This is a genomic window from Fibrobacter sp., from assembly GCF_045112255.1.
GTDB lineage: Bacteria > Fibrobacterota > Fibrobacteria > Fibrobacterales > Fibrobacteraceae > Fibrobacter.
This window is the reverse complement of record NZ_JBGUHR010000040.1, coordinates 1-57671: the sequence shown is the minus strand read 5'-3', so window position 1 is coordinate 57671 and position 57671 is coordinate 1. Positions and strand designations below refer to the sequence as shown.

Genomic DNA, 57671 nt, shown 5'->3' with positions numbered 1-57671 from the left:
TTGTGCACCATGATATCCACGCGATCAGCCGTCTTCACATCAATCGACGAAAGTGGGAATTCCACCGCAATCAAGTGTTCCGGCACCTTCACCACATCAAGCAAATAGCGCACCGTCGCCTGACGGACATGTTCTTCAGGCGTAGCGGGAACCTCTTTTTTACGGATCGGATCAAACAGCGTATCGTGAGTCATTGGCGAGAATATAAAAAAATCACAGAATCATGAAGGAAAAAGACACTATTTCAAACGAATCATTCAAAAAGTGTAAAATCAGATAAGCCGAATCAATTTATTCATACTATTTTTATAGAGGCTTTTTGGTCAAAGAAGGAGCAATCATGGATTTACAGGAATACGTTGATCAATTCGATTCGATGACCTGCATCATGTCCGTTGAGAAAAAGCCCAACGGCTATGGCAAAATGTGCATTGAAGTCGGCAACAAGGCTTATATCGACTCCTTCAAAAAAAATAACGACAACCTTGTAGATATGCCTTTCGGCAATAAGTTCGTGCCAGGCCAGGAATACACAAAATACATTCCCAAGGACCTGAATTTCGAACATTTCATTTACAGCAGCGCCATCCTCAAAAAGCCGATGCACGCCTACATCCACCCAGAAAGGTTCGATGTCTGGTTCAACATCTTTAGCCTGCCGCTCGATTTTGAAGACCCGTTCAAATGCTACTGCACCTACACGCAGGAAATCTCAACAGAACTCAATACGGATTCTTTGCAGAGCCTTTCCGCAAAGACAACCGCCGACGTTCTAAAGACCTGCATCAAGCTCCGCAGCACAAAGAACTTCCTCAAAACCATGGACGAGGTGATTGCAGACATCCGCAACATCAGCAAAGCCAACTACTGTTGCATCATGTTGACGGATTTCAAGGCACATAAATGCTCATTGCTCAGCGAAAATGCAGCACCCGAAATCGGCAGACACACACTTTTAGACTACCTGAACGAAGATTTCATCAACTACGCCAAATCTTGGCTAGACATCATCAATGGTAGCACCTGCCTGATTATCAAGGACGAAAAGGAAATAGAAGATATCAAGGTACGCAGTCCCCATTGGTACGAATCCATTAAATCGGCAGGCATCCATAGGATCGCCCTCTTCCCGCTCAGGCACAACGACGAGACCATAGGGTTTATCTGGGCCTCCAATTTCGCCCCCGAGGAAACAGACCATATCAAGGAAACACTTGAACTTTCAACATACTTTATCGCCTCGGAGATTGCAAACTACAAATTGCTCCAAAGGCTTGAAACGTTGAGTTCGACAGACCTCTTGACAGGCGTAAAAAACCGCAACGCGATGAACAACCGCGTAATCCAAATTGCTTCTGGGCGCGAAAGAAAGCCCATGTCCTACGGAATAATCTTTGCAGACCTGAACAGCCTCAAAACTGTAAACGACAAAATAGGCCACAACGCCGGTGACAAGCTTTTGGTGGACGCTGCCGAAATTCTAAAAACAACATTCAGCAAAAGCGATATCTACCGCGCCGGTGGCGACGAGTTCCTGATTATCGACATGGAAACTCCTAAAGATGTCCTAAGCAGCAAAGTCGAGACTCTCCAAAAGAAATCGGACGATCCGAACAACATCAGCTTTGCCATTGGCTTTTACTATGAAGAGAACGGCGGCGATATTCGTGCGGCCATGCATGAAGCAGATTCCCGCATGTACGAAGATAAAAAAGCTTTTTATGATAGACACCCTGAATGCAGGAATCGTTAAATGATGGACTTGCAGAAATTTGTAGATAAATTTCATACGATGACAAGCATTTTGTCGGTCGAAAAACGCGATGACGACAAAATTGGGACCATACGCATCGAAGCCGCGAACAGCCTCTATATTCGCGCCATGGAAAAAGTCGACAAAGACGGCAATGTCGTCTTTAAGGAAAAATTCATTCCTGGCAGTAGTTACGAACGATACATGAAGAAGGAACTCAACTTCGAAAACTTCTGCTACGAATGCGCCATCAAGAAAAAGCCCGTTCACGCCTACATTCGCCCTGAACGTTACAACTTCTGCATAAACCTGTACATGATGCCTCTCAGCATCGATGATCCGAAAAAGGCATATTGCAGTTACTCGCAAGAGATTTCTTTCGAAGAAAACATTGAAGCCATGTCCAATATTTCGGCGAAAACTTCTTCCAATGTTTTACAGACCTGCATCAAGCTACGCGGCGCCGCAGATTTGCAAAAGACGATGGACGAAGTCATCGAGGACATCCGCCAAATTTGTGATGCCAGCTACTGCTGCGTATTGCTGACAGACTTCAATGAACACACCTGGTCCGTATTCAGCGACGCACTGAAAAAAGATTCAAACCTACATTCCATTCGCGATTTCAAGGACCAGGACTTTGTTGAATTCGCAAAATCCTGGATAGACACGCTCGCCGGCAGCAACTGCCTGATGATCAAGAACCAATACGATCTTGAAGTTATCCATAAAGCAAACCCGACATGGTACGAATCTCTCACGGGAGCAAATGTCAAAAGTCTTGTTCTTTTGCCTTTGGAACACAACGGTACGACCATCGGCTTTATCTGGGTTGCAAATTTCAACACGTCAAATACACTGATCATCAGGGAAACGCTTGAACTGACCGCATTCTTTGTAGCTTCAGAAATAGCAAACTACCAGTTACTAGGAAAACTTGAAACTCTCAGCCGCATAGACCTCCTGACAGGTGCCATGAACCGTAATTCCATGAACAACAGGGTTACACAATTCCTGAACGGAGAAGTACAGTTCAACTCTCTAGGCGTCATCTTTGCAGACTTGAACGGTCTCAAATCAACAAACGACAATCAGGGGCACGAAGCAGGCGACAAGCTACTGAAAGATGCCTCCCAGATTTTAAGGAGCTATTTCAGCGACTGCGAGCTTTACCGCGCGGGCGGCGACGAATTCTTGGTCATTGCCCTAGACAAGCCAAAGAATGAACTCGAAGACAAAGTCAATAGGATTCGCGAAGAATCGATGATTCCTGGTAACGTCAGTTTTGCAGTCGGTTTCTACTACGATGCAAATGGGGGCGACATCCGCACGGCCATGCATAAAGCAGACGTACTCATGTACGAAGACAAGAAGCGTTACTACGACCGGTTCCCCGCCAACAGAAGGCGTTTTTTATAAAGCCGCAAAACGCTCTTGACATTTGCTTTAGTCGGAACTATATTTTTGCACATGAATATCTTTGGACAGAACACCATCGCAGCAACAGCGATTGCAGCAAGCCCGGCGGCAGCCCGAGCTATTATGGGGCTGTCCAAAGAAACCAAGATCTGTAAAGCTTAACGCGAAAAACTCAGATTAAAAGTTTCAAGGGCAGCCCCGCAAACGGCTGCTTTATTTTTTTACCCTAAAACTTTAACCATAAAACAAGGAATCGAAAATTCTTACCTAATAAAGCTCTGGATCCTGCTCCTTCGAACCTAATTCAACTAAGGCACTAAAGTGCCTAGTTTCATATATCGCCCTTTACAGGGTTCAGGATGACGTTGGAGTAATATTCAAGGCTCAGGATGACGCAGAATTAAAAATCCGGGTTCAGGATGACGCAGGTAAAACATTACAGAATGAATATTATTCTATAATTACGCAGTAAAAAGTGAATTTTCGATACCGCTATAGGAGTCTAAAATGCGTAGAAGATTGTTGAGCGAAGGTGCTAAGGAACTTTCTTACGAAATCCGCGAGATCGTGAAGAAGGCAAACCAGCTCAAGGCACTCGGCTTGCCAATCCATTGGGAAAACATCGGCGACCCGATTGAAAAGAAATGTCAAGTTCCCGACTGGATCAAGGACATTGTCGTTGACCTCGTCCGCACAAACCGCAGCTACGGCTACTGCCCGTCCAAGGGCATGCTCGAGACGCGCGAATTCTTGGTAAAAGAGAACAACAAGCTCGGTGGCGCCCAGATCAATGTTGATGATATCGTGTTCTTCAACGGTCTCGGCGACGCAATAGCCACCATTTATAGCCTTTTGTCGATGAACACCCGTATCATCGGACCGGCACCGGCATACTCAACGCATAGCTCTGCCGAAGCCGCCCACGCCCACACGGCTCCTATCACTTACCGTTTGCAGCCGGAAAACCACTGGTACCCGGACCTCGAAGAACTCGAGAATAAGGTCAAGTACAACCCGAGCATCGCGGGCATCCTGATTCTGAACCCGGACAATCCGACCGGCATGGTCTACCCGCTCGAAATCCTCCAGAAGATGGTCGATATCGCAAAGCGCTATGGCCTATTCATCATCTGCGACGAAATCTACAACAAGATTACGTACAACGGCGCACACGCTTACGCACTCGCCGAATACATTGGCGACGTTCCGGGCATTGCGCTCAAGGGCATTTCCAAGGAATACCCGTGGCCGGGCGCTCGTTGCGGCTGGGCTGAATACTACAACCGCGACAAGGACGAACAGTTCGACGCCTTCTGCCGCGCTATCGACAACGCAAAGATGGTGGAAGTCTGCTCGACGACGCTCCCGCAGATGACGATTCCGCGCGTTCTCGGGGATCCTCGTTTCATGGAACACCGCAAGGCATTGAACGAAAAGATTGGCCGCCGCAGTGCAATCATCAACGAAATCCTTTCGGACATTCCGGAGCTTTACTTCAACCCGACTTACGGCGCATTCTACAACACCATCATCTTCCGCGAAGGGACTCTCAACAATCACCAGACGCTAAAAATCGACAATCCGATTATCAAGAAGAAAGTCGAAGAATGGTGCAGCAAGACGACGAATCTCGACTACCGCTTCGTGTACTATCTCTTGGGCGCAAAGGGCATCTGCGTTGTGCCGAGCACGAGCTTCTGCACGGACCTCAAGGGCTTCCGCGTGACGCTTTTGGAAGAAGACGAAGACGAACTCCGCAGCGTGTTCACCACGATTCACGACGCGATCATCGAATATCTGCATAGTTAGTTATTGGTCAATAGTTTTTAGTTGCTAAGGTCCTGACACACAAAGTGTCAGGACTTTTTTATTTTATATATTGCATAAAAACAAATAAACGAATGAAAGTATGATCAAAAAATTAATCACCGGTTTTGCTTTATTAGCAACTTTGTCTCATGCGTCATGGGACAACCTTCCCATCCAAACAGAAGGCTCTATCCAAATGGCTGGCCAAATCAGCTACCTGACTATGGATCCAATGTCAGGTCCGAAGCTTACTGTTGGCGCCCGTTTTTCACCGTTTAGCTGGCTTGAACTTTCTGCAATTGTACCTTTTGGAATCTTCAGCATCGACAGTCCCCATGAGGAAATTGACGAATCCAATCTATTCGGTATTATGAATTCACAATTCGGGTCGAAATTTCAGCTTTCAACGGGATTCAGCCTCTATGTAGACGCCTACCTGCCAGGCACAAACTATTTAAAACAAGGTAATTTTGCTGTCGATTTGGGCATGCAGCATTCTAACATTTTCACAAGCGTTATATGGTCCAAGTATATTGGCATCATGCTGGGCGACGAATGGATTAATGAATTCCTCCACTTTGGTACCGAAATCGACATTTTGTTCAAAAGCTTTACAATTTACACAGCCCTCGAAATCATCAAGGGTAAAGAAGCCCCCTACAACAGTTCCACCGAAATCACTTCCACTAATTTCGGTGTCATCTTTGATATAGGAGCAAAGATCGAGCTTTCTGACAATGTGACTCTGGATGCATCCATAGAGATTACAGGAGGCAACCGACACAAGCCCAAAAGAATCGATGAACCAACGGCATTCAGCATATCTCTTTTCTACAACTTCGATTAAGAATAATATTTCCACAAAAAAGAACTCCCGGCAAATGTCGGGAGTTTCTTCATTAAATTACTTTAGCTGCTAAACGTCGTCTGATTTCTTTATGGGAATCGGGAGGAACGGCGGTTCGAGTTCCAGGCAAATCGGGCAGTGGTCCGAACCCTTTACATCGCTCAGGATTTCGGAGCTTACGACATTGGGCATCAACGCCGCATCGACAAAGCCATAGTCCAAACGCCAACCGACGTTTCGTTCACGGGCGCCAAAGCGGTTCGACCACCAGGAATAGGCATCGCGTGTATCCGGATGCAATGTGCGGAACGTATCGACAAAGCCGTTTTCAACGTACTTGTCCATCCAAGCACGTTCAATCGGCAAGAAACCGCTCACGTTCTCGTTTTCCTTCGGGCGGGCAATATCGATTTCCTTGTGGCAGGTATTGTAGTCACCGACAGTCACCACATGCTTGCCATCGCGCAACCACTGCTTGGAATTTTCAAGGAACGCGTCGTAGAAGCGAAGCTTGTAATCCAAGCGGTCATCGCCCTGGCCACCATTCGGGAAATAAATGCAGTTGAGCACCCAGTCCGGGAACACCAGCTGGAGCACACGGCCTTCTTCATCGAATTCCTCGATGTCAAAGCCGTAATTGACCGCATCCGGTTCAATCTTTGAATACACGGCCACACCACTGTAACCCTTCTTGCGCTTGCAAGCGTTCCAGTAGGTATAATAGCCTTCACGGCTTGCCACTTCAGCAACCTGGCTTTTTTCGGCGCGGACTTCCTGAAGGCAAAGCACATCGGGATCGGTCGCAGTGAACCAATCTTCAAAGCCTTTTTTCAGTACGGAACGAATACCGTTGACGTTCCAGCTGTAGATCTTCATTTTGACCCCAATCTCAATTTTACAGCCAAAGATAGAATATTTTTTGAATATCCAAAGGGTACAAAGCCCTCTACACAGGCAAAAAGTTTATAAATGTTTACAAAAATGCATTTTTGTACAGAAAAACACACCTATTTTATTCATTTTCAAAAAAAATTTCACAAATATGTCTAATAATCTTATATTTGAAAACATGAAGAATAAAATCTTGTTGTCCTCTTGTTTTCTTGCAATTTCGTTCTTAGCCGGTTGTGCAGGTTCTTCTGCGCAAAAAGGGGAAGAACTCGTTATCCCAACCGACCTCCCGCCAATTTGCCGCGACATCGACTTTGTCGCAAACCCCGACATGCGTGAAGTTTGTGGGGTCCGCAAGGCAAGCCGTCACAACATCGCCTATAAGAACATCCCGCAGCAACGCTACTTGATCAAGCCTTCCGAAACATCAATTGTAAAAACAAACGGCAAGCTTGAACTCCGCTTCCAGAACTCCCTCCCGATCTACCTTGAAGGGCCGATCGCAAATGAACTAGAATTCAGCCAGGAAAAGCGTCTTGAACGGATCAAGAACACTTACGATTATCACGAAATTACAAACAAGGGATCTGAAAGACTCCGCATTTTCAAAATGGGTATTCCAACCGATAAGGGAAACAAGTACGACTACTGCTTCCGCATCCCAGAAAAAAAGGGTAATGACAGAACCCGAAGCAAGGCTATGGGCGTAAACATCGAGACCATGTCCTGCACAGAATTCGATAGAATCATCGCAAACCGATAAAAACAAATCGAACAAGTTTTTAGCAGCTCTTAAGGGGCTGCTTTTTTTTGTGTCATTTTTTTGATTCTCTTTTTTGCTAAATTATCGAACGGTAAAAAAGTGAACGAAAATAAGTACATACACAACGCTCTGCGGCAGATCCACGTCGATACGCCCTGTTCGCCCATTTCCGGATTTTCGATTTCTGGACTTGCGACGTACATCCAAATTCCAGAGCTGGATTTTTGCATTGACATGGGTGAATGCCCGCTCTCGGCGATTCCCCTGAACCACGTGTTCCTGACGCATGCGCACGGCGACCATGCCCGTTGTCTGATGCGTCACCACAGTTTGCGCAAGATGATGGGTGTCGAACGCGACAGCGTTTATTACATGCCCGAATGCGTAAGCGAAAACGCAAAGGCATGGATCAAGGCTGAAGCTTTGTTCGAAGGCGTTGGCGAATCGAAATTCCGTTACCCGGAAATTGAACCGGTCTCCGCAGGCGAACTGCAATTTTTGAGATACCGCAAGGATCTCGCGCTCGAAGCGTTCGAAGTCAAGCACTCCATCCCAGCGATGGGCGGTACGCTCTACTTTTACAAAAAGAAGCTCAAGGAAGAATTCCTGGGAAAGACGCCAACTGAAATTATCGAACTTCGCAAGAACGGGGTCGAAATCACGCGTGAAGTTTACGAGCCGCTCGTGAGCTTTATGGGCGATTGCCTTGGCGAAAGTCTGCTCGACAACAGCCGCGTTTTCCAGTCGAAGGTGCTGATTACGGAATGCACGTTCCTCGACGACGGCGAAGAGGCGATGAGCAAAAAGAAGGGCCACAGCCACTTGAAAGATATCGTGCATGCGCTCAACGAGCTTGACGACGAAATCAAGTGCGAAAAAATCATCTTGAGCCACTTCTCGATGAAGTATTCCGAAAGGCACATTCGCGAGATGCTTGACAAGGCCATCCCGGACAAGTTCAAGGAGAGAATCGTAGCGTTTATTTAGCAGGAAGTTGACAGTAGAATGTAGGCGGTAGGAAGGCTGAAAAAGTCATTCTCGACTGAGCGTAGCGAAAGAGGGAATCCATACATTGCAGATTTTGAATTGTATGGATCCTCCTAGCGGAGGATGACGAACAAAAGCATGAACGGCGTCATCCTGGAGCCGAAGGCGATGGGAACCATTATTTCTCGTATCTACGTTTGGAACGAAGGATCCAGTAAAGTTTAATAGGAACAAAAAACATGGCAGAAGAAACCAACAACGAAATTTTAGAAGAAGAAAAGGCTCCGAAGGAAGTCGTGATTCCGGAATTTTACCGCGACTTGAGTCAGGATCCGCAAATGAAGGCGCTTTGGCATTACGTGTTCCGCACGAATGGCGACCGCAAGCCCATCAAAACGCCAGACGGAAAACCACACAAGCTCGACTTCACCTGGAAGGACATGTTCCCGAATGAAAACGGACACATCGAAGTCGAAATCGGAAGTGGCAAGGGCAACTTCATGACCGATTACGCCGAGAAGCACCCGGACTACTTTATCATGGGTAGCGAATGGGATTTCACGTGGGCCGCATTTGCGCACGAACGCATGGAAAAGCGCGGCATCGTCGCTCAGGGTAACGCCGCCATGTTGCGCGGCGACGTTTTCTACTTCTTGCGTGACGCCGTAAAGGACAATACCGTGGACGCATTCCACATGTATTTCCCGGACCCATGGCCAAAGGAACGCCACCACAAGAACCGCTTGCTGCGCCCCGATTTCCTCGATGAAGTCGCCCGTTGCCTAAAGCCGGGCAAGCGCATTTTCTACTGGGGCACCGACCACAAGGAATACAACGAAATCGCCCTTGAAACGTTCGATGCCTATCCGACTTGCAAGGTACTTGTCCGCAATACGGCAGAACCTACCGAAGGCATCATGACCGGATTCGAACGCAAGTACAAGAAAGAAGGCAGACCTATTTATAGAAGTATTATTGAGTTTGAGAAGTAGAACTTAGTCAATGGTCATTAGTCAGTAGTCAATAGCAATAGCAACAACTAATAACTAATGACTAATAACTAATAACTAGAAATAATCATGTTAAAGCAACTCACAATAAACAGCTTTACACTCATTGCCGAGGCAAGCGTCCCGTTCCATGAAGGTTTTACCGCCATTACGGGTGAAACTGGCGCCGGCAAGTCCGTCTTGATGAAAGCGCTCCGCATGGTCTGCGGAGACAAGTCGCAAGCGTCGATGGTCCGCACTGGCGAAGAAAAAGCGGTCATCGAAGGAACGTTCGACATTTCGAACGAACCCGAAGTCAAACAAATTCTTGCAAAGCTGGAACTCGACGACGACGATGAACTCATCATCCGCCGCGAGATTCTTGAAAACGGAAAGGGACGCGCCCGCGTGAACGGTTCCGTTGTGAGCCTCTCGGATTTGCAAGAGCTTGGCGAATCGCTTATCCAGATGCACGGGCAGAGCGAACAGCTGTTATTGCGCGACATCCGCACACACGCAAAGATGCTCGATGAATACGCGGGCAACAGCGAGTTGTTAACAAACTATTCAAAAAGCTACAACGCCTGGAACAACGTTCTCGCCGAGATTCAAAAGACAGAAGCTCACGCCAAGGACCTTGCGCAGCAAAAGGACTTTTTAAAGTTCCAGTACGATGAACTTTCAAAGGCAGCGCTTCGCGATGGCGAAGAAGAAGAACTTGAAGAAAAGGTCAACGTAGCAAGCAAGAGCGAAGCGGAACACAATCTGCTGAACGAGATTCAAGGATTGATCGGTTGTGACAACGGCATCTTGGAACAGGTCCAGAACCTTCAGTACAAGTTGCGCAGTCTCGCTCAAAAGATTCCGCATTACGAAGAAGATTTGAATGCGCTCGTCGAAGTGGCCGATCCGTTCGAAGGAATTTGCAAGGACTTGCAAAGGCTCCGCCCATCAAAGTCCATGAGTCCTGTTGAAATCGACCGCGCCAATTCTAGGATCGCAATGATTCAAAAGCTCAAGCGCAAATACCGCACCGACGTCGCCGGACTCATCGCGCTCACCGAACAGCGCAAGCAGGAACTCGACAGTCTCGAGAACCTCGATGCCGACCTCGACGAACTCAGGCGCAAGGCTGACGCACACAAGGCAGAGACCTACCGCCTTGCTACAATGCTCACGGAGAAGCGCCGTGAAGCAGCCCAGCGCTTTGACTCGGCCGTGCAAGAAATCTTGCACAGCCTCGGCATGCCCAAGGCCAAGTTCTTCACGAGCATCACCGAACAGGACCCGACGCCAAACGGTGCCGACCGCATCGAGTTCTTGCTCGCCCCGAACCCGGGCGAAGGCGAGAAGTCTTTGCAAAAGGCTGTTTCGGGCGGCGAACTCAGCCGTGTGCTGCTCGCCATCAAGAGTGTCATGGCAGACCTCGACAAGGTCCCGCTCCTGATTTTCGACGAAGTGGATTCCGGAATTTCAGGTGAAACAGGCAACAGCATCGGCGATGCACTGCGCAATTTAGGCAAGCACCACCAGGTACTTACCATCACCCACTTGCATCAAGTCGCAAGCCGCGCCCAGAATCAGCTCGCCGTGAGCAAAAAAGAGGTTGAAGGTAGGACATTTACGACCATTATCGACCTTGACAAGAACGGACGTATTGAAGAAATTGCTAGAATGTTAGGTGGAACATCTGAAACTGTTCGTACCCATGCAAAGCAACTGTTGGAGAATAATTTATGACAGAACCAGAAAATACTTCTGATGTTCGTTTAAGATCGCGCGTATGGAGCATTTTACGCGCACTCGTCTTTGTCTGCGTCATAATTTTCATTTGGGAAGACTGGACCACGATGGCGTGTTCCTTTGTCGGTATCGCGCTCATCATGGGCTGGGTGAACCTGTTCCAGCTCAAGAGCCAGGAAATCGAAAAGCCCTACTACAGACTTTGGCTTAATACCATTGACGGTTTTTTACAGTTTATCGTGATGGCAAGCATTTTTGCCCGCGACCTGATCCAGAATGAAAATGTTGAAAAGATTTTAGCCGTCGGATGCGCCGTTTTGCTGGCGCGACTCATTGCGCATACCCTATTTTCGCTTGGAGTCCTCCGCGAAGGTAAGCAGCTCCCCCGCAAGCGCCGCTGGAGCAAGCTCGCCAATCTCTCCGTGACAATTACGATGGGCGTCTATCTATTGAATCTGGAAAACCTCCAGCAAATCATGATGGTCGTTTCCATCTTGCTCATCGCCGCTTCTACCGCCGCATATGCTTACTGGTACTACCGCGACCCAGCGCATCGCAAACCTCTTTCAATCGCAAGCCAGCTCACCATGAGCCGCATTGTGCTTACGCCGTTTTTCCTCTGGGTATTCTTCTACGATAACGATCTGGATTACAGCAACAACAATCTCGTGTTTAAAATCCTTGCGCTTGTAATGGTGCTAGGCTTTATGCTCACGGATTTTTTGGACGGCAAGCTCGCCCGTTCAATGGGCGAAGTCAGTACGCTCGGCAAGTACCTCGACCCGTTCAGTGACAAGATTTCGAACATGACGATTTTCATGTGCTTTATCGCAACAGGCTATGCTTCTGTTTGGATGGTCGCCTTGATTTACTTCCGTGAATCGAGCGTGGAAACACTCCGAACACTCGCCGCAAGTGAAGGCCTCATTATGCCGGCACGTCGCAGTGGCAAATGGAAAACAGCGTTGCAAGGGATCGGCATTGTCGCAATTCTCCTCGGAGCCATCGAACCTGTCCGTGCTTTGATTCCAGGATTCGAAGGGATTTGGCATCAGTTCCCCATTATTGTGATGGGCATCATAACGGCCATTACACTCATCAGCGGAATTGATTATTTCTACGCAAGCAAGCACATTTTGAAAAAATTTGTGTAATGGAATTTCGCTTAAAAACGGCGGAAAAAACATAAAAAAAGCTTATTCTGCAATTTACTCTGCACCTTAGGCTTGCCAAATCTATTATTATTTTCTATATATGGATCAACCTCGACGCGGGGTGGAGCAGTTGGTAGCTCGTCGGGCTCATAACCCGAAGGTCGCAGCGTTCAAGTCCTGCCCCCGCTACTAAAAAGACTTAGATTAAATCTAAGTCTTTTTTTATATTTGTAGTATGTCTCGCATTTCAGAACAAGAAGCTCTCGATTTATTTTTGAACGCACCGCTCGACGAACTTTGCGCACGCGCCAACGCCGAAAAAGAAGCACGCCACGGCAAGTCCGTTTACTGGGTGAACAATCGCCAGATCAACTACACGAACGTATGCGTTTTGCACTGCAAGTTCTGCGCATTCAGCCGCATCAAGAAAGATAGCCCGACTGCTTACGACTGGAATTACAAGACCATCCGCGACAAGGCCGCCGAAGCCATTAGCAAAGGCGCCCGCGAATTGCACATTGTTGGCGGTCTCCATCCGGATCACCCGTTCAATTACTACATCGAAATGTTGCGCAAGCTCCGCAAGGAATTTCCGTCCGCCAACTTGAAAGCTTTTACCGCCGTCGAAATTTGCCATTTCGCCAAAATTTCTGGCCAGACGCCCGAACAGATCATGGCAACACTCAAGGACGCAGGCCTTGACGCCCTCCCTGGCGGCGGCGCCGAGATTTTAGTACAAAGTGTACGCGACAAGATTTGCCCGGGCAAGGAAACTGGTGAAGAATGGCTTGACGTCCATCGCGCCGCGCACAAGCTCGGCATCCCGACGAACGCCACCATGCTCTTTGGGCACATCGAAAAGATTGAAGACCGCATCGCGCACATGAAGATGCTCCGTGACTTGCAGGACGAAGCTCCAGGATTTTTCGCATTCATACCGCTCGTGTACCACCCGGAACACAATGCGCTCCACAAAATCGTCCCGAACATCACAAGCGAAGAAGACATCTTGCGCACGGTCGCTGTTTCTCGTTTGTTCTTGGACAACTTCCCGCACATCAAGGCGTACTGGATCCAGATGGGCATTGAAACCGCTATGAAGGCGCTCCACGCCGGCGCATCGGATTTGGACGGCACGATCATCGAAGAGAAGATTACGCATGCCGCAGGCGCCACGGTTCCCGTGGGCATGAGTCCAGAACGCATGAAGAACCTTATAATAAAAGAAGGCCTCGTTCCGGTGGAACGAGACGCTTTGTACGAAAAATTTTCGTAAGTCTTATGCGAGGACGCCGATTTCCTTGAGGTAACGGCCGAGCGCATCCTGCCATGTGGGGAGCGGCTTAAAGCCAGCTTCCACAAGCTTGCTCTTGTCCAAGCGGCTATTGAACGGACGAGCGGCTTTGGAAAGTCCGTATTCCGCAGTCGTCACCGGCAACACCTTCGTCGGAAGCCCCGCCTGCTTATAGATTTCCTTCGTGAATTCGTACCAGCTGATGAATCCGCCTTCATTCGTGGCGTGATAGTAGCCGTACTTGTCCGTTTCAATCATATCGACGAGAAGTCGGCTCAAGTCGAGCGTGTAAGTCGGCGTACCAATCTGGTCGTAAACAACGCGGACCGTATCGTGAGACTCGCCCACTTTGAGCATCGTCTTGATGAAGTTCTTGCCATTGAGGCCGAACACCCAGGCGATACGCACAATGAAATACTTTTCAAGCGTTCCGCTAACAGCAAGTTCGCCCTTGAGCTTGGATTCGCCATAGACGTTGAGCGGTTCGTAATCCTTGCAGTCCGGTTTCCACGGAGAAGTGCCACGGCCGTTAAACACATAGTCCGTGCTGATGTAGACCATCTTCGCATCGATTTCTTTTGCGACGCGGGCGATGTTTTCTGTACCTTCAGCGTTAATTGCAAAGACCTTCGCTTTCTTGTCTTCGTCTTCGGCAAGGTCCACTGCCGTCCAGGCGGCGCAATGCACAATCACGTCTGGATTTACGCTCTTGATGGTTTCGGCGACCGCCGCTGCATTCGTAATATCCATCGGCACATAAGGCATCGTCGTCACAGCGCTTCCGTCGGCAACACCGGAATAAACCGGAGCAATATCGCTACCGACGCCTTCGTAGCCGCGCTTAGCAAGTTCATTCATCACATCGTGACCCAGCTGGCCACCAACACCCGTCACTAAAACTTTCATAGAAAAACCTCTACGACAATAATAGCAAATAGTAATTGTTTATTGTCTGCTACAAGTTATTACAGTCAATTCTTACGTCATTCCGGCCATCGAGCTGGAATCTAGACTAGACGGCGGATCAAGTCCGCCATGACACAGTGCGTCTGTTAGCCAGGATGTTTATCAGATTTGCAAATTTCTATCTTTGGGCACGATGTTTGAAGCGTTAAATTTTCATTTTTCGGCATACGACTGGCTGCTCGTTTTCATGGTCACTGCCCTCGGCACCTTGAGCGCCTACCTGAAGGACCCGCAACTCAAGGCGGTCACAGCGACCATCCCCATCCCCTGCGGTTTTGCCTACATCGCAGTCGGGCTCCCGATGAACACCGAGAACGCCGTTTCCGGCTTCATGTGCATGTTGTACGTACACATTGTGCGTATTCTCCATTACAAAGTAAAAGTCCCGATTGTACCGTCGATTATTGCCGGCCTCGCATTTTTCGTCGCACTCGGAACATTCTTGCACGCCCACATCCCCGAAGGCGAAGCCTACTTTATCGGCGCATGCGTTTTTGACCTTGTCTTCGGCATCATCTTTTTCCAAAAGCAAAAGTACAAGGCCGGCGTGCGCTACAAGACACCGCTCCCCGTTTACATCAAGGCACCCGCCATTGCAGGCGTCGTATCCGGGCTGATGCTCATCAAGCGCCTGATGGGCGGTTTTTGTACCAGCTTCCCGATGATGAACTCCATCGTGAGCTACGAGAGCCGCTATTCGCTCGGCGATCAGTGCAGGCAGCTTCCGCTTTTTCTCATCGCAGGGCCATTCATGTTCGTCACTATGCGATATGTGGAAATCGGTTTCGGGCTCAATCACTGGATCGTACTTCTCATCGGATATATCGTTTTTGCACTGATTTACTGGCCGCTCAACAAGGAACTCAAGCGCCGCAACGAAATCAACTACAATTCAGTAGACAGTAGGAAGTAGGAAGTAGGAAGTAGAAAGTGAAAAGCGGGCTGTAAACGGCGCTTTTTAAAGGTATTTGGAAAAATTTACTTGAAGAAATCCCCCAACAAGGGTAAATTTAAAGAGATAAAACAAGGAATTTCACGCAATGCATAAAATTTCCCGTATTTCTTTAGCTTTTACCGGCGCCATCCTCTCCGCCTCGCTTTTAGCCGCCTGCGGCGAAGACAACCCGACTAACGCTTTCGACAAATTCATGTCAAGTTCCTCGACCACCCCGTCGGATCCTCTTTCAAGCGTTACGCCCCCCGGTTCTTCAAACGACAATCAGTCCCCTACAAGTTCTGCCGAGGCCACATCTAGCTCCGCAACAAATCCTGGTGATGGCTCCAGCTCCTCGGACGCAAGCGTCCCGCCCGCATCAAGTTCTGAAGGATCGCTTGACCCGACTTGCGTTGAAACGCCAGTCGCAACCATCGCCGTCGATTCCATCGGCCTCGCCGATATCGGCGACGTGTTCAAGAGCGTCCGCTGCAACGAAAAGGCTGTTTTTGTGATCCGCCACGGCGAACGCAGTGACGCAGAGACCGGTCCCGAAACTCCGCTTACCCACTGGGTAGGTGAGCCAGATACCATCGCCGGTCAGCCAACCGATGGCGTTCGCCAATCCATCGCCGTTGGTAAAAAGCTCATCAGCGCCGACGAATTTACATACACGCACACCAAATTCGTCCGCACGGAACAGACTTGCTTCTACATCGCACAAGGACGTGGGCAACAGACTTTCCCGCATGATTCTTCTGAAATTTATTCCATCAGCTGGTACAAGAAAGACAAGGAACGCTACAAATATTACGACGACTCCACCAAGAACGTCCGTCTCGTTATTTCGGGCTGGGCCTATGACAATCTTTACGCCGATGCATTCTACGATTTGACCGAAAAAACGAACGAAATCATCAAGACGCATATCGCTCCGGACTACGCTTCCATGAACAAGTTCCGCGTCATTTGCTCCCACGATGACTTCGTTCTCCCGCTCGCCGTTTTCGCCTCGAACGGAACGGTGAATTTCAGATTCCACGACCCAGCTTCGAGGCACTGGCCGTACTTCCTCTCTGGCGTCGCCGTCATCATCGACAACAAGAACCAAATCAGGTACGTGCCGTTCAAAGGACTTGGCATCGGAGCTGAATAGATTTTTTGGTTATTGGTCTTTGATCAATAGTCATTAGTTACTTGATTTTTTGACGATCCTCTCGACTTGATCGAGGGGATTTTTTGTATTTTGCGCATTTTTCGCCTGCGTTTCGAAATGTTCTCAAAATATTTCTCAAATTAAGGTTTAAATAAGAACCACATTTTCAAATATTTATATATATTAACAACGATTGTAAGGGTTTAATTGTTCTCAAAATTCCAACGGAGACGATATGTTTGGTAAAATTTCATTGATCGGCATCGCCACTTTGGCAGCTCTCGCCACGACCGCTAACGCCGAAAAGTACGAATGGGGCAACGTCCGCTTTGACGGCGGTGGATTCGTGAGCGCTATTATGCCGAGTCCGACGGTCGAAGGCCTCATTTACGCGCGTACCGACGTGGGCGGCATTTACCGCTGGGATGCCACAAGCAGTCGCTGGATTCCGTTGATGGACTGGATCAGCCAAAACGACGTAGGTCTTTATGGCACCGAAGCTTTTGCGCTTGATCCGCAAGACCCGAAAAAGATTTACGTGCTCGGAGGCACAGGCTACTTTAGCAAGGGCCGCACTGCCGTTTTGCGCTCCTCCGACATGGGCGCCACTTGGGACACGAGCTATGTAGAAATGCTCGCCCACGGTAATGGCATGGGCCGCCAGACGGGTGAAAAGCTCGCCGTGGACCCGAACAAGTCTAATATTATCCTCTGCGGCAGCCGCACGAAGGGCGTTTACAAGAGCACAGACTCCGGCAAGACCTGGACAAGCCTCTACAAAGTTGCACTTTCTACCGCAACCGAAAGCAGCCTCAACGGCGTGAACGGCGTAAGCTTCGTGATGTTCGACCCGACTCAGGGCAAGCTCGCCGACGGCAGCACAGCAACAATTTACATCGGCACTTCCGAAACCACGGACAACTTGCAGGTCAGCCATGATGGCGGCGCTACTTGGGAAGTCATCAAGGGCGCTCCGAGCGGTCTTATGCCGCATCGCGCAAAGATCGTAGACGGCAACATGTACGTCACGTTCGCCGACGGTCCGGGTCCGTACAATATTTCTCGCGGTGGCGTTTTCAAGTACAACATCAAGGCTGGCACTTGGACGGACATCACCCCGTTTGACGACAACGAAAAAGAAGACGGCACCATCGCCCACGAAAAGAATAATTGCTCTTACGGTGGCATTGCCATTGACCCGAAGGATCCGAAACACATTGTCGTTTCAACGCTCGGCCAGTACACCGGACGCCACTTTTTCAAGGACAAGACTGAAAACTACGGTGACCGCATTTACGTGACAACCGACGGCGGCGAAAACTGGACGTTCGGTCAGCACTACGGCGACGGCGTGAACATGGACGCAAACGGCAACAACTGGATTCACGGAAACGCGATTCACTGGGCTGGCTCCATCGAATTCGATCCGTTCAACAACAAGAAAGTCTGGGTGACCAGCGGTAACGGCATTTTCCAGACCGATGATATCACCGCCAAGGTTCCCGTTTGGAAGTTCCAGTCCGTGGGCATCGAAGAAACAGTCCCGCTCGACATCGTGAGCATCCCGGATGGACCGCTTGTCACCGCCATTGGCGACTACGATGGCGCAGTCTACACCGACATCAAGAAGAGTTCCCCGCGCCACACGCCGATTATCGGCACGACCGAAAGCATGGCATACGCTCCGCTTTCCGGCTCCCTCCTCCGCACGGGTATCATCACCGTTTACGGCCAGTACGAATCGATCAATTACAATGTCATGTACCGTTCCGAAGACATGGGCGCCACCTGGGATAGCGTGAAGACGACGCTCAAGGGCGGCAAGGGCCTCGTGGTTCTCTCCGCAGACGGCAAGGTCATCCTCCACCGCCCGGACCAGAGCGCAACCGTTTACCGTTCTGATGACAATGGCGCCACTTGGACCGCCGTTGAAACCGGCACACAGACACAGTACGCACGTATCGTCGCAGACCCGGTCGATCCGAAGACATTCTACGTGATGGGCGCCATGGGTACACTCTACAAGTCCAGCGACGCCGGCAAGAACTTCACCGCACAGGACGCTCGTTTGCAGAACGAACAGGCTGGAGAATACTACAACGGCGCAGGTCTCATCCGCACCGTTCCGAAGAAGGAAGGCCACCTCTGGGTTCCAATGGACCAGGCTCAAGTCTGGCAGCCGAAGGGCTTCACGGAATACGGCCTTGCTTACACGGAAGACGGCGGCAAATCCTGGAATCGCTGCGAAGGTGCCAAGACAGCAATCTCCGTTGGCATCGGCAAGGCTAAGGAAGGTTCTGACTACGAAACGATTTTCATCTGGGGTGCAGCCAAGGAAGGCGACCCGATCGGCATCTACCGCAGTACCGACAAATGCAAGACGTTTGAACGCATAAACGATGACGCCCACCAGTACGGCGGTCCGGGTAACGGAAACTTCGTGCAGGGCGACATGAACACATTCGGTGTTGTCTACATGAGCACAGTAGGCCGCGGTCTCGTGGTTGGCGCACCGGAAGGTACTGAATTTGTAGAAGTCCCGCCGACAAGCCTCAACAAGATTGCACACAACATCGGCAAGGCAACGCTCACGCAGCAAAATAGAACATTGCATGTGAACGTTCCGAGCGAAAGCAAACTCGAAGTTATCGCACTGAACGGCAAGACGCTCCTTACCGCAGACGTGAACGGCAACAGAAGCGTAAGCCTCAAGAAGATCCCGAACGGCAAGTACATCGCAAAGGTTGTCAGCGCTAACGGCAAGTTGCTCTTGAAAAAGGCTATTGCGATTAAATAAAGCGCATTAAAGTTTCAATAATCATCAATCCCACACTTCAAAAGGCTAGAGTGCAAAGCGAACGCTTTTAAGCTCTAGCCTTTCTTTTTGCTATGTTATAAAGGAGATGCCCGATCAAGTCGGGCATGACAAAGTATTTAAAGCTTGGCAATATCCGATGCAAGAACTGACGTTTAAAATCATTGCGCGAATCAAGAGCGATTTCCGTGAAAAGTTTGGCATCCCGCGACAGAGCGGGCTGGTGCAGAACTTGCGTTCCACGATACGCTTTGAGCCGGAATTTCGCAATGCCGATGCGCTCCGCGGTCTCGAAGGTTTTAGCCACCTGTGGATCATGTGGATTTTTTCGGAGAACATCCGCAGCACGTGGAGTCCAACGGTGCGACCGCCAAGACTCGGCGGCAACAAGCGCCTCGGCGTTTTCGCCACGCGTTCAAGCTTCCGCCCGAACCCGGTCGCGCTCTCGTGCGTGAAGATTGAGCAAATTCATCTCGACGGAGCCGAAGGCCCGGAAATCGTCGTAAGTGGCGCAGACCTCATGGACGGCACACCGATTGTCGATATCAAGCCGTACCTGCCTTACACGGATGCCCACCCCGAAGCGATTGGCGGTTTTGCAGACGCCGTGAAGCAGAACAAAGTTCACGTCAAGAATCCCGATGCTCTCGCCAAGCTGAGCGAAGAAAAACGCACGGCGCTTATCGAAGTCTTGGAGCAGGACCCGCGCCCCGCCTACCAAAACGATCCCAAGCGCGTTTACGGTTTCCCATTTGCAGAATACGAAGTCAAGTTCAAAGTCGCTGGCGACGAACTGAAAATTATTAGTATAGCGTAAAAATAAAGAAAGAGCCCCGTGCGAACACGGAGCCCTTAGCATTGAGGAGAACTTATTATTGTAAATTCACACGCTGCATGATGTGCGATGAAGCGGTCACCACGCTCATTATGTAAATTCCTGAAGAAATATTCTTTCTAGATATCAGGACATCGCTTTGCCCAGCAGACAACAAGCGATTTGCATAAGCTACTTCGGAACCAAGCGCAGAATAAAGACGAACGCTTACGACACCCGAATGAGCCATAGATACAGGCACACGCAAGAAAGCTCCATCAAACGAAACTTTGCCAACACCCACTGCATGAACGGCATTAGGTATAGCAAATCCACCTACAGTAGAACTAGAAGAAACCGTACTGCTGCTAGAAGCCTCAGAAGAACTCGACAAGACCTCGCTACTGCTACTAGACTCTTCAGCAGAGACAGGCTTGAGATCATCCCCCAGGACTTCGATTACTTTTTCTGCATAGCGCTTGCCGAAATCGCGATACCCCTGCGATGAAAAATGAATACGCAACATGTCTAGGTCATTAAGGCCCTCGGCAGAAACGAGATAGAAGTTCTTGGATTTGCTCGGGAGCTTCCTGATGTTATTGTTCGTCCCTTTGGAACTGCCGTTATACGGAACCTCTCCCGCAAAAAATGGAATGTTTTCATCAAGCCCAACATCCTTAACCAGACGGTCATAGACTTTCTTGACCTTGTTCGGCCAATCACTGTCGCCCTCATCAGTTTCGCCCTGATGGAAAATGATTCCCTTGATGACACCGTCTTCCTTAGCCTTTTTCGCCATATCGACCAGACGCTGATAAGGATCGCCACCATAATCCCTGACAATATCCATAAACCAGCCCGCCTGCTGACTCCAATAGCTATCGCTAACCGGGGGATCGAACAATACAATGCTGCACCCTGCAACTGCGACCACGACAACCCCCACCTTAATCTGAGGGTCTAATCGTTCGACCAAGGTTCGTCCAAAGTAATCCGTGGGACCTAAGCCACCGTGCTTATTTGCTAAAGGCGGAATCGCATCGTTCCACGTTCCGAGCTTGCGTCCATTAAAGTTATCAATCGTCGAAAACATCTGGAAACGCGGGTCAACCGTCTTGTCCTTGCTTTCAATCGTTCCTTGGCCTTCCATATTGGATTGACCAAACGCGAGATAAATATGAAAATTAGGATCTGGCGTAGCAAAGGCCGACGAAACGGCTAGACCCAAACCCAAAAACAAGCTCACGACACGCGAGACTGTCATCTATCACTCCTTGAGGCGCAAAAATCCCTAACACCTTAAATATACCCTTCAATTAAAGGCTTTCATAAAAAAAAGGCAAAACTCGTTGTAGATATCTGCAACGCCATTTTCGCATACAAAAAGGCCCTGCACGGGTCCGCGCAGAGCCTTTGCCTACAGGATCAAAACTAGCGATTCAAGTCAATACGCTTGGTAATACTTGCAGAACCCATCTGGACATTTAGCACATAAACACCAGAACGCAAGCCCTTCCTGGAAAGAGAAACCGTTTTCGTTCCCTGTTCAACAGACTCGCTGACATTCGCAACTTCATTGCCAAGTACGGAATAAAGACGAACATTCACCACGCCAGAACGGGAAAGGGACAGCGGGACCTGTAAAGCACCGCCCACAAAAGAGACCTTCCCCACACTCAATGTACGGGCCGCATTGGGGATAACAATCCCACCGACAGTGGAACTAGAAGAGACCGCACTGCTGCTAGAAACCTCAGACGAACTCGACAAAGTCTCGCTACTGCTGCTAGACTCTTCAGCAGAAACAGGCTTAAGCTTGTCTCCAAGAACCTCAACCATTTTCTCGGCATAGCGCTTGCCGAAATCGCGGTATTCCTGAGCCGTAAAATGGACATTCTGCCCATCGCCAAGAGCCTGGTTAAAGCCCTCGGACGAGACCACATAAAAATTGCTGGACTGCTGCGGGAGTTTTGCAATGTTGTTATTCGCGCCCTTGCTCGAGCCCGTGCGCAAGACCTCGCCTGCAAGGAACGGAATATCGTTTTCCAACCCAAGATCCTTAATGATATTGTCATAGACTTTTTTCACCTTGGAAGGCCATTGACCATCGCCGGCATCCGTTTCGCCCTGATGGAAGATGATTCCCTTAATGACACCATCCTCCTGGGCTTTCTTAGCCATATCGATCAAACGGCCATAAGGGTTTCCACCGTATTGATTGATATATCCCGTCATCCAGCTCTGGGTATTCTTGACCGAATTGATGTAGTTCTGGTAATTCGCCTTATCAAACAACTGGATGCTGCAACCCGCAACGGCAACAACGATAACGCCAACCTTGATTTTGGAATCGGTCTTTTCGACCATTGTGCGGCCGAAATAATCCGTAGGGCCAAGTTTTGCGTTATTGCAATGCGCAAGAGGCGGCTTTGCCGGGGACCATTTGCCCTTGGAAGCCCCCTGGTTACAGGACGCATTATCGGCAGACCAAAGAACCCGGAACCGCTCATCGACAGTCCTATCCTGGCTTTCGATATTGCCCTGGCCTTCCATATTGGATTGACCAAACGCTAAATAGATGTGAAAATTAGGGTCTGGCGCTGCAAATACTGAAGAAACAGCAAGACCCATGCCTAAAAACAAGCCCACTATCCGTGAGACATTCATCTTACACTCCTTGGGACCCCAAGTCCCCAAACAACTCTTCCTAATATATCCTAAACGAGGAGAGATTTGTTAAATCTTTGGAAAATCGCGTTGTAGCCATCTGCAACATTGAATTTTTTATATATATTCCCATAAAAACGAGGATTTTATGACCATCAAAACTTTGACATTCATTGCCTTTGCTGCAACAATGTTCACCGCCTGTGCCGAATCGACCACAACGCCACCGTCAAAAGCTCAAGAGTGCGCCGCAGGACTCACTGCACAATGCATCCTGGGAACCTGGAGCACCGAAGGCCCAACGATTCCTCAACCGGCCGGCACCGATGTTATTTATATCATTGATCCAAGCCATAATTTCAGGGAAGACCCTGCAACGCTAAAATTCTACGTCGATGAAAAGAAAGTAAACAAATTCGAGTTTACGAATTCTTCAAAAAGCACAGCATTTGAATGCAAGCCGACAAAGATTTATGGAAACTGGGAAATCATCAACAATTCCATCCATCTCAACGCAACCGCCGGTAACGATTGCATAGACCGTTCTCAAAATGACAAGACGATTCAAGCCGAAATCAACATTGACGGTAACGATGTCGCATTGACCATTAAGGAACTTTACTTTTTGGAACCTGAAATGAAAAGCGCCGATGCCGTTGTAAAGGCAAACGCCTACGAAGTCTACAATTTCGTTTCTTCGAACTAGTTTTTCCGCCAGCGGTTGCATTCATATTCCAGCAACTGCTTGAGCGCAAAAGAACATTCCTGATCAAAGCGCGAGTCCTTGAGGCTCGCCTTTTTTGTTGTTTGCACACGCCCCGCAAAAGAGGCAACAGTCTCGCCGGGAGCGCGACTGAACCCCAAGCGGGCAAGTCGTTTTTCGGCATCGGCAAGGAGGGCAATCCATTGGGCCGCATTTTTAGAAACAGCCTGCTGCTTGCGCCGTTTTCGGAAACTACGGAACCTGAGCAGCGCAAAAACCAGGAGCAATATAGCAAGGGCAAGATAAAGAGCGGGACTCGAAACAATGCGTTCCGAAGCGGTTTGCCAGCTATCGACGACACGTCGCCATTCACCGTCCCTGAGCAAATGCATCACATAAGAGAACCGGCCTTTCACGCCTTCAAGCTTTACCGCCAACCATGAATGCCTTGCAAAAGTCATTTCTGTGACAGGTGGAGTCGGATCAAATATGTACCACTTATGGTCAATGTAGACTTCTACCCAGGCATGGCTATGACGGCGACGGAACGTCACATACGGGCGGCCCGGAACATGCTCGGGGCGAGCAAAGCCCGTCACGTAGCGCGAAGGAATCCCCTGATGGCGCAAGAGGAGTGCCGCAAGCGTCGCATAGTACTCGCAATAGCCTTCCTTGGTTTTCCAGAAAATTTCAATCGGGTCGGTTTTTGAATTTTGGGTCCGGCCGGGAACGATATACGAATACTTAAAATTATGGATAAAATAAGATTCTATCGTTTTTAAAGTTTGGACCGCAAATTGTGCGCTATCGAGAGTCGCCGAGTCTGTATCGAGATGCGCGGCCGGTAGAGACATAGTCGCGGCAATTGAATCTAAAAGAGATTTTTCTCTATTCGGGATTTGCAAGAAAGCGGAAAGTGATTCAATCGTCGAAGAGTCTGCCGAAAATGTCGCCGAGGAATCCACTGGTAAATGCGCCGCAATCGCAAGAGTTTCCGCAGAATCCGGCACATAATAATACCAGTCGCTACGCACACCGTTTGCATCGGCAAAAATATTCGTCGAATAGTAATTCAGTGAGTCCGCATTTTTGCTAGCCACGCCCACAACATTCGGAGGGGCAAACATAAAGCCGAAATTATCAAGAGTCGCCTGCACCCAAACGGATTTGACATTTGGCGCAACCACCGCAGAATCTTCAGATTCAAAAACGGCGTAGTCCACCCGATAACGCGCCGGATAAAGTTTCTTCTCGGCCGTCGCCGGGAGTTTCCAGATGCCCGCCACATATTTTTCATAGGCGGCAGCCCGCAGGTACGGAGGAGCAAGAGTGTCCCAAACTCGGAGGACAATTTCACTATTGTACTTGGAATTGTAATTACTGGAGAAGGAACCCAACGCAGCCACGGGATCAAATCCCATCACGCGATTCTTGACGTAATATTCTTCGGCCCAGCGCCCACTGTAATAGCGATTGCTCTTCCAATATTTAAAACCGAGATACGACGAGCCGCACAGACTCGCATAAAGTAATACAAAAAGCAACCGTTTGTAAAGAGCAACACGTGGACGGCTAAAAGCATACACAGCAAGCAAAAGTGCCACGACAGCACTGATTACGCTTGCACGAGGCGCTTGGAACAATCCCATGAAAAGTGCAGCAACGCCATTGAACACAACAAAGACTTCGTAGCCGCCATTCCCAAGACTCCGCTTTTGCAGCCACGCCAAATAAAGCAAATACCAGGCCGGAATAAAGACCAAGTACGGCGAGACGCCCATTTCAACGCTTGGCGTCAGCACCCACCACAGCGCACACGGGACAATGGCGCCGTATGCAAAAATTTTTCTGTAGCGCGGGATTTTTATCTGGTTCGTCGCGGACTTTGAAAGCACAAATTGCTTGATGTGAATCGCGATAAACAGCGCTGCAAAAACAAAGCCAAGAATTTCAAGTCCGCTTGAAATCCCCAAATTGATAGAGACGATGCAGAAGAAAATCGTCTTCGAAATTTCACGGAAGTTCATCATAGACTCACCTCCGCTTCACGAGAATTTTCAAGCGAATCTCGGGAAACGTGTTCGAGATGCGCACGTTCACGAAGCAATCGTTCATTAAAAACGCGTTCGAGATGCGCCGCGTTCACGGACAAAATATCATCAGAAATGGCGACCTTAGATTCGTCCGTCAATTTGGAATGCGCATCCAAAATCACTTGCTTATGCACAAGCGGATCATCGGTCGCAAAAAGTCCCATGCGAAGCACTGGGCCTAGCGGGCGCGCCGCAGGAGACCAGAGTTTTGGCGCACTCGTCAACTTGCGAGATTTTTCCGCAATTCGAGATGCGCGCATTTCAAACAAAGACGTCGCCGGGATTCGCGCAAGCGCTTCCAAGAAGCTCAGGCCGCCATCGCCCTCTACAAGTGCAATTTCATCATCGCCAATGAAAAAACGCCCAAGCGCCTTACGTTCCAAGAGCCACAAACCAACGCCAGCCGCCAAGCGGATCAACATTTCAACAGCCGATTTTTCGCGTAAGCTACGAGATGTCACATCCAGCACGAGAATCGCACCCGCGCCACGTTCCGTCTCAAATTCCTTCGTGAAAGGTTTGCCGTAACGTGCAAACGCCTTGTGATGCAAATCGCGCAAGGAATCGCCCTCGCGGTATTCGCGCACACCTACAAAATCCATCCCGCGCGTAAGGCTCGGCATCAACAGCGGAGCAAACACAGCACCGCTCGCGCCAGACGTCAAAAACGGGAACGTTCCCACACGCAACGGGCGCGGAAATACGAGCAGTTCCGCTTTTCCGGCATTTGCGGCATAGCGCAAGGCGCCATTTATTTCCGGGATAATCACCGCCACTTTCGGAATTTCAAAGGCGCCACGTTTTTTCGTCTGGATTTTGCAAGTGAGCTTCGCCGTCTCGCCAGCAGCAACCGCAACAAGCGCAGACTCTTCGCACTTGAGCGAGGTATCCATGCGGAAGCATCCAAGCGACACCGCATTTAGCTTATCTTCAGCAGAAACATGCAAGTCAACGGTAGCCGTTTCACCTTCGTAAACATTCCGGACAGAAATATGGCCCGTCTTGAACTTGCTCTTACGAGCGGTCATGAAAAGGCACGGCACAAGCGCCAAGAAGTACATGAAGTCAAGACCGCAGAACACCCACGCCGCCCAGAATCCAGGCACCGCCCCTGCAAACATCGAGAACAGCATCAGCGCTGCCGCCGCATGCCCCACCTGCGTAAAGCCTTCTTGCCAAACGTAGTACAAACGCATCAAGAGTCCCTTGCGCTTGGGACTTCTGGGGATGGCGTTTATAAAGAAATGGAAGAGAGACATTACTTCGGCACTCGCACCTGCTTCAAGATTCCTTCGAGAATTTGTCTGGAAGCACCGGGTGTATTCGAATCTTTTGCAAACACGCGATGTTCCATCACCGGGAAAAACACATGCTGAATGTCATCGGGATTCACGAAATCGCGACCCGCGACATACGCGCAAGCTTGCGCCATCTTGATGAGGTTAATTCCTGCACGAGGGCTTGCCGCCAAGCGCACTGCCGGATTGACGCGTGTCGCCTGCACCAGCGAAACCACGTACATTTCAAGAGATTCGTCAATGTGAATCTTGCGGACGTCGTTTCGCACCGCAATAATTTCATCAGGAGTCGTCACCGCCTTAAGCGTATCAAGCGGTCGCCCATCGCGATGCGCACGCAAAATGCCAAGTTCTGTTTCCGCCGTCGGGTACCCGAGTGAAAGACGCACCAAGAATCTATCCATTTGCGCTTCGGGCAACGGAAACACGCCGTGAAATTCCACGGGATTCTCGGTCGCAAGCACCATGAACAGTTTCGGGAGCGCATGACGTTCACCCTCCAGCGAAACCTGCCGTTCTTCCATCGCTTCCAAAAGCGCACTTTGCGTTCGCGGAGATGCACGGTTAATTTCATCCGCCAAGAGTACCTGCGTAAAGACAGGCCCCTTGCGAATTTCAAACTCGCCCGTATTCGCCTTAAACACGGCACCGCCCGTCACATCGGCGGGGAGCAAGTCCGGCGTAAACTGGATTCGCGCAAAGTCCGCACCAATCGCTGCGGCAAGCGCTTTCGCAATCGTCGTCTTGCCCGTTCCCGGCACATCCTCGATAAGCACATGGCCATCGGCAAGGAGCGCCATCACAAGCATTTCTACCTGGTCCTGCTTACCAAGCAGAACACTATTCAAAGACTGTATAAGATTTTCAACCATACCCATAATATATATAGATAATGGTCAATGGTTAATAGTCAAAAGTTCAGTCACTGACACAGCGGACAGAAAGGGCGTAATCTTTCATCTCTTTGGTTATTTCAACATTGGGATTTTCATATTGCATTCGTACGGAATATACAAACCTTGTACTGCTCTCAGTAGAACTCCAAAAAACCGTGCCATGGTCCACACTGTAGAAATCACGGTCATGGGAATAACCTGCGGGCAACGCCGAGAAACCGTAAGTATCCTCGCCATTTTCCCCACTGGACCATACTTTTTTAGTCTTGAGTTTTGTGGCGGCAACCGAAGTGCCTCCAACTTCACTGAACAAATAACTCCAGTCTTCATAGCTGGGCAAGTGCCAACCGCTTGGGCAAGCGGTCATCGCAGCAGACCACGTATAGTAGCGGCCATACATTTTGCAATCGGCATCCTTTTCCACATTGCAAAGGCTGTTTGCCGTATTGTAATTGAGATTCTGCGCCATCCACATCTGGTAGCCAATGATTGCAGTCCTGTAGGTTTGACCATCGCGCGGGTCGGTAAAGCTCCCTACGACAGCTGTCGGTGGCAAGTCTGCCGGATCAAAAGTCTGCTGATTTTCCCCATGCTGTTTGACCCACGCTTCATATTCATCATCAAGCATTCCTTCGTAGTCAGTACATGCAGCGAGAAAAATAGCAGAGCAGACGAAAGCAAACAGGCCAGGGACCTTTCCAAACCCAAATTTCAAATTTCGTTTTCCTAATTTCATCGCCGCCTCCTAGAAAAAGAAGCCAAATCCGATGCCCGCAGCACCGATGATGGTCAAGGCAATTCCCACGCCGCGCTTCATCTGCCCGCTATGCGCCTTGTCCTTGGCCTCCTCATACTCGGCCTTATTGCTGAAGCCTAAATCGTGAGCCAATTGCGCATCGGAATTGCCAATTGCAGCAAGTACAATACCCGACGTCACCAACACACCACCGCCAATGAGTGCACCCCAGCGAATCCATGAATTTTTCGCCCTATTTTTTACCGCAGGAACATCACCAATTGGCGTTGACGACCTATGAACTTTTCCATCATCCTTGCCAGAAGGAGTTGAATCCAGATTCACGCTACCGACACTGATTTCTTTGGCTTCAGATTCTTCAGAGGATTTATTTGAGCTGAGAAAATCACCAATGCCGCCTGCGCCCTTATTCACGCGACGCCCCCCATACTTCGGAGATGACGGGCTTTCGCCTTTCACCTTGCGGAAAAATTCAGGAGCGCTCTTCTTTATTTCATTCAGAAGTTCTTCTACACTTGCTCCATGCCCGTTGAAGCTAGCAACAAGCTTGTTCCCTGCCGTTTCGTAGATTTCAGCAGAAATGGCAAGCTTCGAACCGAATTTTCCCACGCGAGCCTGGCAAACGTAATCGGCGGCAATGTTGCGCCCCGTCTCCACAAGGCAGCTGCCTTCGCACTCTTCAAGCGCTTTCCCCGGCGGAAGCATCTCGCTGATATTCTCGCGGGTCATGATCGTAAAGTTCTGCGAGGCTGGAAGTTCCTTAACAGCCTCTTCACGTAGAACATTCGTAAGGTACTGCCGGTCAGACAGAGACACCTTCTTTTTCACGTCCGAATCTACGCCCGTTTCAAGCACGGCGACATGCGCCGCCATAGCACTCGAAACAAAAATCAAAAAGAAGAAAAGAGTCTTCAATAGATGATTCATAACACTTGGCTTCTATAAATTTGGTGAAAGTCAGACAGTCCAACTACTCCGAGAACGTGAACGGAATAGTCACGGTCGTATTGCCCTTCGTCACCTTTCCGAACGTCCACGTGCTTACGGCCATCTTGATGATTTCATCAAACCCGCTATCACCTGTATTTGATTCCACGACAGAAATTTCACTGATATCACCATTAGGCGTGATAGTAAACTTCAGCTTAATCCTACCCTGCAATTTTTTGTTTTTCTTGCGATACTGGTCGTAAATCTTTTTGAGGTCTGGAGTGCGCTGCTTGACAACCTGGTCGATGTCACTGCTTGTGCGTACCGAAGAAGTTTCATCTTCGCTATCGAAATTGCTTTCGAAACCTCCGAACAAAGGTGCCCAGTAATAGGAGTAAACATCATCAACTTTGACGTCAGGAACTTCATTGCCGCCCTTCCAGGCTTTGTACTTTGTCACCTTGATCGTACAATTATTTTCGTCACCCTTCACATCGATGTAATAGCGGTGTGAAATAGAACCGACCACACCATATCCCGCATAAATCGCGATCAGATGCTTTTCCGTAACGATCTTGCCTTCCTCAGGATCGGCCTTGGTGAGTTCGACGCCCCTATCCCTGAAAGTAACCACCACCGCATTGTAGCACACATCGCGAGGTTGATTATAACTTCTCGTAAGATACTGGTCGTAGAGAGCGGGATCGTTCAACTGCATGGTCTTTGCACACCCAACGAGGAGGGCAATCATGGATACGAATCCTGCAACAACATGGATCTTTTTCATAGGGTCTCCTTTTTTATCTTTGATAATATAAAAAAATAAGACGGCCTACATTTTTTATGACCGATCCACGAATTTATTTTGCACACAAAAATGCAACTGAACTAAATATTTGTAAACGAAAATTAACTATCAATTTTAATAATTGGCATATATTATCTCATCCGCATGCAAAATCTACGAACAACCTGCCGCAAGACGCGCATGCCGTACGTAACCACATTGAGATTTGATTTTTCGCCAGCGTAACGTGTGGGAATCGGGAGTTCAGCAACCGCAAAACGGGAAGCATCGGCAATGGAAATGAGTTCCAAGTCAATATCAAACGATGTGCTCAACCGATTCAAACCAACCGTTTTCAAAAATCTCGAAGAATAAACGATAAAACCACTATGGCGGTCCGTAAGCTTCACGCGGAAAGCCAAATTTTCAAGCGCCGTCAAGAACGCGCCACCAATGCGCTTATACAACGGCATTCCGCCACGCTTTGCATCCCCTGCGACCGCATGACGAGAACCCTGTAACAAGTCAAGATTCCTGTTTTCCATTTCGGTAAAGAACTCGCCCAGTTTTTCCGCAGGGTATTGACCGTCTCCATGCAGGCAAGCGACAAACGCAGCGCCCGAGGCCAAGCCTTCGGCAAGACCTTTTTTGACGACGGCACCGTAACCGCTATTTTGTTCAAACTTAAAATATTCAAAATGCGATTTGAAGTTGCGCGCATTTTCCGACATAAAGCGTTCAAACACCTGCGCCGTTCCATCGCGTGATCCATCGTCTACCACAAGCACATGCGCACGAGCTAAAACTGATTCATCAATTTTGGAGAGAACTTCACAAAGTATATTTTCTACGTTGTACGCAGGAACAAAGATGAAGTAGTCAATGGTCATTGGTCACTAGTCATTAGAATAATGTCCGACAAACCACGTCAAGGATTCGCGTAAAACGACATCGATCGGAGTCTTGGCCTTAAAGCCAAGCAATCGTTCGGCCTTTTCTACAGACGGCAAACGGCGCATGGAATCTTCGTAGCCTTCGCCGTAGTATTCCACGCCAGAAACCACTTCCGGCTCAGGAATAGAGTCCACACTTACGCCCTTGACTTCTGCAAAGATATGGCGCATTTTGTATGCAAGTTCCGCGATCGTAAGTTCATTGTCCGGATTTCCGATATTAAATGCTTGCGACAACGGCGTTTTTTCCGCAACATGTTCAGTTGCACTCGCGACATTCTTAACTGCACTCGACGCCATTCCAACAGCATTCGCCGAGAATCCGGCTTCAAACAGCGCGAACATAAAATCGACCGCATCAAAGACGCTCGTAAAGCTGCGCTTTGCTACACCGCCATTCACAAGTTTCAAAGGCTCGCCGCGCACAAGCGATGACGAGAAATTCGCAAGCACACGCGGAATGCCCGAACCATCGACGCCCGGCATAAAGTCCATGTACGGCCCGACAAAATTGAACGGACGAACCACGGTCCACTTCAAATTCTTAAGGCCCGCAATATAGCGTTCCGTCAAGAGCTTTGCGGTCGCATAGCTCCAGCGGCTCGCCGTCACCGGCCCAAAAGTAAGTTCGGATTCGTCCTCAACGAGCAAGCCAGAATCGGCCGACGTGCGCCCGTAAATCTCGGACGTCGAAAAATGAATGAGCCAAGAGCCTGACTTCACACAAGCATCCGCCAGCGCCGCCGGATGGTCGTAATTGCTGCGGATAACTTCAGGAGCTTCAGCCATATAGCGGCTCGGGGTGCAAATCGCCGCAAGGTTCACGACGACAGGATACTTTGCAATACGCTCAACGACTCTCTTATCGGCGAGGTCCGCCACCATAAACTCGCAACGTTCGTCGTTTAGCCTATGCTGGATCCTGTAAAAATCCAAATCAACGCCAAAAACGCGCCACTGGGTGCGCGTCAAAATAGCATCGAGAAGGTGACAACCAATAAAACCACCGCAACCGACAATAGCCACGGTGATACTTTGGTCATTGAACTTTAGGTTCATTACTTCGTGACCGTGAACTCACCAGAGTTCGCGCCCTTATTCGTCTTAATGTACGGAACTACACGAATATAGCCGGTCTTGGTTTCCTTAACCTTACTTGCATCAAGCGTCACTTCCGCTTCGTAGCAAGTCTTACCATCGGCCTGGCCTGCAGGACCAACAGATTCTTCAGTAAGATCCTCGCCCTGATCGTCTTTGCCTGTTTTGAACTTGATCATATAACCAGAATCATCGACATCGGAACCAAAGATAACGGTGATTTTCTGACCGATCTTGAAGGTTTCGCCTTTGGTCGGATAAACAACCTTGACGCCACCCGTCACAGAGCAATCGAACTTGTCAGTTGCATTAGACGGAGAATCTTCTTCACCGCAAGCAAGGAATGCAAGGGAGCTTGCCAAGAGCAGAGCATGAGAAAACTTCATATAGACCTCTATTGATGTTTCGTTTAACTGTTTAACAATATAAAAATTTGGGAAGACAACAAGATAAGACGGTCACTTATTTCATTGATTGTATCAAGGAATCCAGTTTTCGCGTAAGCCTTTGACCACCAACATAACTCAAATGGTCGTAATCATAGGCCATTTCATCTGTATAGTCATGGTCACCCATTTTATTTTCATCAACAAATACGAAATTCGAATACTTTTTCTGCCAATTCTCTAAAGAATCAATCAGAGATTCCGCAATACTGCGCAGCATCCCATGACGGCCAAAAACCCCCGTTTTTTTATAATAAGGAGACTGCGGGAACACAACGCCAATGATAACGACATTTTTTTTCTTTGCATAATCAATCAAGTCCTTTAAACGACCCAGATGTTTGGACCAAACACGAGCGTTACTCCATGCAGGATCCCCGATAATCGGATTTTCATTAAAGCCGCCTACAGTCCATCCTCCTGATTCTATATAAATCCATCCATGATTTTCATTCATTAAATCTCTCAAATAATCAATCCCGTTCGCATAAACAGCATTCAGTTCCTTATACTGTGACGGAACGCCATTTTTCCAATAGGAATGACTCTTATCGTACTCAAAGCCTATATTGCCACCAACATTTTTATTGAAATTTTGGTCCTTTCCTCCGGACCACAAATCAAAATCAAGACTGACAATTAGATATTTCAGATTTTTACAATGTGGCAAGACATAATTTTCAGCGAGCGTTGCAATAACATCCATGTCATTTGGAATGGTCGCCATATTGAACGCATAACCAGACTTTACCTCTTGAGCCATAAATCCCACACTGACTCGAGATGAACCCAAGGCAACAATTTCAACAATATCAGAAATCGTCCAAAAAGCGTTCATCTTGTGAGTAATAAGGGTGGCGTCTTGCCCAACGTAATACATACCGGCGCTATCCAGATTAAGTTTATCATAGTAGGCAGCATTCATAGGGTACACCCAGAAACTCGGATGCCACAGTTCATCGCCTTGAACAAGCTCCACAATTTCAGAAGTTTCAAGATTGACAAGCGCAATTTTGGAATGTGCGTCATTTGCATTAATAAGAGTTACAACAGCATAGTCTTTTAAACCACTCACCCATTCGCTATGATCAAAGCTAAATCCCTCAGGAGAGGCTACAGACTTGATCAGCTTGCCATTTTTATCCGCAACGAAAAGGCGCTCGTGTACGCGATAGCTTTCTCCCACAAATTTCTTTCCTGTTCTACTGCCAAAGTCAAGGAACAGCGTACGACGGGAATCATCTTTGGCCAGGGACACATTGCAAGCCTGCTCGCCGTTATACCAGACCGTGTCACGGGCAGAACCATTAGACGGTGTAATCCGAGCGCGCAAAAGCTTGGAACCCGAGACCGCCAATGAACCATCAGCACTGACGCCACCGTGATACGCCCCGTCAAACAACTTTTGCGGCGTCCCGAACTTTTCACCCGCAAACGAGACCTGCCAAGTCGACTTTTTCTTGAAGGTCGCATCAGTGCTATTATCGCCGGCATCGCTCACAAATACAATGACGGTATCCCCATCCGGGAGAATTCGCCAGCGCGGGATAGCTGCGTTTTCAAAGTCCAGTTTCTGGAGTCCCGTACCGGCAAAGGTCAAATCACGGACATAGACCTGAGACTTACTGGACGTACCTTCAAGACCAGTACAGAATACAACACGTTTACCATCTGGGGAAATTTCAGGATGATAAACTTCTATAGTATCCTTGATTTCCATAATGCTTGAAAAACCGCTTGAATAATCAATGAAGACAAGGTTTCCCGAAACATCGTTACGAAAAGCGAGCTTTACCCCGTAAGAACCCACCAGGGAACGGACTCTTGTAAAATTGGCAACAGCCGTCATAACCCCCGTCTGTTCACTCCCTTCATCACCAGCCCAAGATGCATTTGGGATGGTTCCATACGCAAGGCGAAATCCGACATATTCAGCACGGGTTCCCGAAGTCACCGTATAAACATCGCCACGACTGTAGAGGTTTACCGTAGCCGAAGCATCGCGGTAACTTCCGCCTTTAACGACTCGCTGTCCAATAGCGCGCCCTTCTGATGCGCCGACATAATTCAGATAAGTCGTGTCGCGGAAATTACCCATCCAGTCATTGACAAATTCTAGGGCATTCCCCATAATGTCGCAAAGTTCATTTTTCTTAGTAGCCTTTGCACAAACCGGATGCAGCTGATAACCCGAATTATCTGAAGTCCAGCTGTTTTTCTTTTTTCCAAATTTATTAGCGGTAAAGACCCATTCGGCTTCGGTCGGCAAGCGGAAGGATTCTTTGTCGGGACGAAAAGCAAGGGCATCTAAACCTGTGCAATGTTTTTCTTCATCAAAGGAACTCTTGCTATAAGTGTAGGCCGTATCCTTGCCAGCAGCCTTGCTTTTGGCATTGGCGAAGAGAACGGCGTCATAATAAGAAATATCCGTTGCCGGGAGACTATCGTTTGAACATTTCAGGACAAGGCCTGTTTCTGCGCGCATAAGGCGATCGAACTCACCGCAAGTCACCTCGCTTTTGGCCATGTAAAAATCGTAATCGAATTTAACCTTCATCTGCGGACGTTCACTAGGCTTTGCATTTTCATTGTCCGTGCCAAGCGTAACTTTAGCGTCAGATGCGGAAATCGGCAACATTCCTTCCAGAAATGCCGGCAAGTCATCAAAATTGTCAGTAGAGGAACTATGCGAACACGATTCCATGCAAGCAAGGAATAAAAGGCAAGCTCCCCTCAAAAAATTATAGAACTGCATATTTTAAATATACAATATCTATACGATTCCAGATGATTTTTTTTGAGCAGGTTTATGCTTGTTTTTTTTAATCTTTCAGTAGTTCTGGGTGCTTCTCGGAGATGCGGCGGGCAAGGTACACAAAAGGAGTGTCCATGAGCGACGTCACGATGAAAATGCCATAGCCGAACACGAGAATTTCGCCGATGGTATTCCACGGGAAAACGCCCGCAAACGCAAGCAAGTTAAATACGACTACGTTGATCAGCTGACTCACCAGCGTTGAACCGTTGTTGCGCAGCCACAGGAATCCTTTGCGGTTGCCGAACTTCTTTTCGGACCATTTCCAGACGGCGTGGTAAGCCCAAACGTCATAAGCTTCGCAGACGGCGTAAGCAAACAAGCTCGCCAGCATCACGCGGGGCGTATTCGAAAACACCGTACGGATCGGTTCGGCCATCGTATCGCCTGCGGCCGGGATGTACAGGAACCAGCTTTGCGAAATGAGAATAAACGTCACATTCGCGAGGATGCCGATTTTCACACAGCGGCTAGCCTCCTTTTTGCCATAGATTTCGCTCATCATGTCGGTTGCCAAGAATGACGATGCGAAAATGACGTTACCGAGCGTCGTGTCAAGCCCGAACGCGTGAACGAGAATCAGGACTTCGATGTTTGCTGCAATTGTTGCAATGACGGTCCAGGCAAAAATGCCCTGCTTACCGAAGAAACGGAAAAAAGCGACGAGGCCCCCAAAGAACACAAAAATGGAGGCAATCATGAGAAGTTCGTTTTGCACGATTACTTTCTCCTATCAATTGCAGCAAACAATCTGCTCTTGGCGATGGCTTCGAATTCGGTACCCGGTTTGCCGTAATTGGCGAACGGATAAAGCGAAATGCCGCCGCGCGGCATGAAGATGCCTTCGACTTCGATGTACTTCGGGTCTAAAAGCTTCACCAAGTCCTTCATGATGATGTTCACGCAGTCTTCATGGAAATCCCCGTGATTGCGGAACGAGAACATGTAAAGTTTGAGCGACTTGGATTCCACCAAGAACTGGTCGGGAATGTAATTGATCTTGATTTCGGCAAAGTCCGGCTGACCCGTTTTCGGGCAGAGGCTCGTAAATTCCGGGCAGTTGAAGGTGACCATGTAGTCGTTACCCGGATGCTTGTTCGGGAACTTTTCGAGCACTTCGGGGCTGTAAGTGGTCTTATACTGGGTCTTGTTGTTGCCGAGCAGCGTAACGCCTTCGAGTTCAGCTTCTGAACGCATAAAGTCTCCTAGTTTTGTTTTAAGTCAGGATGGGTTTCGAACTGACCGATTTTGAGCGCAAATATAGAAAAACAATGCCAAGCAATCTTTCGCACGAATCAAAAAGCAAGTGCATTCACCCAATAACAGACTGCGGTAATCACAGAAAGCGGCGTCATCACGAATTTTTCCTTTTTGCTTTTCGAGAACATATTTCCAAAACAATTCAACGTCAAATAAACCGCAAAGGCAATTCCAACAATCTTAGTGACTTTATGAGAGAACCATAGGGACATATAGCCACCAAGCTGCAAAAGTATAACGGCAAAGAAAACCTGCAAAAGCAACTGTACCGCAAGCACAATACGCAATTTCGCAGGGAAAACTTTAAACTGGCCACCCAAGGTAAACGCGCCTAGCGGAGCACCAAAAATCAAGGCGACACTCATTATAACAACGAGAAATAGCAGAACCGCACCGATTATTGCTGTCATAAGAACCTCCAAGAATTGATTTAAATATAACTTAAAAATATTAGCTCTATAGATGTTTTGTCAACGAAAGATTTTCCTCAAACAAATACATCACAATGTTTTCGAGGTATTTTATTGTTACGTGCTGTTTCCTAAAAAATTCTGGGGTTACAAAGAGTATGAAATCAACAATGTTTAAGGCATTTGCTTTTGCCCTTGCCGCATCGACATTTTCGTTTGCGGGTGTAGGCATGGCCGATGGTGCTGCCAAATTTTTAGGCAACATCACTACCGCAGGCGAAATCCCTGACAACTTTGGGACCTACTGGAACCAGATTACCGCCGAATACGAATGTGTCTGGATTAATGTCGAAAAAGAACGCGGCAAATACGATTGGACAGGTTGCGACCTCGCCTACAACTGGGCTAAAACAAACAACGCCCATTTCACATTCCATACCCTTTTATGGGGTTCGCAAAAACCGGAGTGGTTAAACAAGCTCGATGTTGACGAAACAAAAAAGGCTTTTACTGATTGGCTTGATGCCGTTAAAGAACATTACCCTGACCTCGAAATGATTGAAGTGGTCAATGAGGCCGTCAAAACAAACAACAACTATCACTCCAATTTTAAAACATCCAAGCTAATCGAGGCTCTCGGCGGCGACAATGACGACTACAAATTTGTGGTAACTGCGTTCAAAATGGCGCGTGAGCGTTGGCCAGAAGCAATCCTGATTTACAACGACTATAACACAATTTTGTGGCAAAAGAACGAAGGGATTGACCTTATCAAGAAAATCAAGGCCCAGGGCGCACCCGTCGATGCATATGGGATGCAGTTCCACGAAACAACACTACAAGGCTCAGGTTATCGTTGTCTCAGTTCTGCGGTACTCAAACGCGTTCTTCATGAAGCCCACGAGCAAACAGGCCTCCCGATATACATTACCCAATACGATGTCGGTGACAAGAATGACTATTTCCAAAAAGAGTGCTACCAAGAACATATTCCCTTGTTGATGGAAACAGAATATGTGAAAGGCATTACTCTTTGGGGCTACGTTTATGGCAAAACATGGGTTACAGACGGGAACTCCGGCCTTATCAAAGACGGAGTAGAACGCCCGGCATTGACCTGGCTCAAGGAATATTTCAAGAATCCGAACGCAGTCCGTTACGGTCACGGAATTGCCGATGGTGCGTACAAGTTTCTTGGAAACATGATTGCCGACAAACAAGAAATTCCCGAAGATTTTCAAGCCTACTGGAACCAAGTTTCGCCCGAAAACGCTTGTACGTGGACAGTCATCGAAAAAGAACGCGGCAAGTACGACTGGACGGGTTGCGACAACGTCTATTACTGGGCGCAAACAAAAAAAGTGTCATTCAATTTCCGCAGTTTGCTTTGGGGAACCCATACCCCCAGCTGGCTCTACAACCTTGATGTCGACGAAACTAGGAAAGCTGTTGAAAACTGGTTTGACAAAGCCGCCATGCGTTACCCCAAACCTTACATGATTGAGGTGGTCAATTATTCCGGTTTCGGGAGCGGCAATAAAATCATCGAAGCACTCGGTGGCAACGACGATTACAAATTTATAGCCACGGCATTCAAGATGGCCCGTAAGCGCTGGCCTCACGCAATTCTCGCATTGAACGCCATCGATGAATACGGCTGGAAGAACAATCAAGGCGCCGACATTATCCAAAAAATCCAGGAGCAAAACGCCCCCGTCGATGCGTATCAAATAATTTTCGCTCCTCTCGTCCAAGGTTCCGGCCCTGAAGCACAATGTTTTAGCACTGAACGCATCCAAAGCGGCATTCAGGAAATCTACGACAAAATAAAGCTTCCGTTGTATATTACTGAATATAGCGTCGGCACGAACAATGACAGCCTTCAAAAAGCTTGCTACTCCGAACATATCCCGCTATTTATAGAATCGGAAATCATCGCAGGCGTCAACCTTTGGGGCTATCTCTATGAAGTTGGAGCAAATGTATGGACCGACGAATCAAATCCCGGACTCATCAAAGACGGCGTAGACCGCCCGGCAATGACTTGGCTCAAGGAATACTTCAACGAGCACTTCTACGACAGCAAGAATATGTGGAACAAAGAAGGCATCACGAGGCATCCGCTGGATTCGCTTGATTCAATCGCTATGGAAAAGCCAATTGCTATTAGCGATAAAGACGGCAGGTTCGGAGGCAAGATTCGCTTAGAGCAGAACACGCTCCAGAATTACGATGTGTTTGACGTGCAAGGAGTACGCTTAAGCAAGCTCTCGGCCTACGGCTTTAGCGATGCCGCTGCAACGCTCCGAACCTCAAATGCCGCGAAATCTTCGGCAATCTACTTTTTGCGCAACCGTACCACAGGAAAGATGCGGAGCGTAGGAATCGCGAGATAGGGAAAATCGGCGTTATTTCAGAAAACCTTTTGCCACAACCTTTTGTGCAGAATGCCCCATCTTGACGATATACGTTCCAGGATGATTCAAATAGAAATCAACCGTGCCAGCGGATACTTTACGACCGACAAGAATTCCGTTGACATCGAAAATTTCAATCATGCCATCATAGTTATTCACAAGTAAAGAAGAACCATGAACACGAACCTTCGCAACTGACTTAAACGCGGGAGACAAGACTATGGTTTCGGCAGTATCAATTTTTCCAGAGAAAACCGGATGAGGATCCCGACCGACTCGTTGTCCCCATACGGCCCCGTCAACTCCGTTATCAGAATAATTATGCAAAAGGGTGGCCAGTTCGCCATTGGCAATCTGTTCTCTTGAAACTGCTTCTTCACCAGGATCAGAAGCGTTCGGAGCATAGGAATGGATTTTCGTGAGGCTAGATTCCGTCTTGTTTTTTACGTAACCGAACAAGGCCCCTCTCGATGTATAGGAATTGATGATAGTCGTATTTCCAGTACCGTATGAACCACCCTGGAGACCGCCTGTACATTGACGACCACTTACGCGACCCGTATTATACACGTTAATCATAGTCAGTTCGCTTTTTTCGTAACCAACCAAGCCACCGATAAAAGTACCCCCATTAACAGAACCTTCGTTATAAACGTTTCTGAGAGTCACATGGGCACTGACATTACCGACAAAGGAACCGACATCATTACTTCCATTGAAATAGGAATCCTTGATTCCGAGATTTTCGATAACCGTCTTACCATCTTTGGACACCAAAGACAACTTGCCAAAAAGTCCAATGTGTTCCTTTTTGGAATTATTGTAGTACAGCCCAGAAATGGAATATCCTTGCCCATCAAAGGTTCCCTTGAACTTCATAATAGGCGTCCACTCCCTAAAGGGGCCAGCCTTTTCATTTAACGACTCATCATCGTTAAGCACATGTTCATTTACGACTATGTCCTTTGTAAGCTTTGCACAAGAGACATCCGCATCCGATTCATCCACCATCACAGCAAAAACGAACAAATCATCAGCATTGGCAATCTGGTAACAACCGTCTTTTGCTTCTAGGTATTTTAACCATTTGGCATATACATCGACATCGTCCGTTTCTTTATCCGAAATCCTCGTCAACGGATTTCCGGAATAATCCGCTTTCGCATACCAACCGTCAAATCTGTATCCGGCTCTTTCGGGAGTCGGAAAATCCAGCCCATAACCCACAACATATTGCTTCGCGTAAGTAGTAGTATCGCCGTCATAAGTATGGAAAGTCACTTTAGACAACTTGAGATTTTCGGTAACGTTCGTAATTTTCCCAGTCAAAACAGGATGAGAATCAGTCCCAACATTTTGCCCCCAGATGTCGCCATGCTGGGCATTATGCAAAATAGTCGCAACCACACCATTTGCAAACTCTTCACTCGTCTTTACATTTCGGCCGGAATTTTTACCCAAAGAGAAAGAATTCACCAGAGTTACCTTGGCCGAACCCTCTTCGTAACCGTATAACTTATCTTGCGTGGTAAAAGAATTCTCGATAGAAAGTTCGGTCTGTATGCCCGCTATTCCGGTAAGCCCGCCAGTATAGTTGACTCCGCTGATTTTTGCGGTACTGAAACAATTTCGTATAAGATTTTTCTCTGTATGGATGTATCCAGCCAATCCACCGATAAATCTGGACGCATAGAGGTCTCCCGTTTCATAATGGGAATCCACAAAACCCTTGTTGTAGGAATTTAGAATGTAGTTGTTTTGGCTAGCCAAGCCGATAAGGCCGCCCACGGCCGTAGTCCCGTTGACATAGCCTTCATGAAAAACGTGATCCAAGGTCAAGTGACGAGCGTGGGCCACTATGCCGCCGACATACATATCGCCGTAAACATAGGAATCCACGAATCCCAAATTTTTTATGACAGCACGCTGTTCTTCGGACTCTCCAAAAACCGTATTGATGAATCCCGCAGAAGCATGCGCATCTTTTACAACAACGACAAGCCCAGAAATCACGTGATTCTGGCCATCCAAGGTTCCTTTGAAATAATCGATGGGAGTCCAGAGAGTAAAATCCGATTCTTTTCCGTTAAGGGCAAAATCCGCCGTAAGGACTTTACTATTAAGTTCAATATCATTGACAATCTTTACACACAAAGACTCGCTCGTTAGAGATTCATTACTCCATTGAGCAAATCCATACAATTCTTCTGCGGAACCGATTTCGTAGCAGCCATCCACAAGTTTTGGCATTTGAGGCTTTCCCGAATAGGCGGCAAAAGAATTTACCACAAGCGTAATAAATAACAAAACGACAATATAATACTTCATGACATAGACCTCCAAACAAAAACCTTAGTTTCTACATTACAATTATAAAAAAAATAGGACCGTACAAAGCCAATAGAAACAATTTGTTTGTTTGCTTATTCTTACAAAATCAAGAAATGTTCTTTACCAGGAAGTTTCCGCTAGAGAGGGGAGCGGAAAATCGGAATTGACGCAATCTCAATTTTATATAAAAAAAGAGAATCCCCACAAAATTATTTTTTGTATATTACACCTTGATCTTTTTAAAAAGGAGTGCAAATGAAAAAGACAATTATTGCAGGAATAAGTGTATTGGCCTTGAGTCTTATCGGTTGCGATTTATCGACCGATTCCGACACTAACGGCAAAGTCAACTACCAGTGTTCCGTTTCTTATAGCGGTCGCGCCTTGGACGTTGTCATTGATCATCCGGATCTCAAACAAACACTTAAGGCTCGCGTTAACTTAGGTGGAGCTGGAGAAGATCCGTTCTACGAAATTGAATCGACATACAGCTACAACACCGCAGAAGAAGCTGAAGCCGCATGCGCCGCCAAGAAAACGGAAATTGAAAACGGTCTCAACTACGTAAAACCAGGCCGTGTAGAATGCGCTTCAAATTCGGTGACCACTTACGAATACACCGAAACCAAAGCATCTGATAGCTATCGCGATACCTACCAGAAGAAGTGCGACGATTTTGCAGCAGCCAATCGATAACACAACTCGTATCGACTTTTCAATACAGGTTCCGCTATTTGCGGAACCTTTTTTTGGCCCCATCAGTTTTGCCCTAATGAGCACTACAAAATTTTCTGACAGAAAATTTTTACTACATTTCGAGCCATGAATCAAGAAACACCCGATACCACTCTAGGTTTATCTAACGTCAATCACCTAGAACGACTTTACGATGGTTGGTTCCTCGATTACGCCAGCTATGTGATTTTGGACCGTGCGGTCCCGTATTTTGAAGATGGCCTGAAGCCTGTTCAGCGCCGTATTTTGCACTCCATGTTCGAAAACCACGACGGACGCTACCAGAAGGTGGCAACGATCGTCGGTCGAACGATGGCCTACCACCCGCATGGCGACGCCTCCATCGGCGATGCACTTGTGGGCCTCGGCCAGAAGAATTTGCTCATCGACACCCAGGGTAACTGGGGCAACCCCTACACGGGCGACCGCGCTGCAGCTCCCCGTTATATCGAAGGCCGCCTCACGCCGTTCGCTGTCGATGTCGTGTTCAACCCCGAAACGACGGAATGGATCCCGAGTTACGATGGTCGTAGCGAAGAACCGGTCACGCTCCCGGTCAAGTTCCCGCTGCTTTTGGCACAGGGCGTCGATGGTATCGCAGTCGGTCTCTCGACTTCCATCCTCCCCCACAACTTCCGCGAGCTCTGCGAGGCTAGCATTGCTTGCCTGCGCGGCAAGAAGTTTACGCTTTACCCGGACTTTTTCACGGGCGGCATCATCGACGTGTCGGACTACAACGATGGTCAACGCGGGGGCAAGGTCAAGGTCCGCGCGAAGATTGAAAAGGTCGATAACAAGACGCTCGCCATCCGCGAAATCCCGTACGGCACAACGACCGTGAGCTTGATTGAAAGCATTGTCAAGGCAAACGACAAGGGCAAAATCAAGATCAAGCACGTGGACGACAACACAAGCCAGGGCGTCGAAATTCTCGTACACTTGCAGCCGGGGACGGACCCGCAGGTGGCCATTGATGCACTCTATGCCTTTACGGACTGCGAAAAGTCTCTTTCTCCATGTACGTGCGTCATTATCGACAAGCACCCGAAATTTGTCGGTGTTTCAGACATCTTGAAGCTCAACACGGAACACACCGTGAAGCTTTTGGAATGGGAACTCGCCAACGAACTCAAACACCTCGAAGACAAGTGGCACATGACCACGCTCGAAAAGATCTTTATCGAGAAGGAAGTCTACGAGGTCATCAAGAAGGCCAAGGACCGTGAACAAATTATCCGCCTCGTTCGCGAAGGCCTCACGCCGTACCTCAAGCGTCTGCACCGCCAGACCGTTACGGACGACGAAATCGGCAAGCTCATTGAAATCCCGATCCGCCGTATAAGCCATTACGACCGCGAAAAGGCCGACCAGCTTTTGAAGGAACTCGAAGAAAGCATCGCGACCTGCAAGTACAACCAGGAACACATTATCGATTATGCCGTGAACCACTTCAAGAACATCTTGAAGAAGTACGGCGAAGGCAAGGAACGCCGTACGCAGATTGCCGAATTCGGTAAGGTGAACGCCGTACACGTGGCTCTTGCAAACCAGAAGCTTTACGTGAACCGCAAGGAAGGTTTCGTGGGTACCGGCATGAAGAAGGAAGAATACCTCTTCGACGTGTCGGAATACGATGACTTGATCGTGTTCAAGGCTGACGGCAGCTTCAAGGTAGTGAAGGTCAGCGACAAGGACTTTGTCGGTAAGGATATCATTCTCGTTGAAAAGTTCAACAAGGACGACGAACGCCATATCTATAACGTCATCCACCAGGATGGCAAGGACGGCTACGCTTATATCAAACGCTTTAACGTCGGCGGCGTGACTCGCGACAAGGATTACTACATGGGCAAGAACAAGCCCGGTAGCAAGATTCTTTACATGTCGAGCAACATGAACGGCGAAGCCGAAGTGGTCGAAGTCATCTTGAAACCGCGTCCGCGCATCAAGCTGAACTTTGAAGTGGACTTTAGCGAAGTTGAAGTCAAGGGTCGTGGAGCTCTCGGCAATATCGTTTCGAAGTACCCGGTCAAGACGGTCAAGAGACTACGCAAGGGCGTTTCGACGCTTGGCGCAAGAGTGCTATACTTCGATGCTCCGAGCGGTATCGTCTCGACGCAGAAGAAGGGCGATTGCCTCGGTGAATTTGGAGAAAACGACAAGTTGCTCATCATCAAGCAAGATGGTAGCGCTCGCGTCCACACCATGGCAGACCCGATTCTCGTCGGTTCAAACATCAAGTATCTGCACAAGTACGACCCCGCACAGGTCTTTACGGTGCTCTACTTCGAAGGTTCGAATTTCAACTACATGGTCAAGCGCTTCAACCTCGAAGGTTGCCCCATGACGACGGAATTCAGCGTGGTTTCCGACCACAAGGACACGAAACTCATCGAGCTCTTTGCTACAGACGACGCCCGTGAACTGATGGAATACCAGGTCGGTCGCGAAGTCCAGAAGGAAGAACTCGACTTGACGGAAATTGCGGAAGTCAAGGGCTACAAGGCTCTAGGAAGCAAGTTCACCGCCAAGAAGATCAAGCGCGTGAGCCGCATTTCGCCGGCAGATCCGTTTAGCGACGGAAGCGGTGAAAGCGAAGGTTCTAGCGAAGACCCGAGCTTGTTCTAGGAAGGACGCAGGAAAGGTGACCCCGTCCCGGAACAAGTCCGGGATGACAGGCCGGGGTGACATTGCAAAAATTTAGACCGGCGGCGAGCCGGTCTTTTTTCGTTTAACAAAATGTCAATCAAACAACTTAATCATTCTTTATACAGCGGACAGAATATCGTGCATGTTTTCCATTCAGAACAGTATGATCATCACCCCAAGCAGTATCATCATAACGACTAAAGCTTAGAAAAGACGAATGGAACTTGTTTATTTCTATAGAAGACCAAAAGATAGTGTAATCACCAATGCGAGTATAAAAATTTTCTGCTGTTTTCGTAGCAAATCCCGCAGGCAACAAAGAAAAACCATAAGCATCTAGGCCTTCGCCGCCGTTAAACCAACCACTATCAGCTTTCAACATCAACGCTGCTGTTTGATACCCCCCAACCGCTACAAACATTTTATTCCATTCCAATGTAGTCGGCAAAGACCAACCTTTAGGGCAAACTCCACGCAACGGATATTTAGGCTTACACAATCTTTCATCGCCACAACCTTCGCCATCCGAACTAAAAATCGCAGCACTATCCATTGCAGCGCTCCAACGATACAAGCGACCATATTTCTCACAATAAGACAAACTATCATTATAACAGGAGCTTAATGTATCTAAAGAATTTTCTGGTAACAAATACTCATAATTCAGATTTTCAGCCATCCACCACCGGTTTCCTATTTTAACAGTCCTATAAGTCTGGCCATCTCGTTCATCCTTCAGAGTACCGTATTCACATTCATCCTTTGTTTTGGTTTTACAAGGCTTCACAGGAGGTTCAAAACTACTCGATGAAGAACTATTCAAATGTTCATCTACATTATTTTGATTAACGCCAGATGAAGAATCGTTACCGCAAGCAATCATAGAGCAAGATATGCAGGATAAATTAACTAAGAAGATCCATTTCGATAAATTCATTTTTAACCTCAACATACTTTAATCTTCAACACAGCGAACCGATAAAGTACAATTTTTACCACACTTATAGACCGTAATACGATCGTCTATAAAAGACATACCCATAACATACGCATCATTGGAGTTTGACATTTTCGTAGAACTCCAAAAGAAGGCATTACGCCACACAGATTCATCCCTTTCGCCAGCAGGAAGAACCGTGAACCCATAAGCATCAGAACCGCCACCACGGACCCCATCATAATAAATCCAATCATCCGTAGAAGACTTGAGCATTTTACCTGCTATTGGCACACCTCCAACTTCGTTAAAAAGAACAGACCATTCATGATCCGAAGGCAAATGCCAGCCAACAGGGCAAGCACTATCCACCGCCGCAGAAAAACCATAATGGCGACCAAATTCATCACAAAGTCCAGCAGAATCTAAAGGGCAATTGCTATTCCCTGTTTCATAATTCATATTTTCAGCCATCCAAGTCTGAGATCCAATGTGAATTGTCTTATATGTTTTTCCATCCCGAGAGTCCGTAAAACTTCCAGATTTTCCTTTTTTCCCTTTTGACTTTTCCGAATTTTCATTTTCCATAGGCACATCTTTAAGACAACGTACCGATACTTTTAGCTGTTGGTAAGTCTTTGACGAAACAACGACATAAACTACATTATCGTCCTTTAAAAACAGAAAATACGGTGTCGGGCTTGCTAAAGCCCTCTTCGTATAAAACCAAAAAGCTGCTTTTTCACCCTCTTCATCATACACCCCATTTTTATCATATATGTTGGAGAATAAACCAGCCGGAAGTACCGAAAAGTCAAAATCATCCGTTCCATTGTTGTCATTAGGTTCCTTTTTATCTTTCCAACCCGTCTTGGATTTGAGCGTCCTATAAGCAACAGAAAATCCACCTGTCGTAAGCAAAAGTTCTTCCCATTCATCTCTCGTTGGAAGATGCCATCCCAAAGGGCAAACACCACGCACAATATTCTCGTTTGAGTTAAACCGCCCAGCATTATCTTTTGCAGCATCCCACAAATACAGACGGCCATATTTTTTACAATAGGAAGGGTCATTGTTATAACAGAAACTTGATGAATCATTACCGTACATAGGTTCCAAATATGCATAATTCAGGTTCTCTGCCATCCAAGTCTGGTTGCCTATAGTTACAACCTTATACTTATGACCGTCTCGTGAATCGATAAGGAATCCATCCTTAACTTCAGAAATATTTTTTTCATCAGTCGATGTTCCAGAGGACACCTTTCCATCATCGTTATCATCTTCTGCTTGCGAGCCATTGTCAGTACAGGCCGAGAAAAGAAGGATGAAGAGTGCTACAAAAAGCAACGAACGACATTTGATGCAACTATCTTGCATTTCTCATTCCTCCAAAAACAAATTATGTACTCCCGTAGAGCTTATCTACAAGATAATAATATAGAATATTTGTTACAGGATATCTCTGTTCAAGAGTTCACCGTGACTGAGTTCAAGGCGGCGGAACGGACTGTTCAAATAAAAGTCCGGGTTATGCGTTGCCATGAGGATGGTCGTACCGCGGGCGTTGATTTCCTTAAAAATGCAGAAGACTTCTTCAGCGTTTTTCGGGTCCAAGTTACCAGTCGGTTCGTCCGCCAAAAGCAAATACGGATTGTGCACCATCGCACGGGCAATTGCCACACGCTGCTGTTCACCACCCGAAAGCGTGTAAGGCATTGCAAAGCGTTTTTGGCTAATGCCCACGAGCGCAAGCGCGTCAAAAACAGCCGCGTTGATTTTGTTGCTCGGAGTGCCTACAATGCGGAGCGCAAGCGCCACATTCTCAAAAACATTGCGGTCCGGCAACAGCTTAAAGTCCTGGAAAATAATTCCCATCTTGCGGCGAAGCGCCTGGATCCTATCGTCCGGAGTGTTCTTGCTATCGTACAAGACGTTGTCCGAGAACTTGACCATCACCTGGCCGCCGCGCTGTTCGTCCGGGCGTTCATCCATGTAGATGAGTTTCAGCACCGTCGATTTTCCGGCGCCGGAATGCCCCGTCAAGAAAACAAACTCGCCCTTGTTGATGCGGAAGGTGACGTTATTCAACGCCTTCCAGTTGGCTTCGTAAGATTTCGTGACGTGGGTAAAATGGATCATACTATTCCGTCATTCTGATTTCGACGAGAACTTCCTTGCGCCACTTCTGGATGAGCTTCTGGAGCTTTTCATTTTCCAAGTGCGTTGCGGCCATGAGTTCAATCTTGCCGTAATCTTCTTCGAGCGTGAGTTCGCGCACCTGGCGAGAATCATCGAGACGGAACAAGTGGTAAGCACCATCAATCATGACCGGTTCAGAAATTTCACCGACGTTCAGGTTCGCGACCGGATCCACATAAGCAGGTTCCATTTCGTTACGCTGGAACCAGCCGAGCAAACCACCCTGGAAGTTGCTGGATTTATCTTCGCTGAACTTCTTGGCGGCATTTGCAAATTCATCCTTTGACTTGATGCTCTTGCGGAGGGAATCAGCGAGAGCCACCACCGCAGCGGAATCCTTTGCAGTAGGAATCGTGCGCAATAGAATTTGAGCAGAACGGACACCATCTTCCTTACGTCCAAGCACACGGACAATATGCCACCCCAAGTCCGTCTTGACCGGAGTCGATGCGTAGTGACCATTCTTCAAATGCTCAATAGCCTTTTCAAATGCAGGATCCAAAAGGCCGCGCTTAAAGTAACCGAGGTCGCCACCCTTTGCGGCAGAGCTATCCTGCGAATGGCGTTGAGCCAAAAGTTCAAATTTGATACCGAGGTTGAGGCTATCGATCAGCGCTTCAGCCACGCGCTTCACGGAATCCACCACCATCGAATCTGGCTTAATCGGAAGCTGAATGTGACTCAACAAAACGCAGTTGAACTGGCGCGGAAGCGAGTCCTTGTAATCCTTATAGAAGACGTCCACTTCCTTCTTGGTCGGGTGAATCGTGCCCACGTGGAGCTGGCGCACACGGGAAATTTCCATGTGATTGCGAATCTGCTTACCCAGCTGTTCGCGGTACTGGACCATCGAAAGACCGAGCTGAGCGCGCACCGCCTTTTCAAGCGTGGCCATGTCAATTTTCTGGCTTGCGGCAATCGACTGCAGGTGGCTGGTCACACGCTGGTCTACTTCGGCATCCGAAATTACAATGGAATCACGGTCAATGCGACTGAGCAAAACCTTTTCTTCAATCATGCGGTCCAGCACAGCTTCTTTCTGCTGCTGTTCCGTCATACTAGAAGCTTCAGGAGTATCCTGGAACCTGTAAAGGTTGTTCATGAACTCCGAACGCATAATCGGCTTGCCATCAACAACAGCCGCAATGCCCTCCATCAACACGGGTTCAGCAAAGCAGCCAACAGTAAAAGCAAAAACTAAAGAGGCAATTCGATTACTGATCATTATTTTTCCTTTTCACTAAGTACGTTCATCTTCGTAATTATGGGAATCCCTGTTTTCCATTCATCCTTGAGTCGCTTCAGGACGACTTTCTGATGTTCCACCCAAGCTTGCATTGAAACATCTTCAATCACCTCGTCGAGCGGTCGCGCATCAGCAGAATCAAGACGGCTTGTCACAACAGCGATCTTAGCAGCCCCATCGCAAACCTTCATCGGCGTAATACGCCCCACAACCGCGCCTCGGATCGATGGGATCATGCACGGATCAGGAGTTTTATCGACACCGTCAAATTCCCTCATGCGCTTCACCAGGCGATGGTTAGGCGGAATCGATTCGAACTTGGTGTTCTTGAATTCCTTGTAATAAATCACAGCAGACTTCCAGTCGGCAAATGAAAGAATCGCTCCCGAAACCGTAGTTTTGCCATTCAAATACAAGTTCTGATTCTTATGGTAGAAGTCAATTTTTTCACCATCGCTCACCATCATCGTATCGAGGAAGGTCTGCATGTAGTAATCCGCAATAATTTTTCGTTTCGTGCGTTCAAGCATCCGAACTAAAGCGGAATCTTTCAAAGCTCCATTTTTCACAGCCTGCTGGTAGACAAGTTCTTCCTCAATCCAGTGCTGCAAAAAAAGAATGCGCTCGTTATCACCCCAAGAATCCCAATCAGGAGCGTACGTGTAAATTTCCGACTGATGTAGCTTGGAGTCGCCCACCGTAACAATAACAGGGTCTTCGGACTTGCAAGCGGCAATCAACGCCAAACAAAAGACAAGCAATATGTGGATCAGGGATTTCATCGCGACAAATTTAGCAAATTCAAAGCCAACAGAGTACTTAAAGCCGTCCAAAACGACCTTTCAACCTTGCCAAAGCGTCTTCTTCCACGATATCTTCGACGTCATTTCCCTTGCGCTTGAACTTGAGTATTTCAAAATCTTCAAGCAAAGCCTTTGCCTGCAAGTAAAGTTCTGCAAATTCCGGGTCATCCGTTGGCGTACGGTCGATTTTTCCGAGGAGTTCACGGGCATTTTTCAGTTCGTGGTCCTTGAGGTAACGCGCCTTGAGGTACGGGCGGAAATACTCGCGGAGGGTATTGGCCGAAAGTTCCGTATTTTCGTGGGACGCGCTGGAGTTGCGAGATGCGCTAGAATTGCGAGACGCATTGCTACTACGAGATACGCCGAGGTCATCCATGGTGAGAGCGACATTTAAAACTTCAGCAAGAATGCACAGGCGTTCAAACAAAGTAAGTTCTTTTTGATACGCCGTATGGATCGCAATTATGGTTTTATTTTTTAAGGTCGACTTACCGCCCCCATTGCGCATTTCCACGCTGAAATCTTTAAGCAAATTCCAGCACTTTACAAATGCGTCAGCACTGATAAGGCCCGATTCGTATGTAGCTCGCACGAGCGAGAGGCGGATTTCTTCATCTTCGCTGCGGGTGTTTGCAGCAAGGCTCTTGAAGTCGCGAATCTTTTTGCCACGCGAGAATTCAAGCCCCGTAAAGCGCACACAGCGGGTCGCATCAAGGTTATCGGCAGCGAGCGATTTAGCCACCCAAATCTTGAGAGCCGTTTCAAAATTATCCGCAAAAACGCCGCTCATTTCAAGCAAGTTCAAGCGGTCAGCAATGAGTTGTTTCTTTTCTTCCGAGAGAGCATTTTTCTGTTGTGCGGAATGCGCCGCAGTCTCGGGATGCGCTGCGGATTCGAGATGCGCGCCCTCCACTCGCTTGCGGAACGCCTGCCAGAAGCGCGATTCATCAGAAACCATCAACGCAGACTCGCCAAGGCGCCAACCAAATCGCATCCCTTCAAGCGGGAAGTCAATGCCAAACGTCACCAATGCCGGGCGAACCGCCAGGAACATACGGTAAGAACCCCATTCCGGGCTAATTTCAAGTTTATACGGTTCCGGGAAGCCGGTCTTCGAAACAACCAAATGCAAACGCAAATGATTTTCTTTGTCGGGATTCACCGTCGGAACGTCAATGCTTGCGCCGTTTGCACCCGAGCGGATTTCCTTTGTATTCGAAAGCACTTCGTAAAGCAACAAGAGCGGAGCTTTATGCGGGAAGTTGTCGAGTGCGGCAAAGAATTCATCGTCAATCGCCGTGCGCTTGGCTTCGAGCAATTTTTTGACGCTCTTGGGCATTTCGCGAATCACGGATTCAATCATCCATTCGCGCCATTGCTGGATACTCATCGCAAATTTTGCGGGAGAGATTTCAGTCAGCAAGTCATAAGGCAAATTGAGCGTAATGCCATCGCAATCACGAGTCGCATCAAAAACCATCTCGCCCGTGACAACGCGCTCGCCAATGCGGAAATGTTCGATGGAACCGCCGAGAGTCGGGACTGGGGCGTTTCCACGCTTGTCAATCGCGACTTGATCGAGATTCCCCTTTCTTTGACGAGATGGCGATTCCTGGACGGAGCCCGGAATGACAATGCGATTAAACCCTCTCTCGTCTCTCGTCTGTAGCGAGCCCGCAAGCGTTCTCTCGTCTAACAAATCCAGCCAATACTTTTCATCGAATTTTAAGAACTGGTCGGTGTGCTCGTAGATGTAGCTTTTGAGCGTCTTGATCGAATTGACGTTACCCGCAATTCGCGTGTAGTATTCCACAAGAGCATCTTCGCTCGGAGCAAGCCCGAACTGTCGTTTGCGCGCTTCGAGAGCATGCAGATTTTCAACGACGCGGTCGTTATGCGTCATGAAATCGAAAGGCCTTGCCACCTCGCCCATCACCACCGCTTCGCGCCAAAAAATCTGGGCGCAGTCTTCGGGATTCACGCGAGCGTAATCCACGCGATGGCCACGGCTAATCACAAGCCCTCTAAAGCTCACTTCTTCGACCGCTTCAACAAAGCCGCGTTCCTTGTTCCACGTCGGTTCAAACCAGCGACGCGTGCAGAACGGTTCTGCCACTTGCAAAATCCATTCCGGCTTGATTTCGGCGGCCTTCGTGAGGAAGGTACGGCTTGTTTCGCGCACCTCGGCACTGAACAGCCATTCCACGCTTTTCGCGTACAAATCGCTCCCTGGGAACACGTGCGTTTCACGACCACTGACCAGGCGGTAACAGCCGTTTTCAATATCACGATGCGCAATCCCGCCCAAGAATCCGGAGAGGAGCGCAATGTGCAAATTATCGCGATGGAACGAATCGAACGGACAAACTTTATTTTCAAACTTCACTTCAAGAATGCGGCTGAACTGTTCGTACAAATCCACCCATTCTCGTAAGCGCAAAAAGTGCATGCTGTTCTTATCGCAGAACTTGCGGAGTTTATTCCAAGTTTTGCCGTCCCAGTCCGTGCAGAACGCATTCCACATAGAGACGTAAACGAGGAAGTCGCTCTTGTGACCGCAGAATTTGCGGTGCAACTGACGAACGCGAGTGCGTTCCGGCTCATCGTTCGGCACCACACGCGGGTCCTGAATGCTAAGCGCCGAGCACACGATAAGCGCCGGCTGCAAAACGCCCAAATCACGGGCGCGCAAAAGCACCGCCGAAAGCGAAACGTCCATCGGGAGGCGCGTCATATCGCGGCCAAGCTTGGTCACGTGACCGCTAGAATTGTCGGCCGTGAGTGCGCCTAGTTCAAACAAAGTCTTGTATGCGCCTCGGAATGCCGAATGCGGAGGTGACTGCAAGAACGGGAAGTTTTCAAGCTCCAGCCCGAGACTGCGCAACTGCAAAACAACGTTCGCGAGATTGCTACGGCGAATTTCAGGCTCCGTGAATTCATCGCGCTTTTCAAAATTCTCGGGAGAGTAAAGGCGAATGCACACGCCGGGCTTCACGCGCCCCGCGCGTCCAGTGCGCTGCCGCGCGCTGGCCTTCGAAATTTCTTCGACGGGAAGCCCCTGGATTCTCGCCTGCGCATTGTAGCGCGAGATTCGGGCCATACCCGTATCGACAACGTAAGCAATTCCCGGAATCGTGAGTGATGTTTCAGCAATGTTCGTCGCCAAGACCACACGAGTCTTGCCCGTATGCTTGAAAATGCGGCGCTGCTCGTCAGGACTCATGCGCCCGTAAAGCGGGAGCACATCAAAAGTCGCAGCATCTAGTTCGTGCGCAAGTTCGCCGGCCAAATCCTGAATGTCGCGTTCTGTCGGCAAAAAGCAGAGCAAGTGGTCACGATGGCGCGTTTCCAAATCGAGAATCGCATCTCGCGCTTCTTCGATCAATCCCGAATCGCCCTTGCCCGAGATGTCACGACCGAAGCCTCTCTCGTCTCTCGTCTGTAGGGTTCCGACCGTTCTCTCGTCTAAGAAATAATACTCGACATCCACAGGGTACGTGCGGCCTTCGGCCTCCATCACGCAGCTGTTGTCATAAAACTCTTCAAAAAGCTTTGCGTCAAGCGTTGCCGATGCAACAATCAACTTGAATTCTGGACGACGCGAAAGTACCGTCTTGAAAATGCCAAGCAAGATATCGATGTTCAACGAGCGTTCGTGCGCTTCGTCAATCATAATCGCGTTGTACTGCCGGAACAAGCGGTCCTTGCGGAACTCCTGCAACAAGATACCGTCCGTCATCACCTTGATGGGGGCTTCATTTGTACCTTGTTCCCAGAAACGAATCTTCGTCGAGACGAGTTCTTCGTCCTTGAGTTCTTCACGCAAGCGGTCGGCAATAGAAATCGCCGCCAAACGCCGAGGCTCCGTCACACCGATTTTGAACTTTACTGGATCCTTCGACTCCGGGCTACGCCCTTCGCTCAGGATGACACTGCGAAGATGTTCACCTTCAGCAATTCTCTCGTCTTTCGTCTTTGCACTTCGTGCCAACAGCTCAGCTCGATCATGCCCAACTTCGTTGGTCGCGACTCTCGCTTTATGCTGTTGTCGTCTTTCGTCTAGAAAATATTCTAACAAAAATTTGGGTAATTGTGTGGATTTGCCGGAACCGGTATCGGCCTTGACGATGATAACTTGATGTTTTTCTAAAAGCTCAAAAAACTCCTCCCGATGTTCAACAACGGGAAGCTCCGGGTACTCAATTTTCAAGTCGGTTAATTGCATTACGAGATATTTAGTTACTAAACTAATTCGGAAATAGGATATAGGAATTTTTTATTTGGCGGCTTTGCCGCGATTTATTTAATTCCGAACTCCGAATTCCGCACTCCTAATTACTCCAGTTTAACTCAGAACTCATTCCTTAATATGCCCGCACTTATCGCAGGTGAGCTTGTAGCTGTTATCGGGGTCTACGACCATCACGCCGTCACATTCCGGCACTTCGCACGGGAGTTCGCCCGGCATCACTTCTCTATAAGTCTTTTTTTCTTCCATAATAACCCGAATATAGAAATTCAAGGCCCTGCTCACCCACGACAATATTTATTTTTCGGATATGGAAAACGCAAAGACAGTCAAGCAATCTCAAGTTGAAACCCGCGACATCGTTCACCCCTCCGACGTCAACGCCTACAATTTTGTATTCGGCGGACACCTGACATCGCTTCTCGACAAGGCCGCCTGCATTGCCGCCTGCACTCATTCCAGACGCAAGGTCACAACGGTCTCAATCGACAACGTGCGCTTTTTCAAGCCCGCTACTGTCGGCACGATTCTTACCATTAAAGCTTCCGTCAACCGAGCCTTCAATACCTCCATGGAAATCGGAGTGAAGGTCTTGGGAATTGACCCGCAAGTGTCCTGGCAGCCAGAAGTCATCTGCCACGCTTATATGACATTTGTCGCCTTGGACGAGAACGGAAGACCGACCCCGATTCCCTCCATCATCCCTGAAACCGAAGACGAAATCCGCCGCTACGAAGAAGCCGGCATCCGCCGCGAAGCCAAGAAAAAACTGGCAACAGCTCTAGAAAACAAATAAATTCTCTCGTCCCGGAACAAGTCCGGGATGACAAAAGAGCTTCGTTCTCTCGTCTGAAAAAAACACTGGATACACTTGAAAACATTTTCATCAAAAAGGCCCTTTGACGGGGTCCTTTTTGTTTCTAGATTTTTACACATGAAACAGATTGACGTCAAGGACCGTTCGCTCATCAGCCTTTCGTGGCCGCTAATTCTCACTTTTGCCGTGAGCATGATCCAGCCCATGATGGACAGCTGGTTCTTGTCGCGCACTTCCGAAACCGCAGCCGCAGGCGTTGGCGCCATGCTCCCGATTCTCGGGGCACTTTTTACAGCACTCCACGCCTTCGCACAATCCGGCGCTAGCATCGTTTCGCAGTACATTGGCGCCAAGCAGAACAGCCACGCGAGCAGCACACAGACGATGGTCCTTTTCGGGAGCATTCTTCTCGGCATCGCGCTCACGCTCATCATTTATCCGCTTTCCGGGAACATTCCGCAATGGATGGGACTCACCGAAGAACCTGCTGAATTTGCCACGCAATTTTTAAGCGTTGTTTCGTTCGGGTTCGCCTTTCGCGCCTTGCAAACCATTTTGACCGCCCTCATCGCGACACACGGCCTTACCATTTGGAACTTTGTCGGGAACACACTCACGATTGCCACAAACGCCGCCTTGAACGTCGTATTCCTCGAAGGACTTTTCGGACTTCCGAAAATGGGCGTTCACGGAGTCGCTCTCGCGACCGCACTTTCCTGGCTCATTTCTTCGTGCATTCTCTGGCTTGTGCTCAAGTTCAAAGTGCACCACCACAGCAAAATTCGCGACTGGAAACGTACCCGCGTACTCTTGCCTGACTGGATCCGCATTGGCCTCCCCGCCGCCGCAGAACCCATCAGCTTCCAGCTTTTCCAGGTGTACATCACCGCAATGGTCGTCTATATCGGCACAACCGCCATGACCGCCCGCGTGTTCGCAGGGAACTTTGCCGCACTCTCCGTCATTCTCGGAGTCGGCCTCGGCAGCGGCAACCAGATTCTCGTAGCGCACCTCGTCGGCGCGCACGACTACGTCAAAGCAAACCGCCGCGTTCACCAGACACTCGCCGTGGGCATCATCAGCGGTTTCTTGCTATCCGTCGCAGTTGCACTCCTCGGAGAACACCTGCTGAGACTCTACACCGACAATCCCGAAGTACTCCGCCTCGGAAAAATTTGCCTCTGGTGCGATGTTGCCGTGCAACCGTTCAAAGCCGTAAACTTTATCGTCACCACATCGCTCCGTGCCGCAGGCGATTCCAAATTCCCGGCCCTCGTGGGTAGCGGCATGATGTGGACACTCGGCCTTGCGACTTCGCTTATCCTCGCGTTTGTCGTTGGACTCGGGCTCCCCGGCCTTTGGCTTGGCATGGCTGCAGACGAATTCTACCGCTCGTTCGCGAACATCTGGCGTTGGCGCAGTGGCCGCTGGAAAAGCAAAGCGGTTGTTTAATAAGCAAAATGTCCGGCGGGAAAGCCGGACTTTTTAACTAAAGAGCTTCGACAATTTACGATTGGTCGAGAGCAGCCTTAATAGCGAGGACATCTGCTTCAGAAAGTTCAGTATATTTGACGATTTTATCAACAGATTCATTATCCAACAGCATTTTCTTCGCCATTTCTTGCCTAGCAACATTCAGCCCCTGTTGCAAACCTTGTTGCAAACCTTGTTGCAAGCCTTGTTGCAAGCCCTGACGCAAGCCGCTATCAATAGCCGCCTTATGGATTGCGTAGTTGTCCCATTTGGCTTTTTGAGCTTCATCGATCATTTTCTGTTCCTCTTTCGATAATTTAGCCAATTTCGCTGTCGAAAACAAGAGTTCGAACACCGTGTTCACA

At 48.5% G+C, this 57671-nt stretch carries 46 protein-coding genes, 1 tRNA gene and 1 pseudogene (1 of these 48 running past the window's edge); 21 read left to right on the top strand and 27 right to left on the bottom strand.

Going from position 1 to position 57671, the window contains the following annotated elements:
- On the bottom strand, positions 1-194 hold the 5' portion of the coding sequence (locus ACJMM9_RS04880) for a type I restriction enzyme HsdR N-terminal domain-containing protein (RefSeq protein WP_405324359.1). 223 nt of this gene lie to the left of the window's left edge; 194 of the gene's 417 nt are visible here — the first part of the coding sequence; the start codon lies at positions 192-194; its stop codon lies off the left edge, out of view.
- A gap of 146 nt (positions 195-340) precedes the next feature.
- On the opposite strand from ACJMM9_RS04880, the gene ACJMM9_RS04875 reads away from it, so the two are divergent.
- The 4 genes from ACJMM9_RS04875 (at position 341) to ACJMM9_RS04860 (ending at position 5828) form a co-directional block, all read left to right on the top strand.
- Entirely contained in the window at positions 341-1753 is a 1413-nt protein-coding gene (locus ACJMM9_RS04875) for a diguanylate cyclase domain-containing protein (RefSeq protein ID WP_405324357.1), read from the top strand.
- Positions 1754-3172, top strand: a complete 1419-nt coding sequence (locus ACJMM9_RS04870; RefSeq protein WP_405324355.1) for a diguanylate cyclase domain-containing protein — start codon at positions 1754-1756, stop codon at positions 3170-3172. It abuts the gene before it with no gap.
- A gap of 507 nt (positions 3173-3679) precedes the next feature.
- On the top strand, positions 3680-4981 hold the full coding sequence (locus tag ACJMM9_RS04865) for a pyridoxal phosphate-dependent aminotransferase (protein WP_405324353.1): 1302 nt from the start codon (positions 3680-3682) through the stop codon (positions 4979-4981).
- Positions 4982-5177: 196 nt separating this feature from the next.
- On the top strand, positions 5178-5828 hold the full coding sequence (locus ACJMM9_RS04860) for a hypothetical protein (protein ID WP_405324351.1): 651 nt from the start codon (positions 5178-5180) through the stop codon (positions 5826-5828).
- 69 nt (positions 5829-5897) lie between these two features.
- Here ACJMM9_RS04860 and ACJMM9_RS04855 read toward each other — a convergent pair whose 3' ends face one another.
- On the bottom strand, positions 5898-6704 hold the full coding sequence (locus ACJMM9_RS04855) for an exodeoxyribonuclease III (RefSeq protein ID WP_405324349.1): 807 nt from the start codon (positions 6702-6704) through the stop codon (positions 5898-5900).
- Positions 6705-6897: 193 nt separating this feature from the next.
- Between ACJMM9_RS04855 and ACJMM9_RS04850 the strand changes: the two genes are divergently transcribed.
- The 7 genes from ACJMM9_RS04850 to mqnE all read left to right on the top strand — a co-directional run bounded on the left by ACJMM9_RS04850 (position 6898) and on the right by mqnE (position 13631).
- The gene (locus tag ACJMM9_RS04850) at positions 6898-7482 is read left to right on the top strand and encodes a hypothetical protein (protein ID WP_405324347.1); all 585 of its coding nucleotides are present in this window, start codon (positions 6898-6900) and stop codon (positions 7480-7482) included.
- A 99-nt stretch (positions 7483-7581) separates the two neighbouring features.
- Complete coding sequence (locus ACJMM9_RS04845; protein ID WP_405324345.1) at positions 7582-8469, top strand: MBL fold metallo-hydrolase; 888 nt, start codon at positions 7582-7584, stop codon at positions 8467-8469.
- A 239-nt stretch (positions 8470-8708) separates the two neighbouring features.
- Positions 8709-9461, top strand: coding sequence for a tRNA (guanine-N7)-methyltransferase (locus ACJMM9_RS04840; protein ID WP_173466156.1), 753 nt, complete (start codon positions 8709-8711; stop codon positions 9459-9461).
- An 87-nt stretch (positions 9462-9548) separates the two neighbouring features.
- Complete coding sequence (gene recN / locus ACJMM9_RS04835) at positions 9549-11198, top strand: DNA repair protein RecN (protein WP_405324343.1); 1650 nt, start codon at positions 9549-9551, stop codon at positions 11196-11198.
- The gene (locus tag ACJMM9_RS04830; RefSeq protein WP_405324341.1) at positions 11195-12355 is read left to right on the top strand and encodes a CDP-alcohol phosphatidyltransferase family protein; all 1161 of its coding nucleotides are present in this window, start codon (positions 11195-11197) and stop codon (positions 12353-12355) included. The genes recN and ACJMM9_RS04830 overlap by 4 nt, the downstream gene beginning before the upstream one ends.
- A gap of 115 nt (positions 12356-12470) precedes the next feature.
- A tRNA-Met gene (locus tag ACJMM9_RS04825) sits at positions 12471-12544 on the top strand.
- 46 nt (positions 12545-12590) lie between these two features.
- Positions 12591-13631: an aminofutalosine synthase MqnE gene (gene mqnE / locus ACJMM9_RS04820; RefSeq protein WP_405324339.1), complete on the top strand. Its 1041-nt coding sequence runs from the start codon at positions 12591-12593 to the stop codon at positions 13629-13631.
- A gap of 3 nt (positions 13632-13634) precedes the next feature.
- Here mqnE and rfbD read toward each other — a convergent pair whose 3' ends face one another.
- Positions 13635-14555 carry a dTDP-4-dehydrorhamnose reductase gene (gene rfbD, locus ACJMM9_RS04815; RefSeq protein WP_405324337.1) on the bottom strand — a complete coding sequence of 307 codons (921 nt, stop codon included), beginning with the start codon at positions 14553-14555 and terminating at the stop codon, positions 13635-13637.
- Between the two features lie 193 nt (positions 14556-14748).
- On the opposite strand from rfbD, the gene ACJMM9_RS04810 reads away from it, so the two are divergent.
- The 4 genes from ACJMM9_RS04810 (at position 14749) to tsaA (ending at position 20337) form a co-directional block, all read left to right on the top strand.
- Entirely contained in the window at positions 14749-15528 is a 780-nt protein-coding gene (locus tag ACJMM9_RS04810; protein ID WP_405324335.1) for a hypothetical protein, read from the top strand.
- Positions 15529-15655: 127 nt separating this feature from the next.
- The gene (locus ACJMM9_RS04805; RefSeq protein WP_405324333.1) at positions 15656-16705 is read left to right on the top strand and encodes a histidine phosphatase family protein; all 1050 of its coding nucleotides are present in this window, start codon (positions 15656-15658) and stop codon (positions 16703-16705) included.
- Positions 16706-16940: 235 nt separating this feature from the next.
- On the top strand, positions 16941-19502 hold the full coding sequence (locus ACJMM9_RS04800) for a 1,4-beta-glucanase (protein ID WP_405324332.1): 2562 nt from the start codon (positions 16941-16943) through the stop codon (positions 19500-19502).
- Between the two features lie 157 nt (positions 19503-19659).
- On the top strand, positions 19660-20337 hold the full coding sequence (tsaA, locus tag ACJMM9_RS04795; RefSeq protein ID WP_405324330.1) for a tRNA (N6-threonylcarbamoyladenosine(37)-N6)-methyltransferase TrmO: 678 nt from the start codon (positions 19660-19662) through the stop codon (positions 20335-20337).
- 55 nt (positions 20338-20392) lie between these two features.
- On the opposite strand, the gene ACJMM9_RS04790 is transcribed toward tsaA, so the two are convergent.
- A complete protein-coding gene (locus tag ACJMM9_RS04790) occupies positions 20393-21598 on the bottom strand; it encodes a sialate O-acetylesterase (RefSeq protein ID WP_405324328.1) in 1206 nt (401 codons plus the stop codon).
- A gap of 167 nt (positions 21599-21765) precedes the next feature.
- Positions 21766-23001 carry a sialate O-acetylesterase gene (locus ACJMM9_RS04785; protein WP_405324326.1) on the bottom strand — a complete coding sequence of 412 codons (1236 nt, stop codon included), beginning with the start codon at positions 22999-23001 and terminating at the stop codon, positions 21766-21768.
- Between the two features lie 148 nt (positions 23002-23149).
- Between ACJMM9_RS04785 and ACJMM9_RS04780 the strand changes: the two genes are divergently transcribed.
- The gene (locus ACJMM9_RS04780; protein WP_405324324.1) at positions 23150-23707 is read left to right on the top strand and encodes a hypothetical protein; all 558 of its coding nucleotides are present in this window, start codon (positions 23150-23152) and stop codon (positions 23705-23707) included.
- Here the strand turns inward: ACJMM9_RS04780 and ACJMM9_RS04775 are convergent.
- The 13 genes from ACJMM9_RS04775 to ACJMM9_RS04715 all read right to left on the bottom strand — a co-directional run bounded on the left by ACJMM9_RS04775 (position 23704) and on the right by ACJMM9_RS04715 (position 37447).
- Positions 23704-25734, bottom strand: a complete 2031-nt coding sequence (locus ACJMM9_RS04775) for a transglutaminase family protein (RefSeq protein WP_405324322.1) — start codon at positions 25732-25734, stop codon at positions 23704-23706. The genes ACJMM9_RS04780 and ACJMM9_RS04775 overlap by 4 nt on opposite strands.
- Positions 25731-27056 (bottom strand): DUF58 domain-containing protein, encoded by a 1326-nt coding sequence (locus ACJMM9_RS04770; RefSeq protein ID WP_405324320.1) that lies wholly within the window; start codon positions 27054-27056, stop codon positions 25731-25733. Before ACJMM9_RS04770 ends, ACJMM9_RS04775 begins: the two co-directional genes overlap by 4 nt.
- On the bottom strand, positions 27056-27967 hold the full coding sequence (locus ACJMM9_RS04765) for an AAA family ATPase (RefSeq protein WP_405324318.1): 912 nt from the start codon (positions 27965-27967) through the stop codon (positions 27056-27058). The genes ACJMM9_RS04770 and ACJMM9_RS04765 overlap by 1 nt, the downstream gene beginning before the upstream one ends.
- A 46-nt stretch (positions 27968-28013) precedes the next feature.
- Complete coding sequence (locus ACJMM9_RS04760; protein ID WP_405324317.1) at positions 28014-28727, bottom strand: fibrobacter succinogenes major paralogous domain-containing protein; 714 nt, start codon at positions 28725-28727, stop codon at positions 28014-28016.
- Positions 28728-28736: 9 nt separating this feature from the next.
- On the bottom strand, positions 28737-29675 hold the full coding sequence (locus ACJMM9_RS04755; RefSeq protein WP_405324315.1) for a hypothetical protein: 939 nt from the start codon (positions 29673-29675) through the stop codon (positions 28737-28739).
- A 43-nt stretch (positions 29676-29718) separates the two neighbouring features.
- The gene (locus ACJMM9_RS04750) at positions 29719-30465 is read right to left on the bottom strand and encodes a TonB family protein (protein ID WP_405324313.1); all 747 of its coding nucleotides are present in this window, start codon (positions 30463-30465) and stop codon (positions 29719-29721) included.
- A gap of 152 nt (positions 30466-30617) precedes the next feature.
- Positions 30618-31355 (bottom strand): glycosyltransferase family 2 protein, encoded by a 738-nt coding sequence (locus ACJMM9_RS04745; RefSeq protein ID WP_405324311.1) that lies wholly within the window; start codon positions 31353-31355, stop codon positions 30618-30620.
- Positions 31356-31361: 6 nt separating this feature from the next.
- A complete protein-coding gene (locus ACJMM9_RS04740) occupies positions 31362-32477 on the bottom strand; it encodes an NAD-dependent epimerase/dehydratase family protein (RefSeq protein WP_405324309.1) in 1116 nt (371 codons plus the stop codon).
- On the bottom strand, positions 32477-32902 hold the full coding sequence (locus ACJMM9_RS04735) for a hypothetical protein (protein WP_405324307.1): 426 nt from the start codon (positions 32900-32902) through the stop codon (positions 32477-32479). Before ACJMM9_RS04735 ends, ACJMM9_RS04740 begins: the two co-directional genes overlap by 1 nt.
- A 76-nt stretch (positions 32903-32978) precedes the next feature.
- Positions 32979-35717, bottom strand: a complete 2739-nt coding sequence (locus ACJMM9_RS04730) for a TIGR02171 family lipoprotein (protein ID WP_405324305.1) — start codon at positions 35715-35717, stop codon at positions 32979-32981.
- Positions 35718-35784: 67 nt separating this feature from the next.
- Positions 35785-36495 carry a queuosine precursor transporter gene (locus tag ACJMM9_RS04725; RefSeq protein WP_405324303.1) on the bottom strand — a complete coding sequence of 237 codons (711 nt, stop codon included), beginning with the start codon at positions 36493-36495 and terminating at the stop codon, positions 35785-35787.
- Between the two features lie 2 nt (positions 36496-36497).
- Positions 36498-36974 carry a preQ(1) synthase gene (gene queF / locus ACJMM9_RS04720; RefSeq protein WP_405324301.1) on the bottom strand — a complete coding sequence of 159 codons (477 nt, stop codon included), beginning with the start codon at positions 36972-36974 and terminating at the stop codon, positions 36498-36500.
- 98 nt (positions 36975-37072) lie between these two features.
- The gene (locus ACJMM9_RS04715; protein ID WP_405324300.1) at positions 37073-37447 is read right to left on the bottom strand and encodes a hypothetical protein; all 375 of its coding nucleotides are present in this window, start codon (positions 37445-37447) and stop codon (positions 37073-37075) included.
- 158 nt (positions 37448-37605) lie between these two features.
- Here ACJMM9_RS04715 and ACJMM9_RS04710 point away from each other — a divergent pair, with 158 nt between their 5' ends.
- On the top strand, positions 37606-39843 hold the full coding sequence (locus ACJMM9_RS04710; RefSeq protein ID WP_405324298.1) for an endo-1,4-beta-xylanase: 2238 nt from the start codon (positions 37606-37608) through the stop codon (positions 39841-39843).
- A gap of 12 nt (positions 39844-39855) precedes the next feature.
- Here ACJMM9_RS04710 and ACJMM9_RS04705 read toward each other — a convergent pair whose 3' ends face one another.
- Positions 39856-42192, bottom strand: coding sequence for an InlB B-repeat-containing protein (locus ACJMM9_RS04705; protein ID WP_405324296.1), 2337 nt, complete (start codon positions 42190-42192; stop codon positions 39856-39858).
- Between the two features lie 258 nt (positions 42193-42450).
- Here ACJMM9_RS04705 and ACJMM9_RS04700 point away from each other — a divergent pair, with 258 nt between their 5' ends.
- Positions 42451-42891, top strand: a complete 441-nt coding sequence (locus ACJMM9_RS04700; protein WP_405324294.1) for a hypothetical protein — start codon at positions 42451-42453, stop codon at positions 42889-42891.
- Between the two features lie 126 nt (positions 42892-43017).
- Positions 43018-45558 (top strand): DNA gyrase/topoisomerase IV subunit A, encoded by a 2541-nt coding sequence (locus ACJMM9_RS04695; protein WP_405324292.1) that lies wholly within the window; start codon positions 43018-43020, stop codon positions 45556-45558.
- 127 nt (positions 45559-45685) lie between these two features.
- On the opposite strand, the gene ACJMM9_RS04690 is transcribed toward ACJMM9_RS04695, so the two are convergent.
- From ACJMM9_RS04690 to ACJMM9_RS04660, 7 genes are all read right to left on the bottom strand, one after another.
- Positions 45686-46516, bottom strand: a complete 831-nt coding sequence (locus tag ACJMM9_RS04690; protein WP_405324290.1) for a fibrobacter succinogenes major paralogous domain-containing protein — start codon at positions 46514-46516, stop codon at positions 45686-45688.
- 18 nt (positions 46517-46534) lie between these two features.
- Positions 46535-47896, bottom strand: coding sequence for a fibrobacter succinogenes major paralogous domain-containing protein (locus tag ACJMM9_RS04685; RefSeq protein WP_405324288.1), 1362 nt, complete (start codon positions 47894-47896; stop codon positions 46535-46537).
- Between the two features lie 72 nt (positions 47897-47968).
- Positions 47969-48658 carry a cell division ATP-binding protein FtsE gene (ftsE, locus tag ACJMM9_RS04680; RefSeq protein WP_073425045.1) on the bottom strand — a complete coding sequence of 230 codons (690 nt, stop codon included), beginning with the start codon at positions 48656-48658 and terminating at the stop codon, positions 47969-47971.
- A gap of 1 nt (position 48659) precedes the next feature.
- Complete coding sequence (locus tag ACJMM9_RS04675; RefSeq protein WP_405324285.1) at positions 48660-49943, bottom strand: peptidylprolyl isomerase; 1284 nt, start codon at positions 49941-49943, stop codon at positions 48660-48662.
- Positions 49943-50797, bottom strand: a complete 855-nt coding sequence (locus ACJMM9_RS04670) for a hypothetical protein (protein ID WP_405324283.1) — start codon at positions 50795-50797, stop codon at positions 49943-49945. The genes ACJMM9_RS04675 and ACJMM9_RS04670 overlap by 1 nt, the downstream gene beginning before the upstream one ends.
- Positions 50784-54992, bottom strand: a complete 4209-nt coding sequence (locus ACJMM9_RS04665) for a DUF3418 domain-containing protein (protein ID WP_405324281.1) — start codon at positions 54990-54992, stop codon at positions 50784-50786. Before ACJMM9_RS04665 ends, ACJMM9_RS04670 begins: the two co-directional genes overlap by 14 nt.
- A 132-nt stretch (positions 54993-55124) precedes the next feature.
- A complete protein-coding gene (locus ACJMM9_RS04660; RefSeq protein ID WP_012820363.1) occupies positions 55125-55265 on the bottom strand; it encodes a hypothetical protein in 141 nt (46 codons plus the stop codon).
- A 61-nt stretch (positions 55266-55326) separates the two neighbouring features.
- Between ACJMM9_RS04660 and ACJMM9_RS04655 the strand changes: the two genes are divergently transcribed.
- Complete coding sequence (locus ACJMM9_RS04655; protein WP_290764973.1) at positions 55327-55812, top strand: acyl-CoA thioesterase; 486 nt, start codon at positions 55327-55329, stop codon at positions 55810-55812.
- Positions 55813-55950: 138 nt separating this feature from the next.
- On the top strand, positions 55951-57285 hold the full coding sequence (locus ACJMM9_RS04650) for an MATE family efflux transporter (RefSeq protein ID WP_405324278.1): 1335 nt from the start codon (positions 55951-55953) through the stop codon (positions 57283-57285).
- 55 nt (positions 57286-57340) lie between these two features.
- Here the strand turns inward: ACJMM9_RS04650 and ACJMM9_RS04645 are convergent.
- Positions 57341-57671 (bottom strand): annotated as a pseudogene (locus ACJMM9_RS04645) (hypothetical protein); the annotation flags it as partial.

Coding starts and splice junctions, on each gene's coding strand:
- ACJMM9_RS04875 (WP_405324357.1), top strand. CDS start 341: ATGGATTTACAGGAATACGTTGATCAATTCGATTCGATGACCTGCATC.
- ACJMM9_RS04870 (WP_405324355.1), top strand. CDS start 1,754: ATGATGGACTTGCAGAAATTTGTAGATAAATTTCATACGATGACAAGC.
- ACJMM9_RS04865 (WP_405324353.1), top strand. CDS start 3,680: ATGCGTAGAAGATTGTTGAGCGAAGGTGCTAAGGAACTTTCTTACGAA.
- ACJMM9_RS04860 (WP_405324351.1), top strand. CDS start 5,178: ATGGCTGGCCAAATCAGCTACCTGACTATGGATCCAATGTCAGGTCCG.
- ACJMM9_RS04855 (WP_405324349.1), bottom strand. CDS start 6,704: ATGAAGATCTACAGCTGGAACGTCAACGGTATTCGTTCCGTACTGAAA.
- ACJMM9_RS04850 (WP_405324347.1), top strand. CDS start 6,898: ATGAAGAATAAAATCTTGTTGTCCTCTTGTTTTCTTGCAATTTCGTTC.
- ACJMM9_RS04840 (WP_173466156.1), top strand. CDS start 8,709: ATGGCAGAAGAAACCAACAACGAAATTTTAGAAGAAGAAAAGGCTCCG.
- recN (WP_405324343.1), top strand. CDS start 9,549: ATGTTAAAGCAACTCACAATAAACAGCTTTACACTCATTGCCGAGGCA.
- ACJMM9_RS04830 (WP_405324341.1), top strand. CDS start 11,195: ATGACAGAACCAGAAAATACTTCTGATGTTCGTTTAAGATCGCGCGTA.
- mqnE (WP_405324339.1), top strand. CDS start 12,591: ATGTCTCGCATTTCAGAACAAGAAGCTCTCGATTTATTTTTGAACGCA.
- rfbD (WP_405324337.1), bottom strand. CDS start 14,555: ATGAAAGTTTTAGTGACGGGTGTTGGTGGCCAGCTGGGTCACGATGTG.
- ACJMM9_RS04810 (WP_405324335.1), top strand. CDS start 14,749: ATGTTTGAAGCGTTAAATTTTCATTTTTCGGCATACGACTGGCTGCTC.
- ACJMM9_RS04805 (WP_405324333.1), top strand. CDS start 15,656: ATGCATAAAATTTCCCGTATTTCTTTAGCTTTTACCGGCGCCATCCTC.
- ACJMM9_RS04800 (WP_405324332.1), top strand. CDS start 16,941: ATGTTTGGTAAAATTTCATTGATCGGCATCGCCACTTTGGCAGCTCTC.
- tsaA (WP_405324330.1), top strand. CDS start 19,660: ATGCAAGAACTGACGTTTAAAATCATTGCGCGAATCAAGAGCGATTTC.
- ACJMM9_RS04790 (WP_405324328.1), bottom strand. CDS start 21,598: ATGACAGTCTCGCGTGTCGTGAGCTTGTTTTTGGGTTTGGGTCTAGCC.
- ACJMM9_RS04785 (WP_405324326.1), bottom strand. CDS start 23,001: ATGAATGTCTCACGGATAGTGGGCTTGTTTTTAGGCATGGGTCTTGCT.
- ACJMM9_RS04780 (WP_405324324.1), top strand. CDS start 23,150: ATGACCATCAAAACTTTGACATTCATTGCCTTTGCTGCAACAATGTTC.
- ACJMM9_RS04775 (WP_405324322.1), bottom strand. CDS start 25,734: ATGATGAACTTCCGTGAAATTTCGAAGACGATTTTCTTCTGCATCGTC.
- ACJMM9_RS04770 (WP_405324320.1), bottom strand. CDS start 27,056: ATGTCTCTCTTCCATTTCTTTATAAACGCCATCCCCAGAAGTCCCAAG.
- ACJMM9_RS04765 (WP_405324318.1), bottom strand. CDS start 27,967: ATGGTTGAAAATCTTATACAGTCTTTGAATAGTGTTCTGCTTGGTAAG.
- ACJMM9_RS04760 (WP_405324317.1), bottom strand. CDS start 28,727: ATGAAATTAGGAAAACGAAATTTGAAATTTGGGTTTGGAAAGGTCCCT.
- ACJMM9_RS04755 (WP_405324315.1), bottom strand. CDS start 29,675: ATGAATCATCTATTGAAGACTCTTTTCTTCTTTTTGATTTTTGTTTCG.
- ACJMM9_RS04750 (WP_405324313.1), bottom strand. CDS start 30,465: ATGAAAAAGATCCATGTTGTTGCAGGATTCGTATCCATGATTGCCCTC.
- ACJMM9_RS04745 (WP_405324311.1), bottom strand. CDS start 31,355: ATGACCATTGACTACTTCATCTTTGTTCCTGCGTACAACGTAGAAAAT.
- ACJMM9_RS04740 (WP_405324309.1), bottom strand. CDS start 32,477: ATGAACCTAAAGTTCAATGACCAAAGTATCACCGTGGCTATTGTCGGT.
- ACJMM9_RS04735 (WP_405324307.1), bottom strand. CDS start 32,902: ATGAAGTTTTCTCATGCTCTGCTCTTGGCAAGCTCCCTTGCATTCCTT.
- ACJMM9_RS04730 (WP_405324305.1), bottom strand. CDS start 35,717: ATGCAGTTCTATAATTTTTTGAGGGGAGCTTGCCTTTTATTCCTTGCT.
- queF (WP_405324301.1), bottom strand. CDS start 36,974: ATGCGTTCAGAAGCTGAACTCGAAGGCGTTACGCTGCTCGGCAACAAC.
- ACJMM9_RS04715 (WP_405324300.1), bottom strand. CDS start 37,447: ATGACAGCAATAATCGGTGCGGTTCTGCTATTTCTCGTTGTTATAATG.
- ACJMM9_RS04710 (WP_405324298.1), top strand. CDS start 37,606: ATGAAATCAACAATGTTTAAGGCATTTGCTTTTGCCCTTGCCGCATCG.
- ACJMM9_RS04705 (WP_405324296.1), bottom strand. CDS start 42,192: ATGAAGTATTATATTGTCGTTTTGTTATTTATTACGCTTGTGGTAAAT.
- ACJMM9_RS04700 (WP_405324294.1), top strand. CDS start 42,451: ATGAAAAAGACAATTATTGCAGGAATAAGTGTATTGGCCTTGAGTCTT.
- ACJMM9_RS04695 (WP_405324292.1), top strand. CDS start 43,018: ATGAATCAAGAAACACCCGATACCACTCTAGGTTTATCTAACGTCAAT.
- ACJMM9_RS04690 (WP_405324290.1), bottom strand. CDS start 46,516: ATGAATTTATCGAAATGGATCTTCTTAGTTAATTTATCCTGCATATCT.
- ACJMM9_RS04685 (WP_405324288.1), bottom strand. CDS start 47,896: ATGCAAGATAGTTGCATCAAATGTCGTTCGTTGCTTTTTGTAGCACTC.
- ftsE (WP_073425045.1), bottom strand. CDS start 48,658: ATGATCCATTTTACCCACGTCACGAAATCTTACGAAGCCAACTGGAAG.
- ACJMM9_RS04675 (WP_405324285.1), bottom strand. CDS start 49,943: ATGATCAGTAATCGAATTGCCTCTTTAGTTTTTGCTTTTACTGTTGGC.
- ACJMM9_RS04665 (WP_405324281.1), bottom strand. CDS start 54,992: ATGCAATTAACCGACTTGAAAATTGAGTACCCGGAGCTTCCCGTTGTT.
- ACJMM9_RS04660 (WP_012820363.1), bottom strand. CDS start 55,265: ATGGAAGAAAAAAAGACTTATAGAGAAGTGATGCCGGGCGAACTCCCG.
- ACJMM9_RS04655 (WP_290764973.1), top strand. CDS start 55,327: ATGGAAAACGCAAAGACAGTCAAGCAATCTCAAGTTGAAACCCGCGAC.
- ACJMM9_RS04650 (WP_405324278.1), top strand. CDS start 55,951: ATGAAACAGATTGACGTCAAGGACCGTTCGCTCATCAGCCTTTCGTGG.